Source organism: uncultured Lutibacter sp. (assembly GCF_937891065.1).
Taxonomy (GTDB): domain Bacteria; phylum Bacteroidota; class Bacteroidia; order Flavobacteriales; family Flavobacteriaceae; genus Lutibacter.
Map to the genome: position 1 here is coordinate 1 of NZ_CALAEQ010000237.1, position 40511 is coordinate 40511.

Below are 40511 nucleotides of genomic sequence, written 5' to 3' on the forward strand. Positions count from 1 at the left end.
TACAGCTTTTAAAACTAGAATCAATCAAATTAACGAAAAGTATAAAAACTATCTTGATTAATAATTTGAATTTGAAAAAGTGATGTAAATGGCAAAGCCAAATGTAACTGAAACTCAAATAAAAAAGGCAAAAAGCAAGTCAAAATTGTAACACTAAAAAATACAGTTTATGAAAGAATTATTTTTAAACCTATTTGGATTAATTTTTACTTACGGTGGAATTATGGCTATAAAAAAGAATCTTAATTTAAAAAAAGTTGGCATTAGAACAATTGGGACTGTAATAAGTACCAGAGCTGTAAGCAGAACAAATAACAGCGTTGATGATGTTGGCCCCACAAGGTGGCTCTACAGACCAACCGTGAAATTTACAACCAAAGATAAGCAAACATTAGAAGTGGAATTAGGAGATGCTAATGGAGTTGAAGATACTATTGGTAGTAAAAGAAAAATTATTTATGATCCTCAATTTCCAGACGAAGTAAAGGAGGATAATTTACTAAGTATGGTTATTGCACCTTGGCTATTTTTAGGATGTGGCCTATTTTCTTTTCTTTGGGGAATTTTAGAAATTTTCGAAGTAATAAATGTCATAAAATAACAAGGCACATTTTATAAAAAACATTAGGACAAGTTGCTAGTTCAATTACAAAACGAGCTGATGAAATTAATTTTTGGAGTCCCTATTAAAAAAGAGTACAAATTAAGGCGCTCTTTTTTTTGTTTAAATATTTATAAAAACCCCAATAAAATCAACTTGTGAGCTAATTTGCATGATTATAAAAGTCTGATTTTCAGTTATTAAGACTAGATGCTCGTTTATTATTAAAACAACGAAATGTTAAGAACTTAGTGTCAATTGTGAATAAGTGACCTTTTTTAGTGTCTGTTTTTTTTGAATCTTTGCTTTTCTCGTTTTAACCAAAATTTTACGAATTACTAACTAAGAAAAAGCTATAATAAATGTCCTTCATTGAACCTATTTTACAAGAAAACAAAAATCGATTCGTAATTTTTCCAATTCAACATCAAGATATTTGGGAGTGGTATAAAAAACAAGAAGCGAGTATTTGGACTGCTGAGGAAATTGATTTACACCAAGATGTAATTGACTGGGAGACAAAATTAAGTAATGATGAGCGTTATTTTATAAAGCATATTTTAGCTTTTTTTGCAGCTTCTGATGGAATTGTAAATGAAAATTTAGCAGAAAACTTTGTTAGTGAAGTTCAATATTCAGAAGCAAAATTCTTTTATGGATTTCAAATAATGATGGAAAACATACATTCTGAAGTGTATTCATTATTAATTGATACCTATGTTAAAAATGAAGTTGAGAAAAATGAATTATTTCAAGCTATTGACATTTTTCCAGCCATTAAATTAAAAGCTGATTGGGCTTTAAAATGGATTGAGAGTCCAAGTTTTGCAGAACGGTTAATTGCTTTTGCAGCCGTTGAAGGTATCTTTTTCTCAGGAAGTTTTTGCTCTATATTTTGGATGAAAAAAAGAGGATTGTTACCAGGTTTAACTTTTTCTAACGAATTAATTTCTAGAGACGAAGGTTTACATTGCGATTTTGCCGTGCACTTACACAATAATCATATTGTAAATAAAGTACCAAAAGAAAGAATTACTGAGATTATTGTTGATGCTTTAAATATTGAACGTGTTTTTATAACAGAGTCATTACCCGTTAGTTTAATTGGTATGAATGCTAAATTAATGACACAATATTTAGAATTTGTAACCGATAGATTATTAATGGAATTTGGATGTGACAAAGTTTACAATTCATCAAACCCATTTGATTTTATGGAAATGATTTCATTAGAAGGAAAAACTAACTTCTTTGAAAAACGAGTTTCTGAATATCAAAAAGCAGGTGTAAAAAGTGGTGGAACTGGAGCTGGAGATCTTAGTTTTGATGCTGATTTCTAATTAAGCAATTGCCACTATAAGCAATAGGCTTTACTTAAATTTAAAATAAATAGAACTGATACTTGATACCAAGCGCCAGTTACTAGTAACTAAAAAAATAAAGAATAATATATGTTTGTATTAAAAAGAGATGGAAAAAAAGAACCTGTGATGTTTGATAAAATAACATCAAGAGTTCGAAAAATGTGTTATGGTTTAAATAAGTTAGTAGATCCCGTGAAGGTTGCTATGAGAGTTATTGAAGGTTTGTACGATGGAGTTACAACTTCTGAGCTTGATAATTTAGCGGCTGAAACAGCGGCAACTATGACCGTTCAACATCCTGATTATGCAAAACTAGCAGCACGTATTGCTGTATCAAACTTACATAAAAACACTAAAAAATCTTTTTCTGAAGTTATGACGGATTTATATAATTATGTAAATCCAAGAACTGGGAAAAAAGCACCACTATTATCCAATGAAACTTATAAAGTAATTATAGATAATGCTGAAAAGTTAGATTCAACCATTATTTATAATAGAGATTTTAGTTATGATTATTTTGGTTTTAAAACCTTAGAGCGTTCTTATTTATTGAAATTAAATGGTGAAATTGTAGAACGCCCACAGCACATGTTAATGCGTGTTGCTATTGGAATTCATCAAGAAGATATTGATGAAGCAATTGAGACCTACGAGTTAATGTCTAAAAAAATATTTACACACGCTACACCAACATTATTCAATTCAGGAACACCAAAACCTCAAATGTCATCTTGTTTCTTATTACAAATTCAAGATGATAGTATTGATGGAATTTATGATACACTAAAACAAACGGCTAAAATATCACAATCTGCAGGTGGAATTGGCTTGTCAATCCACAATGTACGTGCAACAGGTTCGTACATTAGAGGTACAAATGGGACTTCAAACGGAATTGTACCAATGTTAAAAGTGTATAATGATACTGCGCGTTATGTAGATCAAGGTGGTGGAAAACGTAAAGGTTCTTTTGCAATTTATATGGAACCTTGGCACGCAGATGTTTTTAATTTTTTAGACTTGCGTAAAAATACTGGAGCTGAAGAAATGCGAGCACGTGATTTATTTTACGCGATGTGGATTCCAGATTTGTTTATGAAACGAGTAGAAGAAAATGGAGATTGGACTTTAATGTGCCCAAATGAATGCCCGCATTTATTTGATTCTTACGGAGATGAATTTGAAAAACTATATATAGGTTATGAAAAAGTTGGAAAAGGAAGAAAAACAATCAAAGCTCGTGAACTTTGGGAAAAAATATTAGAAGCTCAAATTGAAACGGGTAATCCGTATATGCTGTATAAAGATGCAGCAAACAGAAAATCTAATCAAAAGAATTTAGGTACAATTCGTTCTTCAAACTTGTGTACTGAAATTATGGAATATACAGCAAAAGATGAAGTTGCAGTTTGTAATTTAGCATCTATAGCCATTCCAATGTTTGTTGAAGAAGATAAGGATGGTGTAAAATTTTTTAATCACAAAAAGCTATTTAAAGTCACTAAAAAAGTGACAAAAAATTTAGATACTGTAATTGATCGTAATTATTACCCTGTAAAAGAAGCTGAAAATTCAAATGTTCGTCACAGACCAATAGGGCTTGGAATTCAAGGATTGGCAGATACATTTATAATGTTGCGAATGCCTTTTACTAGTGATGAAGCAAAAAAACTAAACCAAGAAATTTTTGAAACCATTTATTTTGCAGCAGTAACTTCATCAATGGAAATTGCAAAATTAAAAGAATCGTATTCAACATTTAAAGGTTCACCCATGTCAAAAGGTGAATTTCAGTTTAATATGTGGGGTGTTTCTGAAGATGACTTAAGTGGAAGATGGGATTGGAAATCTCTACGAAAAGAAGTGATGCAAAATGGTGTGAGAAACTCGTTATTAGTTGCACCAATGCCTACGGCTTCAACATCTCAAATATTAGGTAATAATGAAGCTTTTGAACCATATACTTCAAATATTTATACTCGACGTGTTTTAAGTGGTGAATTTATTGTGGTTAATAAACATTTATTAGAAGATTTGGTTGAATTGAATTTGTGGGATAATGATATGAAAGAAGAAATTATGCGTGCCAACGGTTCAATTCAGCACATTGATGTGATTCCACAAGAATTAAAAGAGCTATATAAAACAGTTTGGGAATTAAGCATGAAAGATATTATTGATATGTCTCGTCAAAGAGGTTATTTTGTAGATCAATCTCAGTCACTTAATTTGTTTATGCAAGATGCAAATTATTCTAAATTAACATCCATGCATTTTTACGCTTGGAAAAGTGGTTTAAAAACCGGAATGTATTATTTACGTACAAAAAGCGCTGTTAATGCAATACAGTTTACAGTTTCAAAAAGTAATAAGGAAGAAATAAAACCTTTATCACCTGAAGAATTAAAAGAAATGTTAATTGCTTCGCAAAACAATCCAGACGATTGTGAAATGTGTGGCTCATAGATAATAATTAAAATTTGTAAATGTTAACATCTTGTTTATAAGATTTTTCAAAAAGAAAACTGATTAACATAATTTTGGTGATATTTGAAATATTAATATTCGTTTGAAAGAACTACTTTTTAATAAGGTTTTAAATGATTAAATAATCAGCCCAATAGCAAGAGTCTCAATTTTTAAATTGAGACTCTTTTTTGTTTTAAAAGAATTTGATTTTTTTAATTTATGTTTTTTCACATAAAAAACATGACATATATTAGCTTTTGGTTATTGTTAACATTAACTTAATATAAACATTGAATTTTGATGGTAATTTTGCAAAATAATTTTATAAATTAAAAATGGGAGATATTTACATTTTAATGCTTGTAGCGCTTGTTGTACTGGCTGTAATTGATTTAGTAGTTGGTGTTAGTAATGACGCTGTAAATTTTTTAAATTCAGCAATAGGTTCAAAAGCAGTTTCAGTTAAATGGATTTTAGTAATTGCAAGTTTAGGAGTTGCAATTGGCGCAATTACTTCAAGTGGAATGATGGAAGTTGCTAGAAAAGGAATTTTTAACCCAAGTGAATTTTATTTTAATGAAATAATGTTCATTTTTATGGCGGTAATGATTACAGATATTTTATTGTTAGACGTCTTTAACTCGTTAGGAATGCCAACTTCTACAACTGTTTCAATTGTATTTGAACTTTTAGGCGCTGCAGTTGCAATGGCTTTAATTAAAATTTCTAATAGTGACACAGAGACAATTTCTAATTTAGGAAAATATATAAATTCAGAAAAGGCTTTACTTATTATTACAGGTATTTTATTGTCAGTTTTTATAGCTTTTACAATAGGTGCTATAGTGCAATTTATATCGCGATTACTGTATTCTTTTCATTTTGAAAAAAGTAAAAATTATGTAAATGCATTATTTGGAGGATTTGCAATTACAGCAATTACTTATTTTATTTTTGTGAAAGGAATGAAAGGAACTCCTTTTTATGATAGTTTTAAACATTTAATAGAAGGGAATACATTTCAAATTATTTTATATGGTTTTGTTGGTTGGACAATATTATCACAATTAGTTATATCAATATTTAAAGCAAATATTTTAAAATTTATAATTATTATAGGAACTTTTTCATTAGCAATGGCTTTTGCAGGTAATGATTTGGTTAACTTTATAGGTGTACCAATTGCAGCTTGGAATTCTTACCAGGAATGGAGTGTTTCTGGAGTTCCTGCTAATGAATTTTCAATGGGTGTATTAGCAGAGAAAGTTCAAACGCAACCTGTCCTATTATTTATAGCTGGTTTAATAATGGTAATTACGCTTTGGTTTTCTAAAAAAGCACAATCAGTTATTGAAACGGGTATCAACTTATCAAGACAAGGTGAAGGTCATGAAAAATTTCAATCTAATGCAGCGTCAAGAACCGTTGTTAGAGGTGCAATAATTTTTAATGAAGTAATTATAAAAGTTTTTCCACCAAAAACACTTCAGTGGATAGATTCTAAATTTCAAAAACCGGTGATAGATTTACCTAAAGATAAATCATACGAACTTCCGGCTTTTGATATGGTTAGAGCCTCAGTAAATTTAGTTGTTGCAGGTATTTTAATTTCTGTTGGTACTTCATTAAAATTACCTTTATCTACAACCTATGTTACATTCATGGTTGCTATGGGTACTTCTTTAGCTGATAGAGCTTGGGGAAGAGAAAGTGCAGTATTTAGAGTTGCAGGAGTGTTTAATGTTATTGGAGGTTGGTTTTTAACTGCATTATCAGCATTTACAGTTGCTGCAGTTTTTGCTTATATTATTTATTTAGGAGAAATAGTTTCAATTGCAATTTTGTTAATTTTAGTGTTGTTTTTGTTAGGAAGAAGTACAGTGAGACACACTAGAAAAGCAAAAGAAAAGAAAGAAAAAAAGTATATTAAAAGAGCTGAATTGATTACAATTAAAGAAGTAATAAAAGAAAGTTCAGATCACATATCAGAAGTTGTAAGACGATCAAATAAATTATTTACAAATGTAGTTGTAGATTTATCTTCTCATGATTTAAATAAACTATCTAAAACAGGGAAACACGTTAAAAAGCTGAACATTGAAATGGATGAACTTAGAGATGAAGTTTTCTATTTTATTAAATCTTTAGATGATACAACATCATCAATAAAAGCGAGTAGATTTTATTTATTAGTACTGGGTTATTTACAAGATGTAACTCAATCTATTGAATTTATTTCAGCAACTAGTTTTAAACACGTTAACAACAATCATAAAAACTTAAAAAAGCCACAGATAGCTGATTTAAAAGTTATTAATGAGATGTTATCGAGCCTTTTTAATGAAATTGAAAATGATTTTAGCAAAAAGGATTTTAATAATTTATCGAAAATGGTTGAAGAAATTCAACAGCTTATTAATCATGTTTCTGATTCTATTGATAAGCAAATTGCTAGAATTAGAACAGAAGAAACAAGCCCAAAAAACACGACGTTATATTTTGGTATTTTGTTAGAAACTAAAGATTTAGTAACAGCTTTAATGAGCTTGTTGCAATTATACCAAGAGTTTCATATACAAGAAGAAGAAACAAAATAATTTTATAATTAAATTTTTTAAAAGCCTTCAATTTTTTTGAAGGCTTTTTTTATTTTAAGAAATAGATGTAAGTTTACTTACAACAAATTAAATTTAATGATTAGAAGAATTTCCTTTTTGCTTTTCTTAATACTGTTGGCAATTATACTGGTATTTAATCCAAATTTTAAAACTATTGTTGCAGGTGTTTCCATTTTACTTTTTGGTATGATTATGTTAGAAGAAGGCTTTAAAGTTTTCACCAAAGGGCCATTACAAATTATTTTAAAAAAAGCAACCAATAAGCTTTATAAAAGTATAACGGTAGGAGCTTTTGTCACAGCTTTAATACAATCTAGCTCATTGGTTTCTGTAATTACAATATCTTTTATTAGTGCAGGGTTAATAACTTTAGCAGAGGGTTTAGGATTAATATTTGGGGCAAATATTGGTACAACAGCAACAGCTTGGTTAGTTGCAGGATTTGGATTAAAAATAAACATTGCCACCTTAGCAATGCCAATGTTGGTTTTTGGTATTATTTTTTCATTTCAGAAAAAAATATATTTAAAAGGAATTGGAAGTGTATTAGCAGGTTTAGGCTTTTTCTTTTTAGGAATACATTATATGAAACAAGGGTTTGATGTGTTTAGTAATTACATAGATTTAACCCAATATTCAGTTTCAGGATTTTTAGGAGTACTTATTTATACAGGTATAGGGATTGTTATTACAACAATACTTCAATCAAGTAGTGCAACGTTAGCTTTAATATTAACAGCTTTGGCTGCAGGTCAAATACATTATGAAAACGCTTTAGCTTTGGCAATAGGCTCAAACATTGGGACTACTATTACGGCAGTTTTAGGTGCTATTAGTTCAAATATTTCAGGGAAAAGGTTGGCAGGAGCACATTTAATTTTTAACGTTTCCATAGGTGTTATAGCAGTTATATTTATATTTCCATTAGCTAATTTTGTAAACTATTTATCTGAAGTAGTAGGAATTAGCTCGTCTGATTTCACACTTAAATTAGCCTTATTTCACACCATATTTAATGTTTTAGGTGTGTTAATAATGATTCCTTTTATAAGCCGTTTGGAAAAGTTCTTATTACGATTTTTTAAAGATGAAAAAGACAAAGGTATTGATGAGTCTAAATATTTAAATGAAGCCATTCTTGCATTTCCAGCAACAGTTATTTCATCATTACTAAACGAAACTAAATATTTATATAAAAACGCAATTTTTGAAATTGTTGCACATGGTTTAAATATTCATAGAGATGATATAAACTCGAATGAAAAAATTAAAAATATTATAAAGAAATCAACAAAAAACTTACAAGTAGATGTTGAAAATTTATATTACAAAAAGGTAAAAACAATTTATGGGGAAATCTTAAAATATGCATCAACAGCTCAAAAACAATTAAGACTTACTGAAAAACAAAACAATAAAATAACCGATATAAAAATTGCCAATCGTAAAATGGTTGAGGCTATTAAAGATGTTAAAGAACTAAATAAAAACCTAAATATAGCATTGGCGTCAGATAACAAATACTTATTAAATGAGTATAACAATTTTAGAAAAAAGGTAATAAAAGTTATTCGCATTATTTACCTATTTAGAACTCAAGAAAACACCAAAAAGTATGCCCAGAAATTAACAGAACTTAAAAAAGAAGCAAAACAAAATAAAAAAATAAACAATAAATCGTTAGATAAATTAATTAGAGATGATTTAATTACTGTTGAAATGGCGTCTTCTTTATTTAACGATTATGCAAATGTGAATGATATGATAAAAAAATTAATTGAAGTTGCTGAACTTTTATATGATGAAAAAGACTCATTATTTGAATAATACAGATTTTAATTTTAAAAAAAGCGCTAAAATTTTAGCGCTTTTTTTTTGTGAAAAATTTATATGTTTTAGTGTTTATAGATAAGAGGGGGTATTCTACTACTAATTAAAAATTAAATTAATCAATTCCTAAACGTTCAAACAATCCTTGAATATCACTTGGGTACTTATTTTTTTGATTTATAGCACCATTTTCATAAGCAGTATTTTTTATGCTTTGTGAATTAGAGTTATTATTTTTTGAATTATTGTTTGGAGTTATTTTCATCTCTATTTCGGTACTTTGTTTTTTATTTTTTCTTTGTGCTTTTTTCATTTGTTGTTAACCAAAAAGTATTGTTGAAATAATTAATTTAATTTAACTATCAATTTTATTTAGGGTTAACAAAGTTTTACCTTGCCAGCATTATAATTGTAAAATTAGATATAAGAGGCTCAAACATCAGAGGTTTATCCATAAAAAAAGTGAGGACAAACCACACTATATTTGTTATAAACTTTTGTAAATTTGTGAAAAACTAACTATTTGTCCCCTCCAAAATTATGAGAAACTATTTTATTATTGATAACGACCCTCATACTATTCAAAGCATTAAAAATGTTTTGGAAGATTATTATGAATTTAATTACATTGGTGCTTCTTGTGATTACAATAATGCAATGAATATTATATTAAAAGAAACTCCAGATTTGGTATTTTTTAATATTGATGCTGTTATTGAGAATCCATTTATGTTAGCTCAGGAATTAAATTTATTTAATGATGATTTCCCTGTTTTTATAGCAATTTCTTCTTCAAAAGACAAAGTATATGAAGTTATAAAAAATGGTTTTTTCGATTTTTTATTAAACCCATTAACTGAACTAGAGATCAGAAAGTCAGTTTTAAAAGTCTTGAAAAAAATTCCTGCACAATCAAGAAAAAATATCTGTTTAAAATCTTATAAAGATTATCAATATTTAAAAACAGATGAAATTCTATTTTTAAAAGCCGATAATAATAACACTGATTTTTATATGAGTGATGGCAATATTATTAGTGCCTTTAAAACACTTAAAACATTTGAAGATATTTTACCTAATAACTTTCATAGAATTCATAAGAGTTATATTATTAATAAAAACTATGTTTCAAGAATTCAATATGGTAAATTCATATGTACTATTAAAAGAAATAACTATGAAGTGCCATTTACCAAAACCTATATTGGTAACATAGAAAGTATGAATAAAGACCTATCTGAATTTTCTTACCAATCCTTAAATTAAATTTCCCTTTCATAAAGTAAGGTTTCACATCTGTACATGACGGTTTTACTAAAGATGGTGTTTTAATTAGGGTTAACTACCTTAATTAAAGTAATTTAGTCAAAAGTTTTAATGCTTATAGCTCATTGGTTTTCTAAAAAAAACGAAACCTTTAGCTTGAGAATTTATAAACCGAAGACAAAATTAATAACATATTTTCAATTTCCTAAAACCCTCAATATTATGAAAGCAATCAAATTTATTTTCGCATTTTCTTTATTTTTTATGGCATGTACTTCATTAACTTCTTGTACTTCTGATACTATTGCTGAAGATGAAGCTCTTTACACACAAGATCTTTTTGCTACAGGTGGAGAAGGAGCTGCTTCTGTAGATAATACAAGGGATTAATAAATTATTTAAAATATAGTTAAAAAATAACTTACTATAAGTTTTTAAAAGCGACTGTTTAATTTTTTAAACAGCCGCTTTTTTTAGTAGCTTTGTTTTCAAACTTCAATTATTGAACACACTATTTAAATACAACCTGTTTTCTGGCATATTATATATATGCATACTATTTACGTTCATTTTTTGTAATAATAAGCGGCCTATTGATGATAAGAAAATAGTTGGAGAAATTGATAGTGTTGACAGTTGGATTCAACAATCAAAAAATAGCAAATTTGATCTAAATGAAAGAACGAATGCTTTACAAAAAGCATTTAATTTTTCAAATGGAGTTTTATCAGATTCTATGAAAATTAATTACTATTCAAAAATTGCTTATGAAGCAGACAATTTAAATAGTGAGCAATTATTTAAAGAAGTAAATTTTAAAGCATTTTCTTTAGCTACAAAACTTAGTGATACCTTTAAAATTGGAGATGCACATTGGAATTATGCTTCATTTTACAATAAAAAAGAAATTATAGATAGTGCATATTATCATTATCATGAAGCTTATAAAAATTTCAAACTAGTAAAACATGAATATTTTACAGCAAAAATGTTGTACAATATGGGTTTTCTTCAAGGTCGTTTAAAAGATTATACAGGCAGCGAGGTTTTAATGTTTGAAGCCCTTACCATTTTTAAAAAATTAAACAAAAATTTAAGTATTTACCATTGTTATAATTATTTAGGGCTGATATATATGGAGTTAGAGGAATTTGACAAAGCGATATATTACCATAATAAAGCGCTCGAGTATCTCAAAAAAGTTGATGATAAAGGGATTTTTAAAGAGTGGAGCTTAAATAATTTAGGGTTGGTATATCAAAATCTTAAAAAATATGAAGAAGCTATTTATAGTTTTGAAAAAGCACTACAAAATAGTAATTTAAAAGAGCGTAATTTAGATTTTTATGCGATATTGATTGATAATGTAGCTTACACTAAATTTTTAGATGGAGATACCACAAATGTTGTTGAAGGATTTAATAAATCATTAAAAATTAGAGATAGCACAAAATATATTACAGGATTAACCATTGTTAAACGACATTTAGCAGAATTTTACGCTACAAAATTAGACACTTTTAAAGCTGTTCAATTTGCAAATGAGGCTTTTGGTTTAGCAGATCAAGTTGACAATAATAGAGATAAGTTAGAATCACTATTACTACTTTCAAAAGTAGATACTAAAAATTCGAGTAAATATTTAGCTAATTATGTTCATTTAAGTGATAGTCTTCAAATTGAAGAACGTAAAATTAGAAATAAATTTACCAGAATTCGTTTTGAAACAGATGAATATATTGATAAAACCGAGGAGCTTTCACAACAAAAAGTATTTATTTCTATTGGAGCCATTATTACATTATTATTTCTTTCGTTGGCATATTTTTTGAGGGTTCAAAGATCTAAAAATAAGGAATTGATATTTGAAAGAGAACAACAAAAATCGAATGAAGAAATTTTCTCATTAATGCTAAAACAGCAATCAAAATTAGAAGAGGGACGTTTAAAAGAGCGACATAGAATTTCAGAAGATTTGCATGATGGGGTTTTAGGGAAAATTTTCGGAACCAGAATAGGGTTAGGTTTTTTAAGCATAAAAGGAGATGAAAATGACACTAAAAAACATCAATTTTTTATCGATGAACTTCAAAATATTGAAAAAGAAATTAGGTCAATTTCACATGAATTAAAAAGTGAGGTTTTATCTTCAAAAGTAGATTTCTTTAAAATAATAGAGAATTTAATAGAACAAAAAAGTACCTTAGGAAACTTTGAATATCATATGATTGCTGATGAAGAAATTTACTGGGATAAAATTAATGATGAAATAAAAATTAATTTTTATAGAATTATACAAGAAGCATTGCAAAACATTATAAAATATGCAAACGCTACCAAAGTGAATCTTAAATTTGAATTAGAAAACAATATTCTTAAATTAATTATTAATGATAACGGAATAGGGTTTAATGCATTAGAAAAAAGAAGGGGAATTGGATTAAAAAATATGCAGTCAAGAACAAATAAATTGAATGGTATTTTTGAAGTTAGTTCTAAAATTAATAGCGGAACCTCTATATTTGTGTCGTGTTCAATACAAAACAAAAACAATGAGTAAAATATATAATGTACTAATAGTTGATGATCATCCAATAATAGCAGACGCTTATAAAAGTGCTTTTGATTTTATTAGTTCAGAAAATAATAAGCTAAAATTTAACATTTCAATTGTTCATAATTCTGATGATGCTATTAATAAAATTACTGAAGCTTCTAAAAAAAATGGTATTGATATTGTCTTTTTGGATATTTCAATACCACCTTCAACTGACGGGAAAATATTATCAGGTGAAGATATAGGAGTTACAATTAGAAAGTTACTTCCTAAATGTAAAATTATTGTAGCTACTACCTTTAATGATAATTATAGAATTCAAGTAATTCTTAAAAATGTGAATCCAGAAGGGTTTTTAATTAAAAACGATGTTAATAAAGACGAGTTAGTAACTTCAATAAAAATGGTTCTAGATAACTCACCTTATTATAGTAAATCTGTATTAGAATTATTTAGAAAACAAGCATCTATAGATTATAGATTGGATAAAATTGATCGACAATTATTATATGAAATGTCAATTGGAACAAAAATGAAAGAGCTTCCTAATATAATTCCATTGTCAATGACTGGTATAGAAAAAAGAAAAAAGAATCTTAAAGTTCTTTTTGATGTTGATGATAATGATGACAGATCATTAGTATTAAAAGCAAAAGAAAAAGGGTTTATATAATTATATAAACCCTTTTTGCTATAAAAAAAGTCTTCGGGGCTGATTTATTTATCCTTATAGCTACTTCAAACTTATAATAAATTCTAATTACAAAAAATTATATTCAATTTATTTCAAAAAAATACGCAATGTTTATGGTTTTGACTTCCTATTGGTATGGGAAAAACGTATTTTCAATATAAATTTTCAAAAATTTTATAATAAATCACAAGGAAGATAATATTAAGAAAAGTTTAACAACTTTAATAATGCAAAAATGACGTACAAAACGACATAATAACTAATATTGCTTAATTTTGACAAAATATAATAAAGGAACAAATTTTTAATATGAAACGAGCCTGTCAAATGTTGATACACAACAGAATGATTAATAGCGAACAGCATATGTTACCGCTAAAAAATAAAATTTAAACATATGAAAAAAATATTTTTACTTCTATCCCTATTAATTTTTAGTATATCAACTTTTTCTCAAATTCACGATCCTGTAAAATGGTCAACTTCGGTAGAAAACATATCAGATTCAGAATACGATTTAATAATACAAGCAACAATTGATAGTGGTTGGCATTTATATTCTCAAAAAGTTCCAGATAATGGGCCAATAGCTACAACTTTTGTTTTTGAAAAAAACGAGAATTATGAACTAGTTGGGAATACTTCTGAAGAAAAAGGACACACAACATTTGATTCAGTTTTTGAAATGAAAATTAAATATTTCGAAAATAAAGCCGTTTTTAAACAAAGAATTAAAACACTTTCTAAAAATGCTTCAGTTATTATTGGTGAAGTTGAATTTATGGTTTGTGATGATACTAGTTGTTTGCCTCCAACATTTATAGATTTAAATTTTCAAATTTCAGATGCAAAATCTGCAGCTATAGATTTTGATAAAAAACCAGCGGAAGAAACCACTAAAGTAATTGAGTCAAAAAAGAAAGATAAATCTTCTAATAAAAGCTTATTAACCATATTTATTATTGCATTTTTCTCGGGTTTTGCGGCATTATTAACACCTTGTGTGTTTCCTATGATTCCAATGACTGTGAGTTTTTTTACAAAACAAAGTAAAAGTAAAGCTGCAGGAATTAGAAACGCTATTATTTATGGTATTTCAATAGTTATAATTTATGTAGTGTTAGGAATATTGGTGAGTGCCATTTTTGGTGCTGACGCTTTAAATGCACTATCCACAAATGTGTGGTTCAATATTATCTTCTTTTTATTATTAGTAATTTTTGCAATCTCATTTTTAGGTGCTTTTGAAATTGTTTTACCAAGCTCTTGGGGAACTAAAGTAGATCAGCAAGCAGATAGAGGAGGGATTATTGGAATCTTTTTCATGGCCTTGGCCTTGGCAATTGTTTCATTTTCTTGTACAGGGCCAATTGTTGGCACATTGTTAGTCGAAGCTGCTGCTGGAGGAAATCAAATAGGACCAATTGTTGGAATGTTAGGATTTTCATTAGCGTTAGCAATTCCATTTGCATTATTTGCAGCATTTCCAGGTTGGTTAAATTCATTGCCAAAATCGGGTGGTTGGTTAAATACAGTAAAAGTTGTTTTAGGATTTTTAGAATTAGCATTAGCGTTTAAATTTTTATCGAACGCAGATTTAGTGTTACAATTACATTGGTTAGAACGTGAAGTATTTTTAGCAATTTGGATTGCAATTTTTGGAGCATTGGCATTGTATCTTTTTGGAAAAATTCAATTACCACATGATTCTCCATTAACACATATTTCAGTAGGAAGATTGATATTAGGGTTAATTACATTGTCATTTACAATTTATATGATTCCTGGTTTGTGGGGAGCACCATTAAATTTAATTAGCGCTTTTCCTCCAGCTCAACATTATGCAGAATCACCATATGGTGTAGGTTTTACTAAAACTGGAGGAGAAATATCTTCAGACAATAATCATTCTGAAATACCCGATGGAGCTCATATAATGGCACCTCATAATATTTTAGCCTTTAACGATTATGATAAAGGATTGGCATATGCTAAAAAAGTGAATAAACCTGTAATGTTAGATTTTACTGGACACGCTTGTGTGAATTGCAGAAAAATGGAGCAAAATGTATGGGCAAAAGATAAAATATTACCAATTCTTAAAAATGATGTCGTTTTAATTTCTTTATACGTTGATGATAAAAGAAAACTTTCAGAAGATGAAATAACGGATTCTAAACTTCGTCCAGGGAAAAAATTAAAGTATATAGGGCAAAAATGGAGTGAATTTCAAACCTTAAAATATGGTGCAAATGCACAACCATTTTATGTGCTAATGAATCATAATGAGGAAAATTTAAATGAACCTGCAGCTTATATGCCTGATGTAGACGAATACTATACTTGGTTAAAAATGGGAATAACAAATTTTAAAAACTAAAAAATAATAATAATCAAATGAAAAAAATAATTTATCTATTAAGTATTGTCCTTTTAATAGTGTCATGTAAAGATGAACCAAAAGATTATGTTACTTTATCAGGGAGTATAACTGATAAAAATTCCGATTCATTAATTGTAACTTCAAAAACATATCATAAAAAAATTGATGTAAATTCTGATGGTACTTTTTCAGATACTTTAAAAATTGAAACGGGAATATATAAATTAAATTACGGGATAAGGGGAATCACTATATATTTAGAAAATGGATATGATTTAAAAATGATTTTAGATGTAAAAGATAGAACCAAAACTATTACTTATACAGGTGTTGGAGCTGAAGTAAATAATTATTTGTCGGAAAAAGCAATTATCGAAAAGGGAATAATTAGGAATTTAGATATTCTTAACCTCGAAAAAGAAGGATTTGATCAAAAAATAAAAGAATTAGATGAAACCTATAATACGTTACTTGATAAAATAAAAAATGCTGATTCAACTTTTGTTAAAAATGAAAGGTTAGATGTTGAGCGACAAAAAAGGAAAATTATAAGAAAATTTAAAGAAAAGCAGGAGTTAGATGTTGTTCTGAAAAGTGGCAATGTGTCACCATTATTTATTGATTATGAAAACAATAACGGAAAGAGAACTTCTTTAAAAGATTTTAAAGGGAAGTATGTTTATATTAGTCTTTGGAGGGCTAGAAGATTTTATTCTTTCAAAAATGAGTTACCGCATATACAAACATTACAAAAAGAGTTCAGTAATAAAAATGTTGCCTTTGTATTTATTTCTCTTGATCGAGAAAAAGAATATAATACTTGGAAACAAGTGATTATTGATAATAAATTGGGAGGGACTCAATTATATGCTAAAGAAGATCGGAGTTTTACAAAAGCTTATGGAGTAATAGAAACACCTAGATTTATATTAATTGACCCAAAAGGAAATATAGTTGAAGCAGAAGCACCAAAACCTTCATCAAATGAGTTGAAAGTATTATTTGATAAGCTAAAACTATAAGCTAATATTTATAAACCAGTTGAAAATGAGTTTTTTGTCAAACTTTTTTAAAAAAGAAAATAAAGATTTTAATATGAGTCAGCCATCTGAATTAGAAACCTATTTTCAACAATTTAGGAAAAACATTGTAGGAATTGGTCATACATTTCAATCTCCTTTTGGTGAAAAGGAAATTATATATACAGATTGGACTGCAAGTGGGCGTTTTTACCGCCCAATTGAAGAAAAAATCCTGAATGAATTTGGCCCTTTTATAGCCAATACGCATACTGAAACTTCAATTACAGGTTCTGCAATGACAATGGCTTACCATAAAGCCAGAAATATTATTAAACAACATGTAAATGCTAGTAAAGATGATGTCTTAATAGCTGATGGAGCAGGAATGACAGGTGTTGTAAATAAATTTCAGCGTATTTTAGGTTTGAAAGTTTCTGAGAATTTAAAAAATCACACTACGGTTCCTGATGAATTAAGACCTATTGTTTTTATTTCACATATGGAACATCATTCAAATCAAACTTCTTGGTTAGAAACTATTGCAAATGTTGAGATTATTCCTTGTCAGGATTCGGGTTTAATTTGTTTTGATAGTTTTGAAAAACTATTGATAAAATATAAAGACAGACCTATAAAAATAGCTTCCGTTACAGCTTGTTCAAATGTTACAGGAATTAGAACGAATTATTATAAAATGGCAAAAATTATTCATCAACACGGTGGACTTTGTTTTGTGGATTTTGCTTGTTCTGCTCCATATGTTCACATTGATATGCATCCCAAAGATGAAGAATCATATTTAGATGCTATTTTCTTTTCACCACATAAATTTTTAGGCGGTCCAGGTTCATCGGGCGTCTTAGTTTTTAATAAAAAATTATATAAAAATTTAATTCCTGATAATCCAGGAGGAGGAACTGTAAACTATACAAACCCTTGGGGAGATCACGATTATGTTGATGATATAGAAACACGTGAAGATGGTGGAACTCCAGGTTTTTTACAAACTATTAAAACAGCACTTTCTATTCAATTAAAAGAAAAAATGGGTGTTGAAAATATAATTGAAAGGGAACACGAAATAAATAAAATTGTATTTGAAAAGTTAACGAAAATACCAAATTTAAACATTTTAGCTGCTCAGCATACTGATAGATTGGGTATTTTTTCATTCTATATTAAAAATGTTCACTTTAACTTAATTGTAAAGTTATTGAATGATAGATTTGGCGTTCAAACCAGAGGAGGTTGTTCTTGCGCTGGAACTTATGGACATTTTTTGTTACACGTAGACCAGCAAACTTCAAAGGGAATTGAAAAGAAAATATTAGAAGGTTGTATGGTAGAGCGTCCAGGTTGGATTCGCATGTCAATTCATCCAACAATAACTAATAATGAAGTTCTTTATGTTTGTGAAAGTATAAAGCAAGTTGCTGAAAATTATGAAGAATGGGCTAAAGATTACACCTATAATTCTATTAAAAACGAGTACATTCATAATACTGCAAATCCTATTGAAATTGAATTAGTAAATAAATGGTTTGAAAGCAATAATCAGTAATCAAATTTTTTATATTTGAAGCTTATAAAAATAATGATTTAATGGATAATTTGATTTTCTTCGTTAGGCAAGGTCTTTTTCATGTATTAGACTGGAATGCATACGATCATATTTTATTTTTAATTGCCCTGGCAGTTGTTTACGATTTTAAAAATTGGAAAAAAGTGTTATGGTTAATTACACTTTTTACAATTGGACATACACTTACGCTAATTTTAGCTGCTTATAATGTTGCAACAGTAAACTCGAATTGGATTGAGTTTTTAATACCTGTTACCATAATTATTACAGCTTTGGGTAATATTATATTTGTAAAAAGTATCACGAAAAATGCAAAGACAAATATTAATTTAATTTTTGCTTTATTTTTTGGGTTAATTCACGGACTTGGATTTTCAGGGTATTTTAAAATGCTTATAGGGAGTTCAAATAGTAAATTGATACCGTTACTTGAATTTGCCTTAGGAATAGAATTTGCTCAAATAATTATAGTGTTGATAATACTTATACTAGGTTTTATTTTTCAAACTATTTTCCGGTTTTCAAAACGAGATTGGATTCTCATTATTTCATCCATAGTAATTGGAATAGTTTTGCCAATATTAAAATCTGCCATATTTTGGTAAAAATTTAACGTAGAGTTAATTAGAATCTTTTTACATTCGTGCTTATCTTTAATTTATGAATAAAAAACAATTAAAATACGACCAAGCCTATATGAGAATGGCGTTTGAATGGGCAAAGTTGTCACATTGTGAAAGAAAAAAAGTTGGGGCGTTAATAGTAAAGGAAAGAATGATAATTTCTGATGGTTTTAATGGAACCCCTACAGGTTTTGAAAACTGTTGCGAGGAAGAAGATAAAACAAAGTGGTATGTATTACATGCTGAAGCCAATGCGATATTAAAAGTAGCAAGTTCAACACAATCTTGTAATAATTCTACGTTATATATAACCTTATCTCCTTGTAAAGAATGTTGTAAATTAATACACCAATCAGGAATTAGAAGAGTCGTTTATAAAGATGCCTATAAAGACACGTCAGGGTTAGATTTTTTAGAAAAAGCAGGAGTAGAGTTAACACATCTTAAAAGTTAAGAATGACAAAAAGAAAAGCATACATACCAATTTTTATTGGATTATCCATAGCGTTAGGAATCATTATTGGTAGCACGTTTAATTATAAAAACAAATCTATTTTATTTAGTTCAAATACCAATGAAGCCAAAATAAAAAAATTGATCAACTACATACAATACGATTATGTAGATAAAGTAAATACAGATAGTTTGTTAGATGATGCAATTACGAATATGTTGGTGAAATTAGACCCACATTCTGTATACATTCCAAAAGAAGAATTGAAGCGTGTTACAGAAAGTATGCAAGGTAAATTTGTGGGTATTGGCGTTTCATTTTTAATGCATGAAGACTCAGTTGTTGTTACCGGTGTTATTAAAGGTGGTCCAAGTGAAAAAGCAGGAATACAAGAAGGTGATAGAATTATTATTGCAGGGAAAGATACATTATTTGGAAAAAGTATTATCGCTAAAGCAAACCTTGACGATAAAGAAATAGGCACAATTTTAGGAAGTAGAAAAATTAGTGATGCAGTAATAAAATCATTAAAAGGAGAACCAGAAACAACAGTAGATATTGCTGTTTATAGACGTTCAATTGATGAAATTTTACAAATACCAATCTCTAGAGGTGAAGTTTCAATAAAAAGTGTTTCATCCTATTATATGATTAATCCTACGCTAGGATATATTAATATTGATCGATTTGCTAGAACAACTTATGATGAATTTAAAGTTGGGCTAGATGAACTGATTTTAAATGGAATGACTTCTCTCGTTTTAGATTTAAGAGGAAACCCAGGAGGTTTTATGGATATTGCAAATAGTATTATTGATGAGTTTTTAGAAGATGGTAAATTAATTGTTTTCACTAAAAATAAAACAGGTAAAGTTGACAAATCATTTGCAACAAGTTATGGTAATTTTGAAAAAGGTAAAATTTATGTTTTAATAGATCAAAATTCAGCTTCTGCCAGTGAAATTGTAGCGGGAGCTCTTCAAGATAACGATAAAGGAACTATTATTGGACGTCGTTCTTTTGGAAAAGGATTAGTGCAACAAGAAATGGATTTAGGTGATGGTTCGGCAGTTAGACTAACAACATCTCGTTATTATACACCAACAGGAAGGTCAATTCAAAAACCATATAGTAAAAATGATACTCAGAAATATAATAATGATTATGTAGAGAGAATTCATAATGGAGAATTAATATATAAGGACAGTATTAAAGTAGATGACCATTTAAAATATACCACTCCAAAAGGGAAAATTGTTTACGGTGGAGGAGGTATTATTCCTGATATTTTTGTTGCTATAGACACTGCAAATACATATAGTACAAGGCTATATAGAGGGTTAAATGATTTTGTTTTTAATTATGTTGATAATAACAGAAAAGACTTGAATTCTTGGAATTTGACTGATTTTGTTGAAAATTTTGATAAAGATGATGCAATCTTTAAGCAATATATAAATCAATTAGACTTAAACACTCCAATTTTTCCTAAAGAAAGTATAAATTTAAAGTTATACTTGAATGCTCTTATAGCTCGAAATTTATTTGAAGAAACAGGCTATTTTATGATTACGCATAAAAGAGATCCAATGATTTTGAAAGTACTTGAATTAGAAAAAAGTATAAATTAGAAGGAATACGTATCTTTAAACATTATATAAGTACAAATTTTGATAATCAATAAAAAAATATACTTTGCTTCTGATCAACATTTTGGAGCACCTACAATTAAACAGAGCAAAATTCGTGAGCAACAATTTGTTAATTGGTTAGATTCCATAAAAAATGAGGCAGCAATTATTTTTCTGTTGGGAGATTTATTTGATTTTTGGTTCGAATATAAAAAAGTAGTTCCCAAAGGGTTTATACGTGTTTTGGGAAAACTAGCAGAACTTAGAGATAGCGGAATACAAATTCATTTTTTTGTTGGAAACCACGATCTTTGGATGTGCGATTATTTTGAAACAGAATTAAATATACCAACGTACCATAAACCAAAGGAATTTACATTCAATAATAAAACATTTTTGATTGGTCATGGAGATGGTTTAGGGCCTGGCGATAAAGGGTACAAGAGAATGAAAAAAGTTTTTACAAACCCTGTTTCTAAATGGTTTTATAGATGGTTGCACCCAGATATTGGTATGCAAATAGCACAATACTTATCGGTTAAAAATAAATTGATTTCAGGAGAAGAGGATGTAAAATTTTTAGGAGAAGAAAGTGAATGGTTGGTTCAATATTGCAAAAAGAAATTAACAGAAAAGCACTATGATTTTTTTCTGTTTGGACATAGACATTTACCACTTGAAATAGCAATTTCTGAAAATTCTAAATATATCAATACAGGCGATTGGATTACTCATTTTACCTATGCGGAATTTGATGGAGATCAAATGATGTTAAAATCATATTAAAGCTCAAGTTTGCTGCTGTTTTTTAACCAATTTTTAACAAGAAATAAAAAAAATATTCTGCTATTTGCAGTGTGTAATAAAGTGTATTAAATTCACGCGATTAAAAACCATAAAAATGATTGAAGAAAATAATGTTTCGGTAGATATTAAAGCTATCAATGAAAAAATTGAAAGAGAAAGCGCTTTTGTAGATTTACTAATGTTAGAGATGAACAAAGTAATTGTTGGTCAAAAGCATATGATTGAACGTTTACTTATTGGTCTATTAGGAAATGGTCATATATTATTAGAAGGTGTTCCTGGATTGGCAAAAACATTGGCAATTAACACACTGGCAAAAGCTATTGATGCTAAGTTTAGTAGAATTCAGTTTACACCTGATTTATTACCAGCCGATGTTATTGGTACTATGATATACAGTGTAAAAGATAACGATTTTACGATAAAAAAAGGACCTATTTTCGCCAATTTTGTGTTGGCAGATGAGATAAATCGTGCGCCAGCCAAAGTACAATCGGCTTTGCTAGAAGCTATGCAAGAGCGTCAAATTACTATTGGTGATACTACATTTAAATTAGATGAACCATTTTTAGTAATGGCAACTCAAAACCCTGTTGAGCAAGAAGGAACATACCCTTTACCTGAAGCGCAAGTTGACCGTTTTATGCTTAAAACGGTGATTGACTATCCTAAAATGAGTGAAGAGCAACTCATTATGCGTCAAAATTTAACTGGAAGTTATGATAAGGTAAATGCTGTAGCCTCAGTTGATCAAATTAACAGAGCAAGAAAAGCTGTAAGAGAGGTTTATATGGATGAAAAGATTGAAAAATATATCCTTGACCTTATTTTCGCAACACGTTACCCTGAAAAATATAACTTACCAGATTTAAAAGGATTGATAAGTTTTGGAGCTTCACCTCGTGGAAGTATCAACTTAGCAATGGCAGCCAAATGTTATGCGTTTATTAGACGAAGAGGCTATGTAATTCCTGAAGATGTTCGTGCAGTAGTTCATGATGTTTTACGTCACAGAATTGGAATTACATATGAAGCAGAAGCAGAAAATATAACTACGGAAGATATTATTAATAAAATTGTAAACGAAGTAGAAGTACCTTAAAAAAAGCCTTTGGCAAATAGCCAAAAGCCAAAAGCTTAAAAAATGGATACTAAAGAAATACTAAAAAAAGTTCGAAAAATTGAAATCAAGACACGTCGTTTGTCTGATCATATTTTTTCTGGCGAATATCACAGTTCGTTTAAAGGACGTGGTATGACTTTTTCTGAAGTGCGACAATACCAGTATGGAGATGATGTTAGAGCTATAGATTGGAATGTAACCGCACGTTATAACGAGCCTTATGTTAAAGTTTTTGAAGAAGAACGTGAATTAACAATGATGTTGCTAGTTGATGTAAGTGGCTCTGAATTTTTTGGAACAACAGAACAATTTAAGAGAGATACCATTACTGAAATTGCTGCAACTTTAGCATTTTCTGCAACTCAGAATAATGACAAAGTAGGTTTATTGTTATTTTCAGAGGAAATGGAATTATATATTCCACCAAAAAAAGGAAAAAGTCACGTTTTACGAATTATTAGAGAATTAATTGAATTTCGTCCAAAAAACACAAAAACTAATATTGCAGAAGCTTTAAAGTTTTTATCGAGTGTCATGAAAAAGAAAGCAATTGTTTTTATGTTGTCAGATTTTATGGATGACAATTATGAGCAAACATTAAAAATTGCAGGAAAAAAACATGATGTTACAGGAATTAGAGTGTTTGATAAACATGATGTTTCAATTCCAAATTTAGGAATGGTAAATATGCTCGATGCTGAAACAGGTAAATCACTTTTAGTAAATACGGCATCAAAAAGTGTTAGAAATAGTTATAAAGAGTACTATTTAAAAACGGTTGATTATTTTGAAAAATCATTTAGTCATAGTGGCTCTGGGACTATTAGTTCTCGTATCGATGAAAATTATGTAAAAAAATTATTGGGTTATTTTAAACATAAAGGAGCAAGATAGATGATGATTTTGAATACAGTGATAATGCTACAAATGAGAAAAAATTTAATATATATAGTACTATTGTTTGGTTTTATTGGGGTTGCCCAAGAAAACCCTATTTCAATAGAAACAGATACAACAACTATAAAAATTGGAGAGCAAATTCAATTTAAAATAAAGGTTGATGAAATAAATAATGTAGTTTTTCCAAAGTTACAATTAGATAGTTTAGGGAAAGTTGAAGTAATAGAATCTTTACCTATTGACACTTTAAAAAATAGATTAGAAAAAAAATATTTATTAACTAGTTTTGATAGTGGACATTATGTACTTCCAAAACAACTAGTACTTATTAATAACAAGCAATTTTTTACAGATTCACTTTTGGTAAATGTTGCAACGGTAAAAGTTGATACGTTAAAGCAAAAAATGTTTCCTATTAAGTCAATAAAAAAGGAACCAAAAACCTTTGATGATTATAAATATTTATTGTGGTGGTTAATTCCAATATTAATTTTATTGGCGGTAATCTTGTATTTTATTTTCAGAAAAAAAGAGAAAAAAGAAGTGCCAAAAGTAATTATTGCTCCAATTCAGGAAGCATTACAACGCTTAAAAGAACTAGATGATAAGCAACTACCTCAACAAAATAAGGTTAAAATTTATTACTCAGAATTAACAGATATTGTAAGAACTTATATTGAGAAAGATATTAATATTCCTGCTTTAGAATCTACCACAAATGAGTTAATTGAGACTATTAGCGATTTTAATGAATCGAGTAAATTAGGAATATCAAAAGAAATTATTCAACAGTTAAAAGAAGTGTTGCAAAGTGCAGATTTAGTGAAATTTGCTAAATCTAAACCAATTATTGACGAGATAAAAAGAGATAGAACAGCCGTTGAAGATATTCTTAAAAATACGCAACATGCGGTTCATATAAATGATGAGAAGGTTGAAAATGATGAGTTAAATGAAGAAATTTTTATTCAAAATAAACCGAAGAAAAATAACTTAGTAAAATATATTTTAATTTTTATTGGCGTATTTATAATAGGAATTGGTGTTGCAGGTTATTTTGGATACAGCTATATTAAAGATAAATTTATTGGGAATACCACTTCAGAAATGATAGACAAACAATGGTATACATCTACATATGGTTATCCTTCAGTAAGTATTGAAACACCCGAAATATTACAGGCACAATCATTAGAAATTCCTGAAAATTTAAAATCAATTATTGAAGATGTCACCACTTATAATTACGGAAGTTTAATTAGCAATTTCTATATAGAGGTAACAACAACTAGTTTTGTTAATGAATTAGAGAATTTTGATTATGAAGCAGGTATTCAAGCGTCTTTGCAACAAATGGCTCAAAAAGCTGGAATTAATTTCACAGATTTACAAGAAGAAATTAGATTGAATAATGGTATTGAAGGTAGAATAATTACTGCTAACTATGAGTTAAAAAATGAGGTTACACAACAATTAAACAGCAATAAATTAACTTTATTATTTTTTGTAGACACTAAAAATATTCGTCAAATAATTATCACACAACTAGCTTCTGATGAAAATGCCGAACAAGTGAGCGAACGAATCATAAAATCAGTTTCTTTAAACCCATAAACTATGATGCAGAATTTTGAATTTTTAAATCCGCAGTTTTTATGGTTTTTAATCTTAATTCCAATATTAGCGGTTTGGTATTTTTTAATACGCAAAAATGATAGTGCAACGTTAACTATTGCAAGTACAAAAGGGTTTGAGATAAAACCTTCATTTTTGTCTAAATTAAAACCATTACTTGCTGTTTTAAGATTATTGGCATTAACCTTATTAATTGTTGCTTTGGCACGTCCAAGAAATGTTGAAGTAAGCAAAAAAACAAAAACAAATAAAGGAATTGATATTGTAATGGCAATAGATGTTTCGGCAAGTATGTTAGCGAGAGATTTAAAACCAAACCGTTTAGAGGCGCTAAAAGTTGTTGCAACTGATTTTGTAAATCAACGTCCAAATGACAGAATAGGTATTGTTGTGTATGCAGGTGAAAGTTTTACGCGCACACCAATTACAAGTGATAAACGAATTATTAGAAATACAATTTCAGAAATTAAATGGGGCGATTTAGATGGTGGTACTGCCATTGGTATGGGTTTAGGATCTGCAGTAAACCGTTTAAAAGAAAGTAAAGCTAAAAGCAAGGTTATTATTTTACTAACAGACGGAGTTAATAATACCGGGTTTGTTGACCCAAAAACAGCAACTGAATTAGCTGTTGGATTAGGAATAAAAGTATACACAATTGGGTTAGGAACAAACGGAACAGCATCATTTCCGTATGCAAAAGATCCACGAACAGGAAAATTACTTTTTAGAAGTTCACCTGTTGAAATTGACGAAAATTTACTTCGTTATATAGCAAAAGAAACCGACGGGAAATATTTTAGAGCAACAGATAACTCAAAATTAAAAGCTATTTATAACGAAATTAATAAATTAGAAAAAACGGAAGTAGAAGAGTTTAAATATTATAATTATCAAGAAAAATATAGATTATTAGTGCTTTTAGCAGGTTTTTTAATTTTACTTGAAATAGGATTAAAACATACAATTTTCAGAAGTTTTATTTGATGTTTGTCGAAATGTTGATTTGTTTAGTCGTGTAAAAGTTAAATTGAAATGAAATGTCATTCCCGTGAAGGCAGGAATCTATTCAATGATGGTTTGGATTCCTGCCTTCGCAGGAATGACAAAAATGTTAAAAATTAAAATAATAGTTAAAATTAAAACAATAATTAAAGAATGTATCAAATAGAAGAACCAACATATTTTATATACCTAGCAATTATTCCTGCAATATTTGTGTTGTTTTTATTGGTGCTTTGGTGGAAAAAAAGAATTCAAAAACAATTTGCAGATCACAACTTAATTCAAAAATTAAGTCCAGAAAAATCCACTTTTAAATCATTCTTAAAAATTACAATGATATGTTTAGGATTGGCATTTTTAATTGTTTCATTAACAAATCCTAAAATGGGAACAAAGTTGGAAACTATTAAGCGCCAAGGTGTTGATATTGTTTTTGCTTTAGACGTTTCAAAAAGTATGTTAGCTGAAGATATTGCGCCAAGCAGGTTAGATAAAGCGAAACAAATTATTACAAAAATTATAGATAATTTAGGAAGTGATCGAGTAGGAATTATTATTTATGCAGGAAATTCATATCCTTTATTGCCAATTACAACAGATCACGCAGCAGCAAAAATGTTTTTGCAAAATGCAAATCCAGATATGGTTTCAAGTCAAGGAACTGCTATTAATGAAGCTATTGAAAAAGCAATTACTTATTATGACAATGAGGAACAAACCAATCGATTTTTATTTATAGTTTCTGATGGTGAAGACCATGAAGATAACACCATTACTCTAGCAAAAGAAGCCCAAAAAGAAGGAATTAAAATTTATACGGTTGGTGTAGGAACCAATGCAGGAGGTCCAATTCCAATGATAGATATTGGGGGAGGAATTAGCTATAAAAAAGATAGTAAAGGAGATGTTGTTATCACTAAAATGCAAGAAGATGTTTTAAAAGAGATTGCATATGAAGGGAAAGGAAAATACATAAATGGTAATAAAACACAAGAAACTATTACTATTATTGAAGAAGTTTTGTTAAAAGCTGAAAAAAGTGAATTTGAATCTAAACAATTTTCAGATTACAAAGATCAATTTCAATGGTTTATAGGTTTTGGCTTGCTGTTTTTAATAATAGATGTATTATTGCTTGAAAAGAAGACAAAATGGGTTCAAAAATTAAATTTATTTAATCAATCTGGAACGCCTAAAAGGAAGTAACAAATGAAAAAACAGCTAATTATATTATTTTTATGTTTTTCAACATTGGTTTTTTCTCAGCAAAAGAACCAAAAAGTTTTGGAACGTGAAGCAAGAGAAGATGTTAGAGAAGGAAACGAACTTTACAATCAGTTAAAATTTAAAGAAGCTGAAATTGCGTATAAGAAAGGCTTGTCTAAAAATCCAAATTACCCAACGGCTTCCTATAATTTAGGAAATTCTATTTATCAACAAGACAGAAATAAAGAGGCTGTAAGTCAGTTTGAATTGGTTGAAAAAACCTTCAAAGAGAAGCAGAGTAAAGCAGAAGCTTATCATAATATGGGAAACTCATTTATGAAAGAAAAGCAATATGAAAAAGCAGTTGAATCTTTTAAAAATTCAATGAGAAATAATTCAAAAGACGAAGAAACGCGCTATAATTTGGCAATGGCACAAGAATTATTAAAAAAACAAGAACAGGAAAATAAAGATAACAAAGACGATAAAAAGGATAATAAAGATAATAAGGACGATAAAAACAAAGACCAAAAGGACAAAGAAGGAGGCGACAAGGAAAAGAAAGAAGACGAAAATAAGGATAAAGACAAAGGGGAAGAAAAGGAAGATGATAAAGGAGATCAAAAGAAGGATCAAGATAAAAAGGATGAAGAAAAGAAAGACCAACAGCCAAAACCAAATCAATTGTCTCCTGAGCAAATAAAACAGTTATTAGAGGCAATGAATAACGAAGAAAATAAAACACAGAAAAAGCTAAATGCAGAAAAGGCAAAAGGCAAAAAAATCAAACAAGAAAAAGACTGGTAGAAGATGAAAATGATCAAGTTTTACATACTAACTATTTTAGTGTTATTTACACATGTTATTTTTGCTCAAGTTGAGTTTAAAACTGCTGTAAGTAAAAGTAAGCTAGGAGTAAATCAGCGTTTTAGAATTGAATTTACCGTAAATAAACAAGGAGCTGATAATTTTAAACCACCGTCATTTGTTAATTTTAAAGTTGTTGGTGGGCCAAGTTCTTCTGTTAACCAATCTTGGATTAATGGGAAAGCAAGTTATTCTCAAGCCTATATTTATATTATAGAACCTAAAGAAATAGGTGAATTTACAATTGAATCAGCAACTATTGAATATAAAGATGAACTTATAAATTCAAATGCTGTTAAAATAACAGTTACTGAAGAAGTAGAAATACCTAAAGATCCTAATAATCCAGATTATATTGCGCAGCAAAGCATTCATTTAGTAGCTGAAGTTTCAAAATTGAATCCGTATGTTGGAGAAGGTATTTATGTAGTTTACAAATTGTATGTAAGTGAAAATATAAATCTTTACGGCTCTCAAATTAGTGAAACACCACAATATAAAGGTTTTTGGAATCAAGATATTGAAGTAAAACAAGTGAATTTTAAAAGTGGACAGTTCAATGGCGAAAATTATAAGTATGTTATTCTTAAAAAAGCTATTTTAATTCCACAGCGTTCAGGAAAATTAGTTATTGAACCTATTGAAATGAATTTTTCGGTAGGAATACCTACAGGAAGAGGCGATTTTTTTGGAAATATGATTACTCGGAATATCAATTATTCAACCAAATCTGCAGCAAAAGATGTGAATGTAAAAGCATTACCAGAAGAAGGGAAACCTATAGATTTTTCGGGAGCAGTTGGTGAATTTGATTTTATAGTTTTAGCTGATAAAAATATACTGAAAGCTAATGAAGCAGCACAAATTAATGTTGAAGTTTCAGGAAGTGGTAATTTAAAATTATTTGAAATTCCTAAAATAACAACTCCTGCTGAATTGGAAGTGTATACTCCTGAACATAAAGAGGAAGTTGCAACTTCGTTAGCAGGTTTACGAGGAAGTATTTCAGATGCTTATACAGTAGTGCCACAATTTAAAGGAAAATATAAAATTCCGGAGGTTGCATTCTCTTATTTTAGTATAAAAGAACGAAAATATAAAACCATAACTTCTGAAGCTATTATAGTAAATGTTACTGAAGGAAAAGAATTGCCATCAGCTATAAATAATAGTAATAATACAGGAAAAAAACAAGTAGTTTCTAATGATAATAATTTTAGGTTTATAACCTTAAACACTACTTTTGAACCTGTTGTTGAAGAAGAATTCTTTAAATCTACATTATTTTATTTGTTGTTATTATTGCCATTTTTAGCAATCCCAATAGGAATTTTTATTGGTAAGAAACGCGCAAAACGAGCGGGTGATACATTTGGTAATAAAATTAGAAAAGCTGATAAATTAGCGCGTAAATACTTGTCTCAAGCTAATAAACAATTAGGAAACCAAGAAGCATTTTATATCGCTTTAGAAAAAGCATTGCATAATTTTTTAAAGGCAAAACTTCATATTGAAACATCAGATATTTCTCAAGAAAAAATAGCTGAAATTTTAAAAGGTAAAAGTGTTGAAGTTGCAACAATTGAAGAGTTTATTTCAGTATTAAATAATTGTGATTTTGCACGTTACACACCTACAACTAGCGTAATGATGAAACAAGATTTTGAAAAAGCTAAGAATGTAATAACTAAAATTGATAAGTATTTGTAATATGAAACAACTATTTTTTAGCATAGCACTACTTTTTAGTTTGATGGTATTTTCTCAAACTTCAGATGAATTATTTTCAAAAGGAAATAATTTATATCAAAACGGAAAATATTCTGAAGCAATTGAAATGTATTCATCAATTGAAAAACAAGGATTGATATCAGATGATTTATTTTTTAATTTAGGAAATTGTTATTACAAACTTAATAAAGTTGCTCCATCAATATATTATTATGAAAAGGCATTAAAAATAAACCCAATACACGAAGATGCTTCTTTTAACTTAGCTTTTGCAAAGCGAATGACTATTGATGTAATTCAAGATTTACCTCAAACCTTTTTACAACGTTTTTCTTCAACAGTAATTCAAAAATTACCGTTTGATACTTGGGCAATTATTGCAATTTTAGCATCGTTTTTAGCTTCAATATTATTTTTATTATATCATTTCTCATATTCCTCTAAAAAGAAGTTATTTTATTTTAACACTTCCATATTTGCATTATTTGTACTGTTGATAACTACTTTTTTCGCATTTCAAAATTACGATACTGTTCAAAAAAATAGGACAGCTATTATTTTTGTAGATAAAGTTGAAATAAAAAATGCTCCTTCAACTAGTAGTGAAGCAGTTTTCGAACTTCATGAAGGAACTAAAGTGGTTATTTTAGACGAGCTTGATCTTTGGAAAAAAATTAAAATAGCGGATGGTAAAATTGGCTGGATTTATGCTGATGATTTAAAAGAAATTTAACTATTTCTTTAAACCAAGAGCTTTACATTTTTTTATAATCCTTAATGATTGGTAACGAAATCAAGAATTTTAATATAGTTTATTTAAGGTTTTAATCCTTAGTAGAAGTTCATAAAAAAATGATTTCATTAATTACTCAAATAAGGATACTACTTTTTCTTTTAATGCTATTCCATGAATATTTATGGCAACTATTTTACCTGTTGAGTCAATTAAAAAATTTGTTGGTAAAGAAGTAATGCCGTATTCAATTGAAACTGGCGTATCAAACCCTTCAACAGTTGAAACTTCAGGCCAAACTCTATTATCTTGTTTTAAAGCGTTTAACCAACGTTCCTTTTTAGAGTCTAGTGATATTCCATAAATTTCAAATCCTTTAGAATGATAAGCGCTATATAATTCGTTTAAAAGTACACTTTCAGTTCGGCAAGGAGGGCACCAACTTGCCCAAAAATCAATTAAAGTGAATTTTCCTTTAATTGTACTTAATGAGACTAGATTATTTTCTTTATTAGGTATTTCAATGTTTGAAATGACTCCTCCTACACTTGTTTTTTTAATTAATTGAAGTTTATTTTTAAGTTTTTGAGTAATTTCTAAAGTTGGATATTTTTCTTCAAAGGATGAAACTAAATTTTGTAAAAAAGGTAAATTTTCACCACCATTCCACCGTAAAGAACTATGGTAAATAGCAATTGAAGTTCCCATATTATTTTTTACAAATACGATTAATTCATTTAAATGCTCTTTATAACTTTCAACTTCAAGTGATCTTAAATTTGCTATTTCAGTTTCGTCAGCGCCAACTTTAATGAGTTCTTTAATTTTTTTTCTAACAGAATTAACCAATCTGTTTAGAGACGCTTTTCTAAAAGTTTCATAATCATTTAATAGTTGTGTATCAGTGGAACCTTTAACTTCAAAATCTTCAATAGTATTTCCATTAATTATAATATTCTGACCTTTATCAATGGCAAGTTGAATGATTTTTGTATCAAAAGTTAAAGTATAAATGTTAGGTTCTAAAAAATAAACAGAGTTAAATTCCCCGTTTTTATTAACCATTAAAGTATCAATTATAGTAGTCGTTTTCTTTTGAAGATCTTCAACTTTTGAAAGTATTAAATAGTTGCTGTTTAAATTAGTTATATTTCCAGAAATACTAAAAGAATTTGAGTCTTTTGGATTGCAACTAACAAAAAATAATATTGATAAAGCTAAAAAGAATGTTAATTGACTTTTATGCGGCATACTAAAAATTGTTTTATTCTTCGACGTTGAACATTAATATTCCTAACACAAAAAAGAAAATAATATTAGTTAATAATCGTTTTTTCTGTTTCTTCTTCAACAACTTTTAAAAAGTTAGGGAATAACATTGGTGCTAAATTTTTAACAGGTTCATATAAAATAGAAACCTCTTTTTGTTCAGAAGAAATAAAAGGAATGCTATTGTTTAGTTTTGTAAATATTAATAAAACAACACTTAAAATAAGACCAATTTTAAGCGCGCCAAAAACGCCACCGAATAATTTATTAACCAAGCCTAAAGACGCAAAATCAGCAATTTTTGTAAATAATTTACCTAATAAACCAATAGCTAAAACAATAATTGCAAAAGTAATTGCAAAAGAAATTATTGTAATATAGCGTTCTTCCCAGGAAACATATTCACTTAAAAAATTGCTAACAAAATAGGAGAAATGAATGGCGCCATAAACACCTGCAATTAAAGCAACTAATGACGCTACTTCAACAAATAAACCTTTAAACAAACCTCTAATAAATCCAAATAATAAAAGTGCCGAAATTATAATATCAAAAGTATTCATATACGAGTTTTTGTAAATATACATGAATCGATTTGTATATTTGCATACTAACTAGAAATTTGAAATGTCAAGAGATCAAAAATTAAAAGAAGATTACGAGCAATTACTCGAGATTTTAGCCGCTAAATTTGGTGGAGGAGAACAACTAAATTTAGATGCCATTATTTATTTAATTGGAGTACAAGAATTAGGAAAAGGGAATGTTGAATTTAAAAAAGATGATAAGGTAAACTTAATGCATATTGCAATTTGTAGATTGTTAGAACCTTTTGGTTATTACGAATTCGATTATTTTGATGAAGATAGCTGGCCTCATTATAAAACATTAGAAGAATTGCCCGCCTTAAAATCTGGCGAGCAAACCGTTTTAATAAAAGAAGCTATTGTTTTGTATTTTAAAGAAAAAGAAGTGATTTAGGAAAAAATAAATTTAATATTTTGTTTAGAAAGTTTAATTAACCAAAGATTTTCTAATTTAAGAAGAAGTACCAGTTGTACAAACAATTTTATTGGTAAAATTCAGAGGTCACTGTTTTACAAAAAATAAAAATAGTTACTTTTGGTCTGATTATTGAAAAAACAGTAAAAAAAGAGTATGCTAAAAAAAATTCTATTTGTAATTGTTCTAATTTCTTACACTGTTCAAAGTCAAACTTATGTAAAAGGAATTTTAGATCCTGCACAAAATTTTAGTTGGATAGTTTTGTACCAATTAAAGGGTGCAAAACAGTTATACGTTAAAAATGTAACGATTAAAGATGGCGAGTTTTCAATTGATTTTCCCGAAAATGCTACAAAAGGAATGTATCGTTTAATGTACAGTCAACAAAATGGTGGTTTTGTAGATTTTATTTATAATAATGAAAATATTGAAGTGAAATTTAACCCAGAAAGCCCTTCTGATACAGTTGAGTTTTTAACTTCAGAAGAAAATATACAATATGCTAAGTATTTGTTTGAAATGGCCAATTGGCGACAGGAATTAGATGGACATCAAATTTCTTTTTTTAATATAGAAGATGAAAATGAAAGAACAGAATTACAAAATAAGTATTTGAATTCATTGAAATATTTTAAGGATTTTCAAACTAAGTTTGAAGAAAATACGGAAGGAAAATTAGCGAATAATTTCATTAAATCTAGTAAAATATATTACGCACCAAGCCTAATTAAAACACCGCAAGAATATTTAAATAGTGTAAAAAAACATTTTTTTGATTTTATAAATTTTGAGGATGAAGAACTAATGAATTCTACTTTTATTAGTGAAAAAGTAACAGACTATGTTTTTTATTTAAATGGTTCAGAAGATGCTGAGGTACAAATTGTATTGTATAAAAATGCCGTTAATGAAGTATTGATAAAAATGCAAAATGTTAATTTTCAAAATGAAATCTTAACAACATTGCTTTATAATTTCGCACAATTAGAAAATACTATTTTAATTGATTTTATTATTGAAGAATATTACAATAAACTTCCTGAAGATTTGAAAAATAAACAAATGATTCAAGATATTCAGGAAAAAGTAAAATTAGCAGTTGGGAAATTAACTCCAGAAATTACTTGGCAAGAAAATGGCATCACTAAAAATTTATCTGAATTAGATATTGCTGAAAATTATATAGTTGTTTTTTGGAGTACAGGATGTTCTCACTGTTTAGTTGAAATTCCACAGTTATATGAATTTACGAAAGATAAATCGGACATTCATGTGTTGTCTTTTTCTTTAGAAAATGATGATATTGAGTTTAATAAGCACACATTAAATTTTACAAAATGGACAACAATTTTAGGCCTAAATAAATGGGAAAACCCTATTGCTAAAAGCTATCAAATAACATCAACCCCGACCTATTTTGTGTTAGACAAAAACAAAAAAATTATAGCGAAGCCTAATTACTTTGAAGATGTAAAAGCATTTTTTAAAGCTGATGAATAAGAAATTATTTCATTTGTTTTAATAATATAAAATATAAGAAATACGTTAATTTTGAATTGTATTTATAAAAAGTAAATTAGGCGCTGAATTTTTTTTGAATTTACTATTTTTAAAAAATTTCAGTGCCTAGTTTTATTTCAAATTTAGTGACTACATTGGTGATCGTCTCCATGTTGCATACAGGTTTCTCCACTATCTGAAATTTGTCCTTCAACAAACTGTTTTATATTGGTTTCAACGCTACCTGAACAACCTCTAATTACGTCAATATTCCATTTGTTTAATACGTTAATTGCTCCAGCTCCAATTCTTCCGGCTAGCATTATATTAACTCCGTGATTTGCTAAAACACTAGCAATATTAGATTTACATCCACAACCTTCTTCTGAAGGTAAAGTTTGCATATCTACTATTTTGTTTTCATCAGAAACTGTATAGATTTCATAGTATTTACAGTGACCAAAATGTTCGTCTATTTGGTTGTGGTCACCAACCGGTATTGCTATTTTTCTCATATTTATTAAATTATAATTCATTTATATTGATTAATTCTTCAGCACAACAGATTTTCTTTTTTTTAGCTATTGATTTATTTTCAACTTCTTCAACTAATTTGTGGCATTTTCGACATTTGTACCAATCTTTTTCAAATTCATAATTACCACCCTCAATTTCAATCGTTTTTCCTTCAATAAATGCTTTTGTAATGTTTTTTAACGCTTTGTTGTATATACGGGTTAGGGTTGGACGAGAAATATTCATATGTACAGCCGCTTCTTTTTGTGGAAGCATTTCGTAATTAACCAATCGAATGCTTTCATATTCTTCAAGTGATAATCGAATGCTTTCCATTTTACATTGCGGAATACCATAAGGTTTAAAACCCTTCATTATTGGTGGTTGTAAGATTTTTCTATTTTTCTCTGGCCTGGCCATTTTTTGTAAAATTCTTTTTGATGTCAATAAAAGTACAAATATAATGAACCTACGTTCATAACGCAAAGTAAAATTTATATATTTTTTAATATGATCTATTCGTGCGAATTGTAACACAAATTTCTCTCTTGTGATTCATTTACTCAAATTAAATACAAAAAAGCCTAAACTGTATTTTAATACAGTTTAGGCTTTTTGACTTCTTGTTATTCTTTTAACAGTCAAGTTGTCTTGACAAATGTTTTAGTTTCTGATTTCACTAGGTATTCATCCAAAAAGTAAAATTTACTCTAAGATATTGAGATGCTTTGTGAATTTCGTAGTCAGCTTGTTAAGCAGCTTTCTTTGATTTTCTGTAAAGGAAAGAGTTGTATAATTTTCTTTTAGCAAAATTAGATCGTTGACCACTATTTATGAATTTGGTAAAAAGATTTTTGTTCACACCAAAATACTCATAAGTAGTACCACAAGCAAACGTAATTTCTAAGAGCATACTTTTATGTTGAAAGTTTTCAATTTTCGATTCAGAAGTTATGCTAGTATATTCTTCTATATTAGACGCTTTAGTTTCTGGAGCGATGCTTACTAAAAAATGATAGCCATCAATAATTTGTGTACTTATGATGCCTGCCTCAGTCTTTTTTTCTTCGTCTTGAAATTTATCTGGATGCCATTCTTTCACTAAACTTCTATAAGTAGTTTTCAATTCTTTCAGATTAATTTCTCCTTCTATCTTGAATATTTTTTTGTACTCATTGATACGCTTCATAAATCGTGTTTTCAAATTTCGTGCAAAAGTACTCATATTTTCTGAATTAAGCCTTTGGTTTTTAAAATTGAGTACAACTTGAGCTAAAAATGCAAAAAAGCATCTTCCAAATGTTCAATCTCAAAAGCATTTTTATTTTTTAAAATTGCAATAATATCAAACCGTACTTCTACATCTAAATCTTTTGAAGTCACATATTCATTGATGGCATCCACTAATAATTGAATTTTTTTAGGATTCACAAAATCTTGTGGATTCCCAAAATAATTGGAAGAGCGAGTTTTAACTTCTACAACAGCCAAAACATCATTTTTTTGTGAAATAATGTCAACTTCAGCTTTTTTAAAGCGCCAATTACGTTCTAAAATTTTATATCCATTTTTTTGAAGAAATTCTACAGCAAGTTCTTCACCCTTTTTTCCTAATTCGTTGTGTGTAGCCATTTTTTAATATTTTTACTAAACGAGATTTATGTGTTAATCACTAAACTCTATAATAGATTTTTGTTCGCCAACTTTCATTTTAATTTCTCTACCTAAAAAAATAGCTTTATTAGTGTCCTCATGTCCAGCTGGAAAACCAAATAAAATAGGAAAATTATATTCTTTTGTAGCTTCTAAAATAATTTGTTCAAATGTTCGTCCAAAAGGAGTGGAATTCTCTTTAATGTTAGAAATATCTCCAATAATTAATCCACTACATTCTTCAAAATAACCACTGCGTTTTAAAGCATAAACCATTCTATCAATGCTATATAAATATTCGCCTATATCTTCAATAAATAGTATTTTTTGGTTCGTATTTATTGAAGAAACAGATCCTAGTAAACTTTGTAAAATAGCAAGATTACCACCAACTAACTGACCTTTTGCTTCTCCTATTTTATTGTAGTTTGAACCAGCAATTTTATAATTAATTTCTTTCCCAAAAAGCGCTTTTTTAAAGGTTTTAACAGTTTTAATTCTATCTTTTTCTTCAACTTTCATATTCACAGGCATCATAGCATGTAAAGTTTCAAAACCTAACGTATGAATATGACTGTGTAAAACGGTAATATCTGAATATCCAATTATCCATTTGGGGTTTTTTTTGAATTCGGTAAAATCTAAACCGTCAATAATTCTAACAGTTCCATAACCACCTCTTCCACACCAAATGGCTTTTATGTTTTTAGCGTCTAAAGCACTTTGAAAATCTTCAATACGTTCATTTTCAGTTCCTGAAAAGTGAAAATTATTTCCAAAAAGATGTTTCCCTAAAATTACATGCAACCCCCAACTTTCAACAAGTTTAACAGCTTGTTCAATAGGTTCCCTATCTTTTAAAATTCCAGCTGGAGCAACAATAGCAATAGTGTCTCCAATTTTTAAATAAGCAGGTTTTTCAAGTGGTTTAATTACCTCTAAAGGCTTAGAATCATTAATATTTTGTGAATAGGAAAAAGGTATAAATAGGAGGCTAATAAGTAAAATTAAAAGTCGTTGGTGTAACATAGTTAGTCTTTTTAGTAAAAATACTATTATTATATAGAAAGCCAAATGTAAGACAATGAAAGATTTTATATGTAATTCAACACTTAAACAAATCTAAAAATCAACATTAATCCTTATTTTTGTGCTTTCTTAAATAAAATTTAATGAGCAATTCGCAAAGATATACTATTACAGCAGCTTTACCTTATACTAACGGACCGGTTCATATTGGGCATTTAGCAGGTGTTTATGTGCCAGCAGATATTTATGCAAGATATTTGCGTAACACTGGAAATGATGTGATTTACATTTGTGGATCTGATGAACATGGTGTGCCAATTACTATAAAAGCAAAAAAAGAAGGTGTTTCACCACAAGATATTGTAGATAAATACCACACAATTATTAAAAAGTCTTTTCAAGATTTTGGAATTTCTTTTGATAATTATTCAAGAACCACTGCAAAAATACATCACGAAACTGCTTCAGAATTTTTTAAGAAATTATACAATGAAGGTAAATTTATTGAAGAATCTAACGAACAATTATATGATGCAGAAGCAAATCAGTTTTTAGCCGATAGATTTGTTGTTGGAACCTGTCCAAAATGTGGAAATGAAGAAAGTTATGGTGATCAATGTGAAAGTTGCGGAACAAGTCATAATGCAACAGATTTAATAAACCCAAAATCTGCAATTACAGGAAATGTACCAACAACCAAAATAACAAAACATTGGTATTTACCTTTAGATAAATACGAAAAATGGCTACGGGAATGGATTGTTGAAGGGCATAAAAACGATTGGAAAACAAATGTTTTAGGACAAGTGAAATCGTGGTTAGATGATGGCTTAAAACCTAGAGCAGTAACTCGTGATTTAGATTGGGGGATTCCTGTACCAGTAGAAGGAGCTGATGGAAAAGTATTATATGTTTGGTTTGATGCGCCTATTGGTTATATTTCATCAACTAAAGAATGGGCTGCGCGTGAAGGAAAAGATTGGGAGCCTTATTGGAAAGATGAAAAAACGAAACTAATTCACTTTATTGGCAAAGATAATATTGTGTTTCATTGTATTATTTTCCCAGCTATGTTAAAAGCTGAAGGAAGTTATATTTTACCAGAAAATGTACCTGCTAATGAATTTTTAAATTTAGAAGGCAACAAGATTTCTACATCTAAAAATTGGGCTGTTTGGTTGCATGAATATTTAGAAGATTTTCCTGATAAACAAGATGTATTGCGTTATGCATTAACTGCAAATGCGCCAGAAACAAAAGATAACGATTTTACTTGGAAAGACTTTCAAGCTAGAAATAATAATGAGTTAGTAGCTATTTTTGGAAACTTCATAAATAGAGTAGTAGTATTAACCAATAAATATTATGATGGAATTATTCCTGAGCCAAATGAGTTTTCTGATGTTGATAATGAAACCTTAGAAAAATTGCAAAAATTTCCATCAGTTATTTCAAGTTCAATTGAGCGTTACCGTTTTAGAGAAGCTTCTCAAGAATTAATGAATTTAGCTCGTTTAGGTAATAAATATTTAGCGGATGAAGAACCTTGGAAAGTTATAAAAGAAAACCCTGAACGTGTAAAAACAGTGCTATATGTTGCTTTACAAATTGCAACAGGTTTATCAATAGTATGTGAGCCATTTTTACCGTTTACGTCTGCTAAATTAGAAGGTATTTTAAATATCTCCAAAAATGTAGCTTGGGATGATATTGAGAAAACAAATGAATTAATTGCTCCTAATCATAAAATTGGAAAAGCAGAATTGTTATTTGCGAAGATTGAAGACGAAGAAGTTCAAAAACAACTAGACAAGTTAGAAGCTACCAAACAAGCCAACGAAGCAGAAAACAAAGTGGTTGAACCTCAAAAAGAAACTATTGAGTTTGATGATTTTACAAAATTAGATATTAGAGTTGGAACAATTTTGGAAGCTGTAAAAATACCAAAAACAAAAAAATTATTACAACTAAAAGTTGATGTTGGTTTAGATATACGAACCATCGTTTCAGGTATTGCCGAAAGCTTTAAACCAGAAGATATTATTGGCCAAAAAGTAACAGTTTTGGTTAATTTAGCGCCTCGAGTTTTAAAAGGAATTGAAAGTCAGGGAATGATTTTAATGACTGATACTCCTGATGGAAAATTAGCATTTATTGAACCAGAAAATGATTCGGTTGCTAATGGTGAGCAGGTGAGTTAAAATCAATAAAAAAATATATTTTGAACCCTGAACTTGTTTCGGGGTTTTTTGTTAAATCGGATTTGAATAAAAATGTCATCCTAACGACTTCAAGGAAGTGAAGAATCTCTATTACTCCTCAAAGAAGCTGAACTTCCTTAAGTCGTTCAGAATCAAAAAAGAAATTGACATTCCTGCGAAGGCAGGAATCTATAGAAAGTTTATTGCAATTCAAATTACAATGTATGGATACCT

Annotated in this window: 35 protein-coding genes; 27 read left to right on the forward strand and 8 right to left on the reverse strand. The window is 28.7% G+C overall.

What is annotated here, in order from left to right:
- Window positions 1–169 precede the first annotated feature (169 nt).
- The 5 genes from Q0352_RS12855 (at window position 170) to Q0352_RS12875 (ending at window position 8882) form a co-directional block, all read left to right on the forward strand.
- Complete coding sequence (locus Q0352_RS12855; protein ID WP_299528079.1) at window positions 170–601, forward strand: DUF3592 domain-containing protein; 432 nt, start codon at window positions 170–172, stop codon at window positions 599–601.
- Window positions 602–963: 362 nt separating this feature from the next.
- Window positions 964–1941: a ribonucleotide-diphosphate reductase subunit beta gene (locus Q0352_RS12860; RefSeq protein ID WP_299528081.1), complete on the forward strand. Its 978-nt coding sequence runs from the start codon at window positions 964–966 to the stop codon at window positions 1939–1941.
- Window positions 1942–2052: 111 nt separating this feature from the next.
- Entirely contained in the window at window positions 2053–4434 is a 2382-nt protein-coding gene (locus Q0352_RS12865) for a ribonucleoside-diphosphate reductase subunit alpha (protein WP_299528083.1), read from the forward strand.
- 338 nt (window positions 4435–4772) lie between these two features.
- Window positions 4773–7034 (forward strand): inorganic phosphate transporter, encoded by a 2262-nt coding sequence (locus tag Q0352_RS12870; RefSeq protein ID WP_299528084.1) that lies wholly within the window; start codon window positions 4773–4775, stop codon window positions 7032–7034.
- A gap of 96 nt (window positions 7035–7130) precedes the next feature.
- Window positions 7131–8882, forward strand: coding sequence for a Na/Pi symporter (locus Q0352_RS12875; protein WP_299528085.1), 1752 nt, complete (start codon window positions 7131–7133; stop codon window positions 8880–8882).
- A gap of 118 nt (window positions 8883–9000) precedes the next feature.
- Here the strand turns inward: Q0352_RS12875 and Q0352_RS12880 are convergent, their stop codons facing one another.
- Window positions 9001–9198, reverse strand: coding sequence for a hypothetical protein (locus Q0352_RS12880; protein ID WP_299528086.1), 198 nt, complete (start codon window positions 9196–9198; stop codon window positions 9001–9003).
- Between the two features lie 227 nt (window positions 9199–9425).
- On the opposite strand from Q0352_RS12880, the gene Q0352_RS12885 reads away from it, so the two are divergent.
- From Q0352_RS12885 to Q0352_RS12975, 19 genes are all read left to right on the forward strand, one after another.
- Window positions 9426–10151 (forward strand): LytTR family transcriptional regulator DNA-binding domain-containing protein, encoded by a 726-nt coding sequence (locus Q0352_RS12885; protein ID WP_299528088.1) that lies wholly within the window; start codon window positions 9426–9428, stop codon window positions 10149–10151.
- A gap of 222 nt (window positions 10152–10373) precedes the next feature.
- Window positions 10374–10541 (forward strand): hypothetical protein, encoded by a 168-nt coding sequence (locus tag Q0352_RS12890; protein WP_299528090.1) that lies wholly within the window; start codon window positions 10374–10376, stop codon window positions 10539–10541.
- 112 nt (window positions 10542–10653) lie between these two features.
- Window positions 10654–12711 (forward strand): tetratricopeptide repeat-containing sensor histidine kinase, encoded by a 2058-nt coding sequence (locus Q0352_RS12895; protein WP_299528092.1) that lies wholly within the window; start codon window positions 10654–10656, stop codon window positions 12709–12711.
- Window positions 12704–13381 (forward strand): response regulator, encoded by a 678-nt coding sequence (locus Q0352_RS12900; protein WP_299528094.1) that lies wholly within the window; start codon window positions 12704–12706, stop codon window positions 13379–13381. Before Q0352_RS12895 ends, Q0352_RS12900 begins: the two co-directional genes overlap by 8 nt.
- A gap of 418 nt (window positions 13382–13799) precedes the next feature.
- Window positions 13800–15782: an LptF/LptG family permease gene (locus Q0352_RS12905; protein ID WP_299528096.1), complete on the forward strand. Its 1983-nt coding sequence runs from the start codon at window positions 13800–13802 to the stop codon at window positions 15780–15782.
- Between the two features lie 17 nt (window positions 15783–15799).
- Entirely contained in the window at window positions 15800–16807 is a 1008-nt protein-coding gene (locus Q0352_RS12910; RefSeq protein ID WP_299528098.1) for a redoxin domain-containing protein, read from the forward strand.
- A 73-nt stretch (window positions 16808–16880) separates the two neighbouring features.
- On the forward strand, window positions 16881–18368 hold the full coding sequence (locus tag Q0352_RS12915) for an aminotransferase class V-fold PLP-dependent enzyme (RefSeq protein WP_299528147.1): 1488 nt from the start codon (window positions 16881–16883) through the stop codon (window positions 18366–18368).
- 41 nt (window positions 18369–18409) lie between these two features.
- A complete protein-coding gene (locus Q0352_RS12920; RefSeq protein ID WP_299528100.1) occupies window positions 18410–18994 on the forward strand; it encodes a HupE/UreJ family protein in 585 nt (194 codons plus the stop codon).
- A gap of 55 nt (window positions 18995–19049) precedes the next feature.
- Window positions 19050–19466, forward strand: coding sequence for a dCMP deaminase family protein (locus Q0352_RS12925; protein ID WP_299528102.1), 417 nt, complete (start codon window positions 19050–19052; stop codon window positions 19464–19466).
- Window positions 19467–19468: 2 nt separating this feature from the next.
- Window positions 19469–21097, forward strand: a complete 1629-nt coding sequence (locus Q0352_RS12930) for a S41 family peptidase (protein WP_299528106.1) — start codon at window positions 19469–19471, stop codon at window positions 21095–21097.
- A gap of 36 nt (window positions 21098–21133) precedes the next feature.
- A complete protein-coding gene (locus Q0352_RS12935; protein WP_367274650.1) occupies window positions 21134–21883 on the forward strand; it encodes a UDP-2,3-diacylglucosamine diphosphatase in 750 nt (249 codons plus the stop codon).
- A gap of 115 nt (window positions 21884–21998) precedes the next feature.
- The gene (locus tag Q0352_RS12940) at window positions 21999–23006 is read left to right on the forward strand and encodes a MoxR family ATPase (RefSeq protein ID WP_299528110.1); all 1008 of its coding nucleotides are present in this window, start codon (window positions 21999–22001) and stop codon (window positions 23004–23006) included.
- 42 nt (window positions 23007–23048) lie between these two features.
- Window positions 23049–23921, forward strand: coding sequence for a DUF58 domain-containing protein (locus Q0352_RS12945; RefSeq protein WP_299528112.1), 873 nt, complete (start codon window positions 23049–23051; stop codon window positions 23919–23921).
- Window positions 23922–23954: 33 nt separating this feature from the next.
- Entirely contained in the window at window positions 23955–25541 is a 1587-nt protein-coding gene (locus Q0352_RS12950; protein ID WP_299528114.1) for a hypothetical protein, read from the forward strand.
- A 3-nt stretch (window positions 25542–25544) separates the two neighbouring features.
- Complete coding sequence (locus Q0352_RS12955; RefSeq protein WP_299528116.1) at window positions 25545–26549, forward strand: VWA domain-containing protein; 1005 nt, start codon at window positions 25545–25547, stop codon at window positions 26547–26549.
- A 171-nt stretch (window positions 26550–26720) separates the two neighbouring features.
- On the forward strand, window positions 26721–27773 hold the full coding sequence (locus Q0352_RS12960) for a VWA domain-containing protein (protein ID WP_299528118.1): 1053 nt from the start codon (window positions 26721–26723) through the stop codon (window positions 27771–27773).
- A gap of 3 nt (window positions 27774–27776) precedes the next feature.
- The gene (locus Q0352_RS12965; protein ID WP_299528120.1) at window positions 27777–28580 is read left to right on the forward strand and encodes a tetratricopeptide repeat protein; all 804 of its coding nucleotides are present in this window, start codon (window positions 27777–27779) and stop codon (window positions 28578–28580) included.
- 3 nt (window positions 28581–28583) lie between these two features.
- Window positions 28584–30350: a BatD family protein gene (locus Q0352_RS12970; RefSeq protein WP_299528122.1), complete on the forward strand. Its 1767-nt coding sequence runs from the start codon at window positions 28584–28586 to the stop codon at window positions 30348–30350.
- A 1-nt stretch (window position 30351) separates the two neighbouring features.
- Window positions 30352–31104, forward strand: coding sequence for a tetratricopeptide repeat protein (locus tag Q0352_RS12975; protein ID WP_299528124.1), 753 nt, complete (start codon window positions 30352–30354; stop codon window positions 31102–31104).
- Window positions 31105–31236: 132 nt separating this feature from the next.
- On the opposite strand, the gene Q0352_RS12980 is transcribed toward Q0352_RS12975, so the two are convergent.
- Both Q0352_RS12980 and Q0352_RS12985 read right to left on the reverse strand, forming a co-directional pair.
- The gene (locus Q0352_RS12980; RefSeq protein ID WP_299528126.1) at window positions 31237–32355 is read right to left on the reverse strand and encodes a TlpA disulfide reductase family protein; all 1119 of its coding nucleotides are present in this window, start codon (window positions 32353–32355) and stop codon (window positions 31237–31239) included.
- Between the two features lie 65 nt (window positions 32356–32420).
- The gene (locus tag Q0352_RS12985) at window positions 32421–32936 is read right to left on the reverse strand and encodes a CvpA family protein (RefSeq protein ID WP_299528128.1); all 516 of its coding nucleotides are present in this window, start codon (window positions 32934–32936) and stop codon (window positions 32421–32423) included.
- A 64-nt stretch (window positions 32937–33000) separates the two neighbouring features.
- Between Q0352_RS12985 and Q0352_RS12990 the strand changes: the two genes are divergently transcribed.
- Complete coding sequence (locus Q0352_RS12990) at window positions 33001–33354, forward strand: hypothetical protein (protein ID WP_299528130.1); 354 nt, start codon at window positions 33001–33003, stop codon at window positions 33352–33354.
- 177 nt (window positions 33355–33531) lie between these two features.
- The gene (locus tag Q0352_RS12995; RefSeq protein ID WP_299528132.1) at window positions 33532–34878 is read left to right on the forward strand and encodes a thioredoxin-like domain-containing protein; all 1347 of its coding nucleotides are present in this window, start codon (window positions 33532–33534) and stop codon (window positions 34876–34878) included.
- Window positions 34879–35021: 143 nt separating this feature from the next.
- Here Q0352_RS12995 and Q0352_RS13000 read toward each other — a convergent pair whose 3' ends face one another.
- From Q0352_RS13000 to Q0352_RS13020, 5 genes are all read right to left on the reverse strand, one after another.
- Window positions 35022–35393 carry a NifB/NifX family molybdenum-iron cluster-binding protein gene (locus Q0352_RS13000; RefSeq protein ID WP_299528134.1) on the reverse strand — a complete coding sequence of 124 codons (372 nt, stop codon included), beginning with the start codon at window positions 35391–35393 and terminating at the stop codon, window positions 35022–35024.
- Window positions 35394–35403: 10 nt separating this feature from the next.
- The gene (locus Q0352_RS13005; protein ID WP_299528136.1) at window positions 35404–35814 is read right to left on the reverse strand and encodes a DUF134 domain-containing protein; all 411 of its coding nucleotides are present in this window, start codon (window positions 35812–35814) and stop codon (window positions 35404–35406) included.
- Window positions 35815–36145: 331 nt separating this feature from the next.
- Entirely contained in the window at window positions 36146–36583 is a 438-nt protein-coding gene (locus tag Q0352_RS13010; RefSeq protein WP_299528139.1) for a KTSC domain-containing protein, read from the reverse strand.
- A gap of 83 nt (window positions 36584–36666) precedes the next feature.
- Complete coding sequence (locus Q0352_RS13015; protein ID WP_299528141.1) at window positions 36667–37026, reverse strand: YraN family protein; 360 nt, start codon at window positions 37024–37026, stop codon at window positions 36667–36669.
- A gap of 33 nt (window positions 37027–37059) precedes the next feature.
- Complete coding sequence (locus tag Q0352_RS13020; protein ID WP_299528143.1) at window positions 37060–38076, reverse strand: LD-carboxypeptidase; 1017 nt, start codon at window positions 38074–38076, stop codon at window positions 37060–37062.
- Between the two features lie 143 nt (window positions 38077–38219).
- On the opposite strand from Q0352_RS13020, the gene metG reads away from it, so the two are divergent.
- Window positions 38220–40277 (forward strand): methionine--tRNA ligase, encoded by a 2058-nt coding sequence (gene metG, locus Q0352_RS13025; protein ID WP_299528145.1) that lies wholly within the window; start codon window positions 38220–38222, stop codon window positions 40275–40277.
- Window positions 40278–40511: the final 234 nt, after the last annotated feature.

What these genes read in the sequence shown, in the direction of transcription:
- Q0352_RS12855 (WP_299528079.1), top strand. Translation starts at nt 170, where the DNA reads ATGAAAGAATTATTTTTAAACCTATTTGGATTAATTTTTACTTACGGT.
- Q0352_RS12860 (WP_299528081.1), top strand. Translation starts at nt 964, where the DNA reads ATGTCCTTCATTGAACCTATTTTACAAGAAAACAAAAATCGATTCGTA.
- Q0352_RS12865 (WP_299528083.1), top strand. Translation starts at nt 2,053, where the DNA reads ATGTTTGTATTAAAAAGAGATGGAAAAAAAGAACCTGTGATGTTTGAT.
- Q0352_RS12870 (WP_299528084.1), top strand. Translation starts at nt 4,773, where the DNA reads ATGGGAGATATTTACATTTTAATGCTTGTAGCGCTTGTTGTACTGGCT.
- Q0352_RS12875 (WP_299528085.1), top strand. Translation starts at nt 7,131, where the DNA reads ATGATTAGAAGAATTTCCTTTTTGCTTTTCTTAATACTGTTGGCAATT.
- Q0352_RS12880 (WP_299528086.1), bottom strand. Translation starts at nt 9,198, where the DNA reads ATGAAAAAAGCACAAAGAAAAAATAAAAAACAAAGTACCGAAATAGAG.
- Q0352_RS12885 (WP_299528088.1), top strand. Translation starts at nt 9,426, where the DNA reads ATGAGAAACTATTTTATTATTGATAACGACCCTCATACTATTCAAAGC.
- Q0352_RS12890 (WP_299528090.1), top strand. Translation starts at nt 10,374, where the DNA reads ATGAAAGCAATCAAATTTATTTTCGCATTTTCTTTATTTTTTATGGCA.
- Q0352_RS12900 (WP_299528094.1), top strand. Translation starts at nt 12,704, where the DNA reads ATGAGTAAAATATATAATGTACTAATAGTTGATGATCATCCAATAATA.
- Q0352_RS12905 (WP_299528096.1), top strand. Translation starts at nt 13,800, where the DNA reads ATGAAAAAAATATTTTTACTTCTATCCCTATTAATTTTTAGTATATCA.
- Q0352_RS12910 (WP_299528098.1), top strand. Translation starts at nt 15,800, where the DNA reads ATGAAAAAAATAATTTATCTATTAAGTATTGTCCTTTTAATAGTGTCA.
- Q0352_RS12915 (WP_299528147.1), top strand. Translation starts at nt 16,881, where the DNA reads ATGAGTCAGCCATCTGAATTAGAAACCTATTTTCAACAATTTAGGAAA.
- Q0352_RS12920 (WP_299528100.1), top strand. Translation starts at nt 18,410, where the DNA reads ATGGATAATTTGATTTTCTTCGTTAGGCAAGGTCTTTTTCATGTATTA.
- Q0352_RS12925 (WP_299528102.1), top strand. Translation starts at nt 19,050, where the DNA reads ATGAATAAAAAACAATTAAAATACGACCAAGCCTATATGAGAATGGCG.
- Q0352_RS12930 (WP_299528106.1), top strand. Translation starts at nt 19,469, where the DNA reads ATGACAAAAAGAAAAGCATACATACCAATTTTTATTGGATTATCCATA.
- Q0352_RS12940 (WP_299528110.1), top strand. Translation starts at nt 21,999, where the DNA reads ATGATTGAAGAAAATAATGTTTCGGTAGATATTAAAGCTATCAATGAA.
- Q0352_RS12945 (WP_299528112.1), top strand. Translation starts at nt 23,049, where the DNA reads ATGGATACTAAAGAAATACTAAAAAAAGTTCGAAAAATTGAAATCAAG.
- Q0352_RS12950 (WP_299528114.1), top strand. Translation starts at nt 23,955, where the DNA reads ATGAGAAAAAATTTAATATATATAGTACTATTGTTTGGTTTTATTGGG.
- Q0352_RS12955 (WP_299528116.1), top strand. Translation starts at nt 25,545, where the DNA reads ATGATGCAGAATTTTGAATTTTTAAATCCGCAGTTTTTATGGTTTTTA.
- Q0352_RS12960 (WP_299528118.1), top strand. Translation starts at nt 26,721, where the DNA reads ATGTATCAAATAGAAGAACCAACATATTTTATATACCTAGCAATTATT.
- Q0352_RS12965 (WP_299528120.1), top strand. Translation starts at nt 27,777, where the DNA reads ATGAAAAAACAGCTAATTATATTATTTTTATGTTTTTCAACATTGGTT.
- Q0352_RS12970 (WP_299528122.1), top strand. Translation starts at nt 28,584, where the DNA reads ATGAAAATGATCAAGTTTTACATACTAACTATTTTAGTGTTATTTACA.
- Q0352_RS12975 (WP_299528124.1), top strand. Translation starts at nt 30,352, where the DNA reads ATGAAACAACTATTTTTTAGCATAGCACTACTTTTTAGTTTGATGGTA.
- Q0352_RS12980 (WP_299528126.1), bottom strand. Translation starts at nt 32,355, where the DNA reads ATGCCGCATAAAAGTCAATTAACATTCTTTTTAGCTTTATCAATATTA.
- Q0352_RS12985 (WP_299528128.1), bottom strand. Translation starts at nt 32,936, where the DNA reads ATGAATACTTTTGATATTATAATTTCGGCACTTTTATTATTTGGATTT.
- Q0352_RS12990 (WP_299528130.1), top strand. Translation starts at nt 33,001, where the DNA reads ATGTCAAGAGATCAAAAATTAAAAGAAGATTACGAGCAATTACTCGAG.
- Q0352_RS12995 (WP_299528132.1), top strand. Translation starts at nt 33,532, where the DNA reads ATGCTAAAAAAAATTCTATTTGTAATTGTTCTAATTTCTTACACTGTT.
- Q0352_RS13000 (WP_299528134.1), bottom strand. Translation starts at nt 35,393, where the DNA reads ATGAGAAAAATAGCAATACCGGTTGGTGACCACAACCAAATAGACGAA.
- Q0352_RS13005 (WP_299528136.1), bottom strand. Translation starts at nt 35,814, where the DNA reads ATGGCCAGGCCAGAGAAAAATAGAAAAATCTTACAACCACCAATAATG.
- Q0352_RS13010 (WP_299528139.1), bottom strand. Translation starts at nt 36,583, where the DNA reads ATGAAGCGTATCAATGAGTACAAAAAAATATTCAAGATAGAAGGAGAA.
- Q0352_RS13015 (WP_299528141.1), bottom strand. Translation starts at nt 37,026, where the DNA reads ATGGCTACACACAACGAATTAGGAAAAAAGGGTGAAGAACTTGCTGTA.
- Q0352_RS13020 (WP_299528143.1), bottom strand. Translation starts at nt 38,076, where the DNA reads ATGTTACACCAACGACTTTTAATTTTACTTATTAGCCTCCTATTTATA.
- metG (WP_299528145.1), top strand. Translation starts at nt 38,220, where the DNA reads ATGAGCAATTCGCAAAGATATACTATTACAGCAGCTTTACCTTATACT.